We start from the raw sequence: 53,229 nt of genomic DNA, 5'->3' as shown, positions 1-53,229 counted from the left end.
CGGTGATGCCGATCCGCCGCCGCCCGCCGCCGTCGGTGAAGACGTCGATCCGGCTCGCGCCGGCATCGATGGCGTTCTCGACGAGCTCCTTGACTACGCTCGCCGGACGTTCGACCACCTCGCCGGCGGCGATGCGGTTGACGACCTGTTCTGGCAATTGACGGACGGGCATGAGGCTTTCGATCTGGATTCGCTGACGGCGCTATTCTAGGCCGTGTTGCGTCAAAAGCATGTGTTGGGCAACAGCCGCGTGGCGGCCTGGGGAAGAGGGGTGCCTATCACATTGAAGACATTGGACGTTCGAGAAAATCGAGCATCGGCGCTCGACCGATCATCGGCCACCGTCCTGATTGTGGGGTGCCGGGCCGCAGTGTAGCATCGTGAAAAAATGGCAACAGGACGGGAGGACGCCATGTGCCATCTCTTCGCGCACCAGCCCCAACGCGACTACGAATCCCAGACCCGTTCCTTACGGATCGGCGGCCATTGCACCTCGATCCGGCTGGAAATGGCATTCTGGGACACGCTGGAGGAGATCGCGGCCAAGGAGGGCATGAGCCTCGGCAAGTTCCTGACCACGCTCTACAACGAGGTGCTCGACCATCACGGCGAGGTCAACAATTTTGCTTCGCTGTTGCGCTGCTCGTGTTTGATCTATCGATCGAAGACGATGGCGCCGGTGCAGGAGTTCAAGACAACCGTTGCGCCCATTCTCGACGCGGCGGAGTAGTTGCTGCAACAAGCACTGCATCCGCGATCTCGATGTCGTCCCGGCGTTTCGCAGGGACGACACCTTGAGTGTGGACACGAAATCCCTTCTCGACGTCGTCCTGGCGACCGCGACGGCAACGTCAGATCAAATCTCCTTCTTCTGCATCGCCCCCGCAATGTAATCCGCTTGCCGGATCGCCAGCGCGACGATGGTCAGCGTCGGGTTGCAGGCCGCGCCGCTGGTGAACTGGCTGCCGTCGGAGACGAATAGGTTCTTGATGTCGTGACTCTGCCCGTACTTGTTGACCACGCCGTCGCGTGGCTTCTCGCTCATCCTGTTGGTGCCGAGATTGTGCGTGCTCGGATAGGGCGGCGTCGGATAGGTCACGGTGGCGCCGACGGCATCATACACCGCAGCGCCTTGCTTGTAGGCATGCGCGCGCATCGCGACGTCGTTGGGATGGTCGTCGAAATGCACGCTCGCCACCGGCTGGCCGAACTTGTCCTTGACGACGGGATCGAGCGTGATGCGGTTGGTCTCCTGCGGCATGTCCTCGCCGACCAGCCACATGCCGGCCATCCTGGGATAACCGTCGAGCGCCGAGGTGAACGAGCGGCCCCAGGCGCCGGGGTTGAGGAATGCCGCCATGAACGGCAGGCCGATCGACAGCGTCTCCATCTCGTAGCCGCCGACGAAGCCGCGCTTCGGATCGTTGGCGGCTTCATCGCGGATGATGCCGGCCATGGTGGTGCCGCGATACATGTGCACCGACTTCTCGAACACGGCATAGACGCTGCCGGTCATGTGCCGCATGTAGTTGCGGCCGACCTGTCCCGATGAATTGGCGAGGCCATCGGGGAACATGATCGAGGCGCTGTTGAGCAGCAGCCGCGGGCTCTCGATCGAATTGCCGGCCACAGCCACGATGCGGGCCTTCTGGCGCTGCATGGCGCCGCTCTCGTCGGCGTAGACGACGCCGGTCACCTTGCCGCTGGCGTCATGCTCGATCTTGACCGCCATACTGCTTGGCCGCACTTCGAGATTGCCGGTCGACTCGCCCTTCGGAATCTCGGTGTAGAGCGTCGACCATTTCGCGCCGGATTTGCAGCCCTGGAAGCAGAAGCCGATCTGCTGGCAGGAGCCTCGCCCGTCGCGCGGCTGGCTGTTGATCGCCATGTTGCCGGTGTGCACGGTCTTGTAGCCGAGCTTCTTGGCGCCGGCTTCCAGGACCTTGAAGTTGTTGTTGCCGGGAAGTCCGGGAATGCCGTTGGTGCGCGTCACGCCCATCTTGTTCTCGGCCTTGGCGTACCACGGCTCCATCTCGGTAAGCGTGACCGGCCAGTCCAGGAGGTTCGCGCCGGGAATGTTGCCGTACGTGCTCTTCACCCTGAACTCGTGCTCGTCGAATCGCAGCGAGGCGCCGGCCCAGTGTGTGGTCGAGCCGCCGACCGCCTTGACGATCCAGGCGGGAAGCCCGGAAAAATCCTTGGCGACGCGCCATGTCCCCGACGTGGTGCGCGCGTCGGTCCAGGCGAGCTGGGAAAAGCTCTCCCATTCGTCGTTGATGAAGTCGTGGTTCTCGATGCGCGGACCCGCTTCGAGAATGACCACCTTGACGCCTTTCTGCGCGAGTTCGTTGCCCAGCGTGCCGCCGCCGGCACCGGAGCCGACGATCACCACAACGCTGGAGTCGTTCAGATCGAATTTTGCCATATGCGTTCTCCTGAACCGTTGGGTGCGTTAAGCCTTCGGCAGCCAGTCGATGTCGGCGAAGCCACGGTTGATGTAGCCGCCGTGCTCTGCCGAGGAGCCCTCGTAGCCGAACCGCGGCCAGACCTCCTTCTGGTTGTAGAGCGAGACGACGAGATCGCCGCGCACCTTCTGGAAGAAGTCGCTTTGCTCGATCTCCTTCAGGAGCACCACGCGGTCGGCTTCCCAGGGCACTTCGACATAAGGCACCTTGTGGCGGTCGCGCGCGTTCTGATCGAGCCGGCTGATGCCGCCGCTGATCAGCGATTTGACCGCGGGATCCTTCGCCGCCTTGCCGTCCCACGGCTTGATCGCGGTGATGTAATAGCTGTCGCCGAGCACATCGTGCGGATAGATGTCACGCGCGACCTTCAGCAGCGTCTTCATCGTCGCAGGCGAGAGCGCGCTCGTCTCTTCGGCCCAGGCATCCTCGATGCTGACGGCGACGCTGGTCGCAACGGCCGCGACCGGTACGGCGGTCGCCGCGCCCTTGAGAAAGACGCGGCGGCTGTGCTTGCTTCGGCGATCGACTTCCCTCATGGTTTCCTCCGTCAATTTTTGTGATTTGGATCGTGACTTGATCAGTTGAAGCGGCCGCCCCGCTGGATCACCTCGATCTTGTAGCCATCGGGATCGCTGACGAAGAAGAAGCGCGCCAGCGTTCGGCCGTCATGCTTGAAATCGCGTAAGGGACCCGGTGCGAGCTTCTCGCGCTCGAAGCGGGCATGCTCGGCATCGAGATCCTCGACCACCACGGCGAGATGGCCGTAGCCGTCGCCGAGCGCGTACGGCTCCTTGCGATCGAAGTTCACCGTCAGCTCCACCTCGAAAGGTGAGGATGGGTGACGCAGATAGATCAGGGCAAAGTCGGAAAACTTCAGATGGTCGGCGACCTCCAGGCCGAAGGCGCGCTTGTAGAAGTCGAGCGATCGCGCCTCGTCGCGCACGCGGATCATGGAATGGACTGGCTTTGCCATTCAGTTCTGCTCCCTAAGAAAGGTGATGATGGCGGCGCGCGTCTCCGGCTTGGCCTGCCGGTAGATCATGATCACGCCGGGAATGACGGCTTGCGGATTGGCCAGCCACGCATCGAGCCGGGTCTCGTCCCAGGTGAAATCAGCCTTGGCGAGGCCGTCCGAATAATGGAAGCCCTCGACCTTGCCGGCGGGCCGGCCTACGATCTTGACCAGGGGTGGGCCTTGCCGCATCGGCTCCGACAGGCTCAAAGTGTGACACACCCCGCACTGCTGCTTGAACAGTGTGGCGCCATCCGGCGGCTTTGCGGCCGGCAACGGCATCTGCGCGTCGGCAACCCGCACCACCAGCACCATCGCGGTGCACAATCCCAGCACGGCCACGCGCATCGCCAAGAATCCGCCCATCTACATCCGCCCATCTCCATCAACGTGCGCAAACACTAGGCGCGGCCAAACATGCGGTGGTAGTAGCGGGCTGTTTCGCTGCGCGCGTCGATGCTTGTGGCGTGTGGTGTTCCGCGCTGCCTTATATGCGGAGCACAATTCCGCGAAACCGCCGTCAAATCCCTAAACGTTCACCACACGATGCGCATTGCATGACGGTTGCGCCGCTTGAACTCTCTACGCGATGCAATGGTCCGGTGCAGACAAGCGGCGCAAGGAGAGCCGCCGGGCCATTCATTGCGAAAAAATCCAGGAGAAATGGATGAAGTTGGTGAAGACCTCAATGATCGCATGCGCTCTGTCGGCTCTCGTTGCGACGCCCGTTCTCGCGCAAGGCGCGCCACCCGCTAAGACAGGCGGCGCGGTGCAAAGCAAACCCATGCAAGGCGGCACGATGGGCAGCGGCGATGAGGAGATGAATGCTCAGCCGGGCGCAGCGGGCGAGAAGTCCGGCATGAAGTCAACTAAGGGCACCAGAGGCACCACGGGTAGCGCTACGCACAAGGGAACGGCCGACGATTCCACCACAGGCGGCGCAGCCCCGTCCAAGCGCTACTGATGCAGATGGGATCAGCCCCGATTGCTGCAACGACGGAGGTGCGCTCCCTCCCCCGCGTGCGGGGGAGGGTTGGGGAGAGGGTGTCTCCGCAACGGGAGAATCCCCCTGAGGAGACAGCCCTCACCCGCGTCGCTTCGCTCCGCGACCTCTCCCGCAAGCGCAAGCGGGAGAGGTGAACGACCCGCGGCCGCTCGATTCAACCCAAAACCGATCCCGTTTAGTCGTCGAAGCTCCGGCCGCGGCCCGCCTTGATGTCGCTGCGGCGCTTCTTGCCTTCGAGCCGGCGCTGCTTGGAGGCGAAGGTCGGCCGCGTCGCGCGCCGCGGCGTCGGCCGTACCATGGCTTCCTTGAGGATCTCGACGAGGCGGTCGATGGCGTCCTGCCGGTTGCGCTCCTGGGTACGGAAGCGCTGGGCGTGGATCACGATGACGCCGTCCTTGGTCATGCGCTGGCCGGCGATGCGGGCGAGGCGCAGCGCGGCATCCTCGGGCAAGGTCAGCTTGCGCGTGTCAAAGCGCAGCTGCGCGGAGGTCGCGACCTTGTTGACGTTCTGCCCGCCCGGGCCGGAGGCGCGGACAAAGCCGATCTCGATGTCGTCCTCGTCGATGACGAGATCGCGGGATATCCGCAGCATGATGGCACCAGGAAGAGATTCGGGTGCGCACAATAGCGGTTTTAGATGGGGTTCGTCATTCCGGGGCGCCCGAAGGTTCGATGCTTTGCATCGCCCCGGAATGACAGCTAGATCAGTTCGACTTCGGCGCCGTGGCCGCGGGCTGCGCGGCGGCCTGCGGGGCACGGCCGACGACGACGGTCAGCAGCCCTTGGCCCCAGAGACGCTTGGCGGCCGCCTTGGCATCATCCAGCGTCACTGCGTCGACGATGGCGTTGCGCTTCTCGATATAGTCGATCGGCAGCTTGTCCTGCTGATATTGCAGCAGCGCCTGCGCCAGCTTGGAGGACGTATCCAGCGCCAGCATCTGCGAGCCCTTGAGGTAGGACTTGGCCTCGTCGAGCTCCTTCTGCGTCGGGCCTTCTTCGGCGATCCGGCGCACCTCCTTCTCGATGGCGTCGATGGTGTCGCCGGCGCGGTCGGCGCGGGTGCCGGTACTGCCGATGAATACCGCCGAATGCTCCATCCACAGCAGCGACTCGAACACCGAATAGGCGAGGCCGCGCTTCTCGCGCACCTCGCGATAGAGCCGGGAGGACAAGCCGCCGCCGCCGAGGATGTGGTTGACGACATAGGCCGCCATGAAGTTGGGATCGCTGCGCTTCACGCCGGGACCGCCGAAGGTGATCACGGTCTGCGGCACGTCGAGCGTCACGAAAGTGCGCTGCGGCGGCTTTGCAGCCTCGACGTCGGGGACCGGCGTCAGGTTAGCCTTGGCGGGCAGGCTACCGAAGGTGTGGTCGAGCAGCTTGCCCAGGGTCGCCGGATCGACGTCGCCGACGACCGCGATCTTGAGCCCATCCTTGGCGAGGAGGCGGCCGACATAATCCCGCATGTCGGCGACCGTGATCGTCGGCACGCTGTCGAGATTGCCGTTGCTCTGCCGGCTGTAGGGGTGATCGCCGAAGGCGACCGCCAGGAACTTGCGGCTCGCCAGCGAGGTCGGATTGGTGGTCTCGCGGCGCAGGCCCGAGATGACCTGCGAGCGGATGCGTTCGACGTCGGCGCTGTCGAAATGCGGCGAGGTCAGTGCGCTCCTGAGCAGGTCGAAGGCCTCGTCCTTGTTGTCGCGCAGCATGCGCAGGCTGCCGCGAAGCGTATCGCGGGTGGCGCTGAAGGAGAGCTCGATGGCGCGGCGGTCGAGCCGTTCATGGAACGTCTTGGAATCGAGATCACCGGAGCCTTCGTCGAGGAGGTCGCCGACCAGATTGGCGACGCCGGGCTTGTCCTTGGGATCCTGCGCCGAGCCGCCGGCGAAGGAATATTCCATCGCGATCAGCGGCACGGTCGCGTCCTGCACGAACCAGGCTTCGATGCCGCCCGGCGAGATCAGGTGCTGGATTTTTGCGGCGGCCTGCGACGGCGAGACCGCAGCCAGCGCAAGCGCCGCGCCGGTGACGAAGGACAGCGCGAAATGTCTTGTGCGTGGGAAGGATCTTGCGCGAAGGAAGGAATAGGTCACGAACGCTTCTCCTCGCGCTTGGCGGTGGCGGTGTCCTTGATCAGATAGCCCGTCACGGAACGCTTCTTCTCGAGCCATTTCTGCGCAGCGGCGCGGACCTGCTCGGCGGTGACCGCGCGGATGCGATCGGGCCAGCTCCTGATGTCCTCGATCGACAGGCCCGTGGTCAGCGCGCCGCCGTACCAGCGCGCCAGCACCGCCTGGTTGTCCTGGGCGTAGATCGCTTCGGCGATGAGCTGGGTCTTGACCCGTTCCAGATCCTCGGCACGGATCGGGTTCTGCGCAACGTTGGCGATGACACCGTCGACCGCCTGCTCCACTTCTGCGAAGCTGACGCCGGGTTTCGGCGCAGCCGAGATCGCGAATTGGGTCGGGTCGAGCGAGATGCTCGAATAGCTGGCGCTGGCGGAGACCGCGAGCGGCTTGTCGACGACGAGGGTACGGTAGAGATAGGAATTGCTGCCGCTGCCCATCAACTGCGCCAGCACGTCGAGGGCCGCGCTCTCGCCGGCCGCGGCCGTGGTCGCCGAGGGCACGAGGTAATAGCGCCGCATGCTCGGCTGCTCGACGCGCGGGTCGGCCAGCGTGACGGTGCGCGGGGCGGCGGGCTCCGGCTCCTGCGGACGGACACGCCGCGCTGGGATTGCGGGCTGGGCGGGAATGGAGCCGAAATTGCGCTCGACCAGCGGGCGGATTTCGGCGGCGTCGACGTCGCCGGCGATCACCAGGATCGCGTTGTTCGGCGCGTAGAAGCGACGATAGAAGGCGAGCGCATCCTCGCGATCGAGCTTCTCGATCTCCTGATGCCAGCCGATCACCGGACGCCCATAGGGATGGTTGAGATAGAGCGCGGCCATGATCTGCTCGTTCAGCCGCGCGTCCGGATTGTTGGCGACGCGCATATTGTACTCTTCGAGCACGACGTCGCGCTCAGGCAGCACGTTCTCGTCCTTGAGGACGAGGCCCGTCATGCGGTCGGCCTCGAACTCCATCATGGTCGGCAGCTGCTCTTTCGGCACGCGCTGGTAGTAGTTGGTGTAGTCGACCGAGGTCGAGGCGTTCTCGTTGCCGCCGACGCGAAGCACGGTCTGGGAGAATTCTCCGGCCGGGTGCTTCGAGGTGCCCTTGAACATCAGGTGCTCGAGGAAATGTGCGAGGCCGGACTTGCCCGGCGTCTCGTCGGCCGATCCGACCTTGTACCAGATCATCTCGGTGACGACGGGCGTGCGGTGATCCGGGATCACCACGACCTGCATGCCGTTATTGAGCGTGAAGCTGGCGGGTGGGGCCGATGTCACCGTGGTCTGGGCGAGGGCGGCGCCGGCCGAGAGGATACTCGTCGAAAGCAGCGCGGCAAGAAGGCAGGCAGCCGATCGGTATGAGGACATCATGATCCCTAATGAAAGGTCGAGCCCGGATCTCCGGCTCGGAAGGCACGGCATGCTACACCGTGCGGCTGAGGCTTCGCGTCACGAAGCAGAGAACGCAACTCGTAGGCAAGTTACTGATAGGCAATTTTGAGCGGCGTCGGGCAGACGTGAGCCGCCGATCCCCGATTCGCGTCGGCCAGAATGTCGCGACAGGACAGGAACGCTATTGTTCCTTTTCCTTGCCTGACATGATGTCGTAATACATCCGCCGCGACTTGTCCGGCCCGGCGCCATAGGCATAGTTCGGCGACGGCGTCTGGTAACCCGGCGGCGGCTCGACCAGCGACTGGCGCGGCGGCTCGCTGGTGAATTTCTTCTCTTCGGTGCCGTTGCCGCCCTTCATCATGTTCCACAGACCACCGGTGAAACCGAGTTCGGCTGGGCTCAGCGAGGGGTTGCCGTTGGTGCCCGGCTGAATGGGATCGTTGCTGGTGCGGGGCGCTGCGGCGACCTGGCCGGCCTTCATCTCGGCTGGTGTCAGCGGCTGGGCGGCCTGCCAGTTCTCCGTTGCCTTGCTGGCCTTCTTGCGCGCGGCGATGGCTTCCTTGCGGCGCTTTTCCTCGGGGTCCTTGGGCCAGTTCGGCGCAGCCTTGGCTTCGGTCGCCGGGGGCGGCAGATCGAGCTTGGGCGGCACGACGAGCGGCGAGCGCTCGCGGTATTCGATGCCCTTCTTCTCCATGCTCTTGGCGCCGATGCCGGACATCAGGTTGTCGATGAGCCTCTCTTCGAAGGTCATATCGTCTTCCTCGTCGTCGTCACCGGCGCGGGCCGCGCCGGTCGACATGACGAGACCGATGCCGAGTGCGACCGCGGACAATTTCAATGCCCGCCAGAACCCCCACCGGGGGTCTCGCACCATCGAACCGCTGGTCATCGCGCTGCGCATCACTTTACCTGTTCCATATTGTGGCAGATTGCCGCTCACACGCGGCTCCGCCCTCGCAAAAGCCGGGTTCCACCGACCGGTCCGTATCGGCCGGGATCAGGGCGCTTTTGCGGCGGGTACCCCCAGGAAGGAATCATACAATAGCGCTGCCACCCCAGCAACGATGGCCACGTCCGCGAGGTTAAACACATACCAATTATAGGTATTTCCGGCGATCTCGACGTGGAACAGGGCGAAATCCACCACCGCGCCATAGGCCAGGCGGTCGATGCCGTTACCGATGGCGCCGCCGATGATCAGGCCGAGCGCGACGGTCGCGAGCACGGTCTGGGAGCGCGCCATCCAGATCGCCAGCGCGACCACCGCAAGGGCCTTGACCGCCATCAGCGCGAGCTGGGCTGCCTGGCTATCGTTCTGGAGCCAGCCAAAGCTGATCCCGATATTCCAGGCCAGCACCAAGTCGAAGAACGGCGTCACCTTCACCGCGCCCTTGCGGGCGAGGTCGAACCCGTTCAGCAGCCACAGCTTCGAGGCCTGGTCGGCGACGAGCGTGGCTACGGCCGAGAGGATGCCGGCGCGGAGCGGGGTCATGGCCGTCCGATCAGACGCTCACCCCCAGCGCCTTCCATTCGCGCAGCGCCTTCGCATCGCGCGGGGTGACGTCGGGGTATTCAGGGTCCTCGCCGACCGTCGGCGAAATCTTCCAGGAGCGGGTGCATTTGGTGCCGACCGCCTTTTCCACCACGACCGCGACGCCGGGCACGGCATCGAGACGGAACGCTGAAGCCGGCGCCTCGCCCTCACGCACCTCGTAGTTCGAGGTGATGCAGATCTCGGCGAGATCGGTGTCGAACAGCGTCATCAGCATGTCCCGGTCGGCGACATAGATCACCGGCGATGCCTCCAGCGAGGAGCCGATGTTCTTGGCAGCGCGTTCCAGCTCGAGCGCCCCGGTGACGACGCGGCGGACGTTGCGGATCGTCTCCCATTTTGCGGCGAGCTTGTCGTCGCGCAGGTTTTCGAGGTCGGTCGGGAACAGCGTCAGATGCACCGACGGCTCGGCGTCGGGCCGGTACATGCGCCAGGCCTCCTCCGCGGTGAAGCTCAGGATCGGGGCCAGCCATTTCAGGATCGAGGCGCACAACAGGTCGATGGTCGTCAGCGCCGCCTTGCGCGTCAGTGACGACGGCGGATCGCAATAAAGCGTGTCCTTGCGGATGTCGAAATAGAAGGCTGACAGCTCGCTGTTGAGGAAGGCAGACAGAATAGCGACCACGGTCTTGTAGTCGAACTCCCGATAGGCCTTGCCGATCGCGGCGGCGCGCACCGCGAGCTCGTGCAGCATGAAGCGCTCCAGCTCGGGCATCTCGGCGGGCGCGACTGCGTCGGACGGCTTGTAGTGATGCAGCGTGCCCAGCATCCAGCGCACGGTGTTGCGAAGCTTGCGATAGGTCTCGACCGTGTTCTTCAGGATCTCGGGGCCGATGCGCTGATCGTCGGTGTAGTCGCAGGACGCGACCCAGAGCCGGAGGATGTCGGCGCCGGATTCCTTGATGACGGCCTGCGGCTCGATGGTGTTGCCGAGCGACTTCGACATCTTGCGGCCGTCCTCGGCCTGGGTGAAGCCGTGGGTCAGCACGATGTCGTAAGGAGCCCGGCCGCGCGTGCCGCAGCTTTCCAGCAGCGAAGAGTGGAACCAGCCGCGGTGCTGGTCCGAGCCTTCCAGATACATCACCGTGTCGGTGCCGCCGTCGACCTTGCGCTTGATGCCTGACAGCCCCGGGAAATGCACAGGGTCTTCCAGCACGAAAGCGTGCGTCGAGCCTGAATCGAACCAGACGTCGAGAATGTCGTCGACCTTCTGCCAGTCTTCGTTCGCGCGGGACCCGAGGAAGCGCTCGCGCGCGCCCTTCGCGTACCAGGCGTCGGCGCCTTCTTTCTCGAAAGCTTCGCCGATGCGCGCATTGACGGCCTCGTCCTGGAGGATCTCGGCGGAGCCGTCGCCCTTCTCGCGCACGAACACGGCGATCGGCACGCCCCAGGCGCGCTGGCGCGAGATCACCCAGTCGGGGCGGGCCTCGATCATGCCGTTGATGCGGTTTTCGCCCGATGGCGGCACCCATTGCGTCACCGAGATCGCGTGCAGCGCGCGGGCGCGCAGCGTATCGCCGCTCTTCGTCTTGCCGCCCTGCGCCACGTCCTTATCCATGGCGATGAACCATTGCGGCGTGTTGCGGAAGATCACCGGCTTCTTGGAGCGCCAGGAGTGCGGATATTGATGCTTCAGCCGGCCGCGGGCGAGCAGCATGCCTCTGTCGACGAGCGCCTTGATCACGGCCTCGTTGGCGTCGCCCTTCTCGCCCTTGTCGGTGATGACGCGCTTGCCGGCAAAGCCCGGCGCATGATCGGTGTAGGCGCCGTTCTCGTCGACGGTGTAGGGGATCGCGGTGTTGATGCCGCGCGCATCGAGATCGCGCGCCTGCGCCATCCAGGCATCGAAGTCCTCGCGGCCATGGCCGGGCGCCGTGTGCACGAAGCCCGCGCCGGTGTCGTCGGTGACATGGTCGCCGGGCAGCAGCGGCACGATGAAGTCATAGCCGCCGCCAAGGCCCTTGAGCGGATGGGCACATTCGATCGCGTCCATGGTGTCGCCGGGGACCTCGCGGACCTTCTCATAGGCCGTCACGCGCGCCTGCTTGAAGACTTCGTCAGCGAGCGCGTCGGCGAGGATCAGGAGGTCGCCGGTCTTGGCCCAATTGTCAGCGGGGGCGTCGGTGACCTTGTAGAGGCCGTAGGCGATCTTCGGCGAGAACGAGATGGCGCGGTTACCCGGCAGCGTCCAGGGCGTCGTGGTCCAGATCACGATGCTTGCGGAGGCGAGCGCGCCGTGTGCTGGCGAGGTCACCGGGAATTTCACCCATACCGTATCGGAGGTGTAGTCCTCGTACTCCACTTCGGCTTCGGCCAGCGCGGTCTTCTCGACCACGCTCCACATCACCGGCTTGGAGCCGCGATAGAGAGTGCCGTTGGCGGCGAACTTCATCAGCTCGCGCGCGATCTGGGCTTCGGCGGGATAGCTCATGGTGGCGTAGGGATGGTCCCAGTCGCCGATCACCCCCAGGCGCTTGAACTCCTCGCGCTGCACGCCGAGCCAGTGCGTGGCATAGGCGCGGCACTCTTTGCGGAAATCGATCATTGCGGCACTGTCGCGGAAGTCGGGCTTCTGCTTGCCCTTCTTGCGATAGTGCTCTTCCTCGACCTTCCACTCGATCGGCAGGCCGTGGCAGTCCCAGCCCGGCACGTAGTTGGAATCGAAGCCGAGCATCTGCTGGCTCTTGGTGACGAGATCCTTCAGGATCTTGTTCAGCGCCGTGCCGATATGGATGTTGCCGTTGGCGTAGGGCGGGCCGTCATGCAGCACGAATTTGGCGCGGCCCTTGGCACCCTCGCGCAGCTTTTCGTAGAGGCCGACCTCGTACCAGCGCTTGAGGATCTCCGGCTCGCGCTGCGGCAGGCCGGCGCGCATCGGGAATTCGGTCTGCGGCAGGAACAGGGTTTTCGAATAGTCTTTGACTTCAGACTTTTGGGACTTTTGCGGCTTTTCGGACATGAGGCTGACTGGCTCGGAAGGGCGCGGGAACGGATGGCGATGCGGAATCGCGGGGGTGAAACGACAAAATCCCGGTCTTGCGCCGAGCCTTCAGGCTCAGGCGGAAGCCGGGCCGCTAATCCCTATGATGCGCCGCGCAAACATGGGCCCTCCATAGCAGGGGGGCGGAGGAAGCGCAAAGGGCGAGGCCGGGGCGGTTTCGGCCCTCAATCAATCGCGCCCAGCCGCGGAAACGCGTCCGGGGCGGCGGCCAGGATGGCGCGGGCGCGGGCGGAATCGTCGTCCATCTGGCGGATCAGGGCCTCCAGGCTGTCGAATTTCAGCTCCTCGCGGATGAAGCCGATGAAGGCGCAGTCGAGCGCCTGGCCGTAAAGGTCGCCCTTGAAGTCGAACAGGAAGATTTCCAGGAGCGGGGCGCCATTGTCGAAGGTCGGGCGGCGGCCGAAGCTGGCCACCCCGTCCAGACGCTCGGTCCCCCGGCCGACCCGCACCGCATAGATGCCGTGCTTGAGGCCGCAATTGGCGTCCAGGCGGATGTTGGCGGTGGGATAGCCGAGATCGCGGCCGCGCTTTTCGCCGTGGATGACCTCGCCGGTGATGAACCAGGGCGCGCCCAGCATGGTCGTGGCTTCGTCGAGCTGGCCCTCGGCAAGGGCGATCCGGATCGCGCTGGAGGAGACGGGCCGTTCGTCGATATCGACATGCGGTTGCACGTCGACCTCGATGCCGAGCCGGGGCGCCTCGTTGACGAGAAGGCTCGGCGAGCCGACCCGTCCCTTGCCGAAATGGAAGTCGTAGCCGACCGCGATGCCGCTGATCCCGAGGCGCCCGATCAGGTCATGGTGAATGAAATCTTGCGCGCTGGTTCCGGCACGCGCCTTGTCGAAGGTCATGACCACGGCGCCGGCAAGTCCGGTGCCCGCCAGAAGCCGCAGCTTGGCCCGCTCATCCGTCAGGCGGAATTGCGGGGTGTTGGGGCTGAAAAACCGCCGCGGATGCGGCTCGAAGGTCAATGCCAGCGCAGGGCGGCCATGCGCCCTGCCCATCTCCAGGGCAGCCGCGATCACGGCGCGATGGCCGAGATGAACGCCGTCGAAATTGCCCATGGCGACCACGGCGCCCCTTGGAATCGCGGAATCCGGCGTTGTATCGCGGATAACGGTAAAAGGCGGAGCCATCAGGGGAATTCTCGAACCGGGCAGGACCGGCCCGGACCGTGGCGCGACCGGCCTGACGAAGTCAAGCGGGGGGAGCGCAGACATTGAACACGATTTCAATCCTTCGGAGGTGTCCGCAGTTAACGCGCTGTTTAACGCCTTGATGCTAGTGCTTGAGGCGTGGAACTGCCGGGCTCCGGCCTGGCCGGTCCGATCGTAATATTCCTGGGTATGCGTTGGGGGAGTCGAGATGGCGGTTGATTTGTCGATGCCGGTTCTGGTGGTGGATGACTACAGCACCATGATCCGTATCATCCGGAATCTGCTGAAGCAGCTTGGCTTCGAGAATATCGATGATGCCAGCGACGGTTCGGCAGCCCTGAACAAGATGCGTGGCAAGAAGTACGGGCTCGTGATCTCCGACTGGAATATGGAGCCGATGACGGGCTACGACCTCCTGCGCGAAGTCCGCGCGGATCCGAACCTCGCCACCACGCCCTTCATCATGATCACGGCGGAATCCAAGACCGAGAACGTGATCGCGGCCAAGAAGGCCGGCGTGAACAATTACATCGTCAAGCCGTTCAACGCGGCGACGCTGAAGACCAAGATCGAGGCGGTCTTCCCGGACATGGCGAGCGCGTAAGCGCGTGTTGGTGTCCCGGACAAGGCGCGTCACGTCAGTGACGCGACGCTGAGCCGGGACCCAGTCTATCCACGACATCATTTGCGGCTTCTGGGCCCCGGCTCTGCAACGCTTCGCCGTAGCGCGTCGAAGACGCGCTTATGGCGTCCGGGGCACGATATTTTTCACCACTTCAATTCGCGCATCAGCGCCTTCGGCGGGTGGCCGAACAATTCCATCACCGATGTCGGGTCGAGCTGGTCGAGACCCTCGAACTCCTCGGCATGGATGCCGCGGGTGACGAACAGGCAGTCGATGCCGAATTCGCGCGCGCCGGTCAGGTCGGTGCGGACGGAATCCCCGATCGCCAGCACCTTTTTCCGGTCGATCTGGTGACCCTGGCGTTCGCCGGCGAGCGCCATCGCGCGCTCGTAGATCGGCCGGTGCGGCTTGCCGTAGAAGATCACCTCGCCGCCGAGCTCGCGGTAGAGCTCCGCGATGGCGCCGGCGCAATAGATCAGCCGGTCGCCGCGTTCCACCACGATGTCGGGGTTGGCGCAGACCAGCGTCAGCTTGCGCTCGCGCGCCTTCAGCATCATGCCGCGATAGTCTTCCGCCGTCTCGGTCTCGTCGTCGTAGAGGCCGGTGCAGACGATGTAATCGGCTTCCTCCAGCGGCGCAGTCTTCGCATCGAGGCCGCGGTAGATCGAGTTGTCGCGCTCGGGGCCGAGCCAGAACATCTTGCGGCCGGGATGCTCGGCGACATAGAGCCGGGTCAGGTCGCCTGAAGAGACGATCGCGTCATAGGTCTCATCGGGGACGCCGAGCTTGCGCAATTGCCGCTGCACGGAGTCGGCCGGGCGCGGCGCGTTGGTGATCAGGATCACCGTACCGCCGCGGCTGCGATAGGTGTACAGCGCCTCGCAGGCTTCGGGGAAGGATTCCAGTCCGTTGTGAACCACGCCCCAGATGTCGCTGAGCACGACGTCGACGCCGCCCACGAGCTCGCGCAGGCCTTCGGCAAAATGCAGCGTGGTCATGATGCGCGCGGCCGATCAGATGCGGCGCGCGAGCGCCGCGTTGCCGGTGATGCGTTGTGGCGGAGGCGCAGAGGACGTCGCGCCTGAGCTTGGTGTGCCGGAGCCATGAGGTCCCTGAATGTCTTTCGCCTGGTTCGGCGGCGCCCCGGCGGTAGCAGATGCCCCCTCCGGCCGCAATGGCCGGGGCGGCGCGAACAGAAACCCCTGGCCGAACCGCACGTCGTAGTCGAGCAGGTCGACCACGGCGCGCTCGCCCTCGATCCGCTCGGCGATCAGGTCGATCCCGAAGCGGCCGAGCAGGTCGGACAGATCAGAGGGGTGGATGTCCGAGGTCGAGGCCTGCCTGGGATCGAGCAGCAGCGTGGCCGGCACCTTGATGAAGCGTACCCCGCGATCGGCCAGCTCGCGCGGCTCGATGCGCAGATCCGTGACATGGTCGATCGAGAAGCGGAAGCCGCGCTGGGCGAGCGCCGCGAGGTTCTCGGTCTCTGCCGGGCCGAGATTGCGGAACGTCGATTGCTTGAACTCCAGCACCAGCGAGGGCGCCAGCGCGCGGTTGGCTTCGAGGAAGTCGAGACATTGCGCGAAGGTGGTGGAATTGCCGAGCGTGGAGGCCGCGACGTTGCAGAACACGCCGACGTCCTTGTTGCGCACCATCAGGCGCCGCAGCACCTGCACGCAGCGCAGCATCACCATGTTGTCGATGCGCCCGATCAGCCCGGAGGCTTCCGCGATGCTGATGAATTCCTCGGCGGCGATCAGCTGGTCGCGCTCGTCACGCAGGCGCGTCACCGCCTCGTAGAACCGCACCTTGCGCTGCGGCAGCGTCACCATCGGTTGCAGGAAGATGTCGATGCGGTTCTCGTCGATTGCATTGCGCAGCGTCGCCAGCAATTGGGTCTGGTTGCGTCCGTTGGCGGTCTGGACGGGGTTGGCGGTTTGGGGCTGAGCCGCCGGCGCCGGCCGCGGCGGCGGCACGGGAAGCGGAGGAGGGGCGACAGGCTTCTCCTCGAAGGGGGCAGCCAGATCGATCGGTGCCTCCGGCTCGGGCCTCGTGACCGGGGCGGAAGCTGAGGCCGGCACGCTGTCGGCCAGCAGATCCTCATGGGCCGCCACGGTGGTGGCGAGCTGCCTGACCAATCCGCCCAGCTCGTTGATCTCGCCGATCACCGACTGGACGCGGTCGGAATTGGTCGAATTGGACGAGGCGACGCGGCCCTCGATCGCAGCTAACCGGCGGCCGAACTCGGCCACCTGGCGGGCGAGGTCGGCGGTGCCCCGCGAGAGGTCGGCAATCTGGCCGCCGACGTCGCTGCGGTCGCGCAGCCGCATCGAGACTGCGTTGTAGAGGATCAGGAAGGTCAGCGCGGTCAGCGCCACGATCGCCGATTCTGTTCCGCTGATGCCGGCGACCGAATAGAGCCCGAGCCCGAGCGAGGCCGCGACCAGGACCATGCAGATGGCGATGAAGATCGTCGAAATGCGAATCATGCCGCGCGTTCGCCTCAAGAGCTGACTGCCTCACCCAGGAAAGCACGGGCCGCGTCCGAACCCCGTCACGCCTCATGCTCCCCCAAGCATGCATGACATTAACATCATTGTTGATTCGAGGGGATAGCGGCCCGTTCCTGGGCGAGGTCAGGACGGCGCGGTGGCGCCGACGGTGTCGGCCGAGACGGCTTCGCGGCTGCCGGGCGGTTTCGGCCGCCCGGTGGTGGTGTCGCGCAGCGTCTGTCGCTCGATCTCCGAATTTAGCTCGGCGCCGAACATGATGACGATCGCCGACATCCACATCCACATCATCAGGCCGATCGCAGCGCCCAAAGAGCCGTAGGTCGCGTTGTAATTGGCGAATTCCGAGAGGTACCAGGACAGCAGGGCCGAGCCGGCGATCCAGAGGATCGCGGCCGTCACGGCGCCGAGGCTCAGCCATTGCCAGCGCGGCGCGTCACGGCTGGGCGCGAAGCGGTAGAGGATGGCGAGTGCAACGAGCAGGATCAGGAACAGCAGCGGCCATCGTGCGAGCGCGACGATCAGCTTGCTTTCGGGCGCCATGCCGAGATGATTGAGCGCAAGCGGGAAGGCGACGACAGCCCCCACCATCAACAGCAGCGCCACGATGCCGCCGACGGTGAAGGCCAGCGAGACCATGTTCAGCCGGATGAAGCTGCGCTTCTCGCGTTCCTCGTAGGCGATGTTGAGGGCGTCGAAGATCGCCTTGACCCCCGCATTGGCGCTCCAGATCGCAAGCAGCAGGCCGAACAGGAACGTGACACCGAGCGTCGTATTGCCGTTCGACAGCACGCGCGCGACCTGGTCTTCGACGATCTGGAACGACCCCTCGGGCAGCATGGTCGCAAGCGTCTGGAGGTTGGCGCTGATCGTCGCGGGATCGGCGAACAGGGCATAAGAGGAGACGAGCGCGGTGACTGCGGGGAAGAGCGCGAGCAGCCCGAAGAAGACGACGCCGCCCGCCGTCGCGAGCAGGCGATCCTCGTCGATGCGCTGATAGGTCCGCCAAAAAATATCCTTCCAGCCCGACCAGGGGATCTGGGCCGGACTTTTCGCCCGGCGGCCCCGGCCGGGCTGCATCGCCGCACCGGCCGGGTGGGCTTCCGGTGAACTCGCTTCGCCCTTGCGGTGGTCTTGCGGAGGCCCCGACCGGATCAGGCCCATATCCTGAAAGTAGCGCTCCGCCGTCAGAACGAAGATGGCCGTCGCCGCTACTAGAAGCCAGGAATCGATCGGTTCGGAGCGCCGCGCCGGCATCACGCCTCCAGACTGCGCCTGTGGCGCCGCCGGCGGGCGGCCGTCAGCCCGACCAGGCCGACGGCCGCGAGCATCAGGCCAAGTTGCACGGGGCGGTTAGCGCGGGCCGGCCAAGCCTTGCTGCCATAAGCCTTGCTGCCATAAGCCTTGCTGCCATGACTGCGTTCGTCCGGCGCGAGCGGTGCGAGGGGGATCGTCGTTGCGACCTCCTTCACCGCCTGCTTGACCGTTCCGCGCGGGATCCGCGGCGTCGCGACCGCCACGCGCAGACGGCTCGCAAGCGGCACGATCGGCTTGGGCTTGCGCCTCATCTGTGCCATCGCCACCCCGGCAAGGACCGCAGCCACCACCAACAGCACTGCGCCGACCGCGCCAAGACCCCAGAATTGCCCGTAGGTGATGGCGACCCAGCGGTACAGGGCGATCAGCCCGACGAAAATTGCTGCGACAACGAACAGGCCGGCGACCGCGAACAGCCCGCCGGCCACCGCGTAAGATGTCACCTTGCCGGTTGCCTGGCTGGTCTGGTCACGCAGATAGGATTGAGCGGCGCGTTTGACGTGATTGAGCTTCAGCGCCATGCCGGCGCGCAGCAATTCGCCCGATGGCGCGAGCATGCGGACATCCTCCGAGAGCGAAAAAATGCATCGGAGGATGAACGTGGCGGTATTTGACTTTGTTCCGAGGAAGCGCGCGCGTCGCAGAGGCTCAGTCGAGATCGGCGGCTGCGATCCAGAACACCTCGCCCTCGGAATCTTCGGTGTCGAGCCAGAGCAGCGGCAATTCCGGAAAGGCCTCGTCGATCAGCTCGCGGCCGCGGCCGATCTCGCAGATCAGCCCGCCGTCCGGCGTCAGGTGATCGGGCGCATCGCGCAGGATGCGGCGCACCACGTCGAGACCGTCGGCGCCGCCGTCGAACGCGAGCTTCGGCTCGGCCCGGCACTCCGGCGGCAGCGCCGCCATGCCTTCGGCATCGACGTAAGGCGGGTTGGTGATGATCAGGTCGTATCTGTTGTCGCCGAGCGGGGCGAACAGGTCGCCGCGATAGAGGCTGATGCGGTCCGTGAGCCCGTATTCGCGGACATTGCGGGCGGCAACTTCAAGTGCACCCTTGGAGATATCGACGGCGTCGACGGTGGCGTTCGGGAAATGGTGCGCGGCGAGGATCGCGAGGCATCCCGACCCCGTGCAGAGATCGAGCACGCGCGCGACGGCGGTGGGATCGTCGATCAGCGAGCCGGCCTCGCCGTCGCCGCCGAAATGCGAATCCAGGAGCTCGCCGATGAAGGAGCGCGGAACGATGACGCGTTCGTCGACATAGAAGGGCAGGCCGCGCATATAGATCTTGTTGACGAGATAGGCGGCCGGTTTGCGCGTCGTGACGCGCCGATGGATCAGGTCGAGCAGGGTCTTGCCTTCCGCGGCGGTGACGCGCGCATGGGCAAAGATCTCGAACTGGTCGGGATTGAGATGCAGCGCCTCGCAGACCAGGAAGGCGGCTTCCGCGACCGGGTCGGTGGTGCCGTGGGCAAAGGCGAGCCTGGCTTCGACGAAGCGGCTCACCGCATAGCGGACGAAGTCGAGCAGCGTGAGAAGCTCGCCGCGTCCCACCTTCGCAAGCTTCGGCGCGGCGCCGCCGCGCGCGGTCTTTTTCGCAACTCTTGCCATCAGGATTTGGTCCAGCGTGCGGCGGCCTCGTCGTCACGGGCGTGGGCCTCGACCCAGCCGGTGCCGGTGGCGCTCTCTTCCTTCTTCCAGAACGGCGCACTGGTCTTGAGATAGTCCATCAGGAACTCGGCCGCCTGGAATGCGGCCTGCCGGTGCTGCGAGGCGGTCAGCACCAGCACGATGTTCTGGCCGGGCATGAAGCGGCCGACGCGGTGAATCACCGTGACGCCGTTGAGCGGCCAGCGCGAGGTCGCCTCGTCGACATGACGCCTGATCTCTTCTTCCGCCATGCCCGGATAATGTTCGAGCGTAAGCGCCGAAATCTTCGCGCTGTCGTCGTCGGCGCGGCAGATGCCGGAGAAGCTCACGACCGCGCCGATGTCGGTGCGGCTCTTGGTCAGGACCTCGATCTCGCGCGCGATGTCGAAATCGTCTTCCTGGATACGGATGGTGACGGGGCAGGTCATGGCTTAGCTGCTCCCACACCTCTCCCGTAGGGAGAGGTCGCGCCGAAGGCGCGGGTGAGGGGATCTGCTCTCTCGTGGGACCTGTGCCCCCTCACCCGATTTGCTGCGCAAATCGACCTCTCCCCGTTGGGGAGAGGTGAGGCGACGCCGTATGCCGGTCTGCCTGTTAACATTGGCCTAGCCGCCAGTCATCGGCGGGAAGAACGCGATCTCGCGGGCGCCCGCGATCGCGGTATCTGATTTGACGTGGGCGTGGTCGATCGCCGTGCGGATCACCTTCGGCTTCTCGAACGCATATGCATAGGCCTCGCTTTGGCTGGACAGCCAGGCGATCAGCTCCTCCACGGTGCGCACGGTCGCGGGCGGCTCGATGGTCTCTTCGGCCTTGCCGATGCGCTCGCGTACCCAGGCGAAATACTTCACCTTCATCCCTCGTCCTCCTTGATGAGGTGATGGATGCCGGCGCGGAAATAGTCGTAGCCGGTGTAGATGGTGAGGATCGCCGAAGCCCACAGCAGCGCGAGGCCAATCATCGAGACGACCGGCACCACCTCATCGCCGGCTGGACCTGCGAGCAGGAAGCCGATGGCGACGAGCTGGACCGTGGTCTTCCATTTGGCGAGCTTGGTCACGGGCACGCTGACGCGCAGCGCGGCGAGGTATTCGCGCAGGCCCGAGACCAGGATCTCGCGGCACAGGATCACGATGGCGGCCCACAGCGACCAGCCGTGGATGATGCCGTCCGCGGCCAGCATCAGCAGGCAGGAGGCGACCAGCAGCTTGTCGGCGATCGGGTCGAGCATCCGGCCGAACGCCGATTGCTGATTCCAGATCCGCGCATAATAGCCGTCGAGGTAATCGGTCACCCCGGCCGCGATGAAAAGGGCGACCGCGACCCAGCGCAGCCAGAGCGGCTGATCCAGAATCGACTGCGCATAGATGCATCCGACCACGACCGGGATCGCGGCGATCCGGCCGTAGGTCAGGATGTTGGGGAGGGACATCGCGCGGCTGGTCGTCCCTCGTGTCGTGGCGATGTTCATCCGTCCTACCAATACCGCTCGGGCCCCAAGGTCAACCGTTCCGCTCCCCAGATGGGCGCAGGATGCAACGACCATATGACCGCAGTCCCCTTCATTCACCCCGGTTGGGGATGGAAATACTCGAAAATCCTGCGCGCGCTCTCGGCGCTGACCCCCGGAACCTTGCCGAGATCGGCAATCGAGGCCCGTTCGATCTCCTTCAGGGTTCCGAAATGGTGCAGCAAGGCACGTTTGCGTGACGGGCCGATCCCCGGAATCTCCTGCAGGCCGGCCTCGCGGATGTCCTTCTTGCGCAGCTTGCGGTGCGAACCGATGACGAAGCGGTGGGCCTCGTCGCGCAGGCGCTGGATGAAATAGAGCACGGGATCGCGCGGCTCGAGCTTGATGGCCTCGCGCTCCGGCATGAACAGGGTCTCGCGGCCGGCATCCCGGTCCGGTCCCTTGGCGACCGACATCAGCGACACCTCGGTCAGGCCGAGACTGGCAAAGATCTCGCGGACGGCGTTGAGCTGGCCGCGGCCGCCGTCGATGATGACGAGGTCGGGCCATTGCGGGAAATCGTCGTCCTTCCCCTTGGCCGCACTCTCCTCGGGCGGATTGATCAGGCGCTTGAAGCGGCGCTCCAGCACCTCGCGCATCATGGCGAAGTCGTCGCCGGGCGTGATCCCTTCCGACTTGATGTTGAACTTGCGGTACTGGTTCTTCACGAAGCCGTCGGGGCCGGCGACGATCATGGCGCCGACCGCATTGGTGCCCTGGATGTGGCTGTTGTCGTAGACCTCGATACGCTTGGGCGGGTGCGGCAGGTTCAGCGTCGTGGCCATGGCCTCGAGCAGGCGGCTTTGCGTTGCGGTGTCCGCGAGCTTGCGACCGAGCGCCTCGCGCGCATTGGTCAGCGCGTGGGTGACGAGCTCCTTCTTCTCGCCGCGCTTGGGCGCGGTGACCTCGACCTTGTGGCCGGCCTTGATCGACAGCGCGTTCGCAAGCAGCTCGCTCTCCTCGATCTCGTGCGAGAGCAGGATGTTCTTCGGCGGCGGCTTGTCGTCGTAGAACTGGGCCAGGAAGGAGCCGAGCACTTCCTCGGGCGTGAAGGTTTTCTCTGCGCGTGGGAAATAGGCGCGGTTGCCCCAGTTCTGGCCGGTGCGGAAGAAGAACACCTCGACGCAGGAGAAGCCGCCCTCCTGGTGGATGGCGAACACGTCGGCTTCCTCGACCGTGCGCGGATTGATGCCCTGCTGCGACTGGATCGCCGACAGCGCGGCGAGGCGGTCGCGGTAGAGTGCGGCGCGCTCGAATTCGAGCTCATTGGCCGCCTTCTCCATCTCGCCGGCAAGCTCCTGCTTCACCGCGTGGCTCTTGCCGGACAGGAAGTCGCTCGCCTCGCGCACCAGCGTTGAATAGCCGCCGAAGTCGATCTCGCGGGTGCAGGGGCCGGCACAGCGGCGGATCTGATAGAGCAGGCAGGGCCGGGTGCGGCTCTCGAAGAACGAATCGGTGCAGGAGCGGATCAGGAACGCGCGCTGCAACGCCGTGATGGTGCGGTTGACCGCGCCGGCGGAGGCGAACGGGCCGAAATAGCGCCCGGGCCGCGTTTGGGCCCCGCGATGCTTGAGGATCTGCGGCGCCCAATGGTCGCCGGTGATCAGGATGTAGGGAAACGACTTGTCGTCGCGCAGCTGCACGTTGAAGCGCGGCCGCAGCTGCTTGATGAGGTTGGCCTCCAGCAGCAGCGCCTCGGTCTCGGTGTTGGTCGAGACGATCTCCACGGTCACCGTGGCGGCGATCATGCGCAGGATGCGGGCCGGCAGCGGGGCGCTTTGGCGCGCATAATTGGACAGGCGCTTTTTGACGTTCTTGGCCTTGCCGACATAGAGCACGTCGGCGTTCGCATTGAGCATGCGATAGACGCCGGGCGAGGTGGGCGCGAGCCGAACCGCGCGCTCGATCGCCTCGTGACCGCTCGCCAGCGGGCCTTCGCCGATCGCGCCGCTCTCTTCCAGGATATCCGGCAGCAGCGCATCGTCCTCGTCGCCGCCGCCTGCCGCCGCGGGATCGACGTCCGGCGCTGCCAGTCGCTCGGGCGGCGCGTCGCTCGCCGCAGCGCGCGGCGACTTGCGCGTGCGGTCGTCCGGATTGTCGGAGGAATCGTGAACCATGGGGCGAATTTAGGTGCTGGGCGGGCCGATTTGAAGTTCCGGCCATGCGGCACGCACAGGATGGCGGCCAGTTCCCCGGTAACGCTTCCTTAAGTCTGTTAAGCGGGCGGTAACCCGACTTAACAGCCCTTTAACTTAAAACTCTCGATAAATCTGACGCGAAAGGTTCTTGGTTCCGTAACCATGGTGTTCTTGCTCGCGCGGCGGCGCGGGCATCGCTCGGGTTGCGACAGTTGCGTTGGAGTGAGTGATGAAGAGGCTCGTTGTGGGCGCAGCCGCGTTGGTTGCAGCCGGCTGGACAGCTTCGGCAGAGGCCGCCGATCTCAATTATGGGCAGCGTGCGCCCTATACCGTCAATCAGCCGCTCAATGCCTATAGCTGGGCAGGTCCCTATCTCGGCGGCAACATCGGCTATGAATGGGGCTCGGTCGACAACAACCCCACGAAGCCGTCGGGCTTCGTTGGCGGTGTGCAGGCCGGCTACAATTTCCAGAACGGCCCGTGGGTGTTCGGTGTCGAGGGCGACATCCAGGCCGCCGGCGCCGACGACACCTTCGCGCCGTGGAAATTCTCCAATCCGTGGTTCGGCACGCTGCGCGGCCGCGCCGGCTATGCGTTCAGCAATGTGCTGTTCTACGGCACCGCCGGCCTCGCCTTCGGCGAGCTGCGTGGGCAGACCTTCGGCTGGACCGAGTCGCACACCACCGCGGGCTGGACCATCGGTGCCGGCGCGGAAGTGGGCCTCGCGCCGAACTGGAGCGCCAAGCTCGAATATCTCTACATCGATCTGTCGACGAGTCAGTTCGCAATTACGGGCGTATCAAACGGCTATAGCGCCAGCGTTGTCCGCGCAGGCGTGAACTATCACTTCTGACATCCAAAGAAGAAAATACCGGACCAGCCTCCCGGCCGCTCGCGGCCGGGATTTTTTTGCTCAGGGCTCGCTAGGAGAGGATCACCAAATTGACCGCCTTCGGTCCCTTCCCCTTCTTGTCCGGCTCGACTTCGAAAGTAATACGCTGTCCTTCGGCAAGGTCCTTCAGTCCCGCCCGCTCCACAGCAGTGATGTGAACGAAGACATCGCGACCGCCGTCGTCCGGCTTGATGAAGCCGTAGCCGCGCTCGCCGTTGAAGAACTTGACCGTTCCCGTCATGGCCATCGGGAAACTCCCCCTCATTGCTCCTCCGCCGCGACGCAGACTCACGTCACGACATGACCGGGCCTCACGGAGCCCGGGAGCTGGCCATCCTTAGACGGACCTCATCGGTCCGGCGGGATCTTTCTTAGGGCCTTCACTCCGCCGCAACCATTCGCGGAAGCGGAACGTAAAGCCAGTCACGGAAACAGCATAATACGGTTCTTTGCAGATTGACTACCGGTCCTGCATATTTTTCCCAAGAATGCCGGAGTGTTACGGTCTCGGCAGCTCCAATCGGAATCTGGCAGCCCCGCCCTGGCCGAGCGGCATTTCCAGCTCGGGCAGGATGGTCTTGAGCTCGCCGTGCAGCGTATAGGGCGGATTGACGATCAGGAGCCCGGTGGAGGTGAGGGCGGCGCTGTCGGCTTGCGGCGCGACGCTGAATTCGAGGCGCAGGCATTTCCCCGGCGGCTTTGCTGCAGCTGCGAGCCGCGCCACCGTTTGGGCCAGCGTGTCGGTGGCCCGCCGGTTCTTGGCCGGATACCAAATGACATAGATACCGGTCGGCCACTTCGCGAAGGCCGCCGAGAAGGCGTCGCCGAGCCGCTCGAACTCGTCCTTGGCCTCGAAGGGCGGGTCGATCAGCACGAGGCCGCGCCGCTCCTTCGGCGGCACGAAGGCCGGCAGTGCCACCCAGCCGTCGAGATCGACCACCCGGGCCTGCTCGTCGCGGCGCAGCACGTCGATCAGCGCTTTCCGCGCCTTCGGCTCGAGCTCGCAGGCGACGAGGCGGTCCTGGGGTCTGAGCAGGCCGCGCGCGATCAGCGGCGAGCCCGGATAAGCCCTGAGCTCGCCCTTCGGATTGAAAGCGCGGACGATGTCGAGATAGGGCTTGATCAGCGCCGCGCTCTCGTTCGACAGGCGCGCCTGCAGCAGCCGCGCAATGCCGGTCAGCCATTCGCCGCCGCGGCGCGCCTCGTCGCTGTCGAGATCGTAGAGCCCGGCGCCGGCGTGGGTGTCGATGACGCGGAACGCCGCCGGCTTGTCCTGCAGATAAGTAAGGATGCGCGCCAGCACGATGTGCTTGATGACATCGGCGAAGCTGCCGGCGTGGAAGGCGTGGCGGTAGTTCATGAAAAGAGCACTACGCCACGTGATGGCTTGAGCAAAGAGGCACGATCGCGTGTCCCGGACGCGGTGCAGCGCGTAAAGCTGCGCCGCTGAGCCGGGACCCAGCTTCTTCTTGCGTGATGGGCCCCGGATCAGCAGCGCACTACGCCGCGCTCGCGGCGCAGTGCACTGCGTCCGGGGCACGAGACCTCGGCCTACCCGCCCCTGATCGGCGGCATCGTCACCTGGTCGCGGCGGCAGGCGCGGCGCTCGATCTCGTCGCAGGCGCGGAATTGCAGGTCCTTGCTCAGGCAGATGCGGACCTCGGAGAGCCGTGTCCGGTTGCAGGTCACCGAGACGGCGGCACTGCTGAGACCGGGATTGGCCTTGATGAAGGCCTCCTCGACCTCCGCCGGCGCCACGGTCTTGGCTTGCGACAGATCGAGATATTCGGCCGGGATCTTGATCGCGGCGCGCGCCTTGCGGATCGTCTCGAAATAGCTGCGGCCTTCGAGCCCGGAGCAGGTGCCGTGCTTGTCCCATTCGTTGAAGATCAGGCCCGGCGCCGGCATCAGATCGAGCATCGAGGAGACGATGCTGCGATTCAGCCGCGGTGCCGGCCGCTGGCAGTATTCCGGAAAGCCGTTCTCATATTGCGGCCACAGCCCATGCACCACGAAGGCGTAGGGCCGTCCGCCGCATTGCATCTGTGACCGGCCGCCGCGCTCGGCTGCCTCCTCGCAGAACGAGGGCGACCATGACAGCGACAGCACATAGAAATCGAACTCGCCGGGCGCATTCTGCCGCTTGTCCTGCGCCTTGGCGCCGGCGGCGAGCGACGCCAGCCCGGCGGCAAGGGTGAGTGAGATCACAAGACGGGAGAACGAACGCAATCTGGAATGAAACATGGCGACGCCCCTCAACTAGACTGTGTAGGCGAGCCTAGCAGGCGATGAGAACATTTCAAGAACAAATTTCGAGCGCCGGTCGTTCGGCCGCTTGATCGGGCCGAATCATGGCTGTCGAATCAGGGCTGTCGAATCAGGGCTTGGCGGCGCGGCAGGCCGGGTTGTAGGCCCAGTTGCGATCGAGCCCGACCACGCACCATTCGACGCCATCGCCGTAGGCGGCAAAGCCGCCATCCTCGATGATCGAGAAATGCACCTTGCGCACCTTGCCGTCAGTGAGCATGGCATCCCCGGTGCAATAGCGGCGCGGGATGTTGTCGGACTGCCAGGGCCGGAACGCGACCTCGCGAACGGCCGAGAAGCCCGTGATCTTCAACGAGGAATTCCAGAACGCGCTTTCCTTCTCCCAGAACTGGGTGGCGATCGTCGGCAGCGCCTTGTCGCAATCGGCGACGGCGCCGTCGTAGCGCGGCCCGCTCAGCCAGAAATTCATCTCAAGTCCATTGGCGGCCCTGGCTTCGCCAAGCGGCAGTGCCCCGAACATGAGGCCGAGCATGGCGGCAAAGCGGAGCAATTTCGGGGAGGGGGCGCGCATGATCAATCCGGACAGTTCAGGTCTTGCGAAGGTCGGACGGTGCCGCGAAGGCCGGGGGAGGTCAAGTGCAGCGCGGCAACACTTCGCCAGGAGTTGACCGGGAGGCGCGGCGAACCGGGCTTCCGTTCTTTTCACGTCCATCCCGGCACCGTAAACTGCCGCCAGCCAATTGGAGTGACGGGAATGCGAATCATTGCGGCCGCGGGCCTTCTTGCCGGCCTGGTTGTCTCGGGTACGATGGCGAGCCAGCCGGCGCGCGCCGATATCCTTCCGGTGCCTCCGTTCAAGGGCAACGACACCGGCGGCATCATCGCCTATTCGATGGCAACACAGGTCGATGCGCGGCAGGTCGCCGTCGATCACTGCGCGCGCTACGGCAAGGTCGTGAAATTCCTGGGCGTGCAGGCCTATGAGGGCGGTTACATCTCGTTCTCCTGCCGCTGGGTGCCCTATGGCGCCGCCGATCGGCCGATCCGCACGCTGTACTGAGGCGTTGTCGTAACGACGCAATCTGTTAGCCGGGAGCTTCCCTCATGACGCGCAAACTCGTTTTGCTCGGCTCGACGCTTTGCCTCGCGTTGTCGGCAGGCGGCGCCAGCGCCGACGACCTGCCGGTGCGCAAGGCCGGTCTTTGGGAAATGAAGCTGGTCACATCAGGCTCGCCCGTGCCCGAGATGACCATGCAGCACTGCACCGATGAGACCGTCGACAAGGAGATGAGCAACAACGTCTCCCCGATGGCCAAGCAGATCTGCGCCAAGCAGGAGATCAAGAAGACCGCGACCGGCTATGTCAGCGATTCCGAGTGCAGCGTCGCCGGCGTCAGCACAACCTCGCATGCCGAGATCACTGGCGATTTCAACTCGGCCTACACGGTGAAGACGACCTCGCATGCGCAAGGCGGCGTCGCCGGCGCGGCGGGGCGCGATAACACCACAACGCTGCAAGCCAAGTGGTTAGGAGCCTGTAAGCCGGAGCAGAAGCCCGGCGACATCGTGATGCCCGGCGGCTTCAAGATGAACATGCGCGACATGGACAAGCTGAAGGCGCTGCTGCCGAAGTAGAGCGAGGCCGTAGCCGGGAAATCGGTGCGCTCCCTCGCCCCGCTCTTGCGGGGAGAGGGTTGGGGTGAGGGGCCTCTCTCCGCATGCGAGATAGTCGAGGGACCTGTACCCCCTCACCCGAATTCGATCTGAGATCGAATTCGACCTCTCCCCGCAAGCGGGGAGAGGTAAGGAAGGCTACACCGGTATCCGCACGCTCGCCCTCAATCCACCCATCGGGCTGTCACCCAGCGTGATGTCGCCGCCGTGGGAGCGGGCGATGTCGCGGGCGATGGCAAGGCCAAGGCCGGTGCCGCCTTCGTCCTGGTTGCGGGCGTTGTCCAGCCGCAGGAACGGCTTGAACACCTCTTCGCGCAAATGAGCGGGAATACCCGGGCCGTCGTCGTCGATCGTGACGGTGAGATAACGGTGATCGCGCTGGCCGGTGATGGCGATGGCCTTGCCGTAGCGCGCCGCGTTGGTGACGAGATTGGCGAGGCAGCGCTTGAACGAAGCCGGCTTCACGGTGACCACGGGCAGGCCGTGGAACGCCACGGTCGCGGTGTGGCCGTGGCGTTCGGCATCGCTGCGCAGCTCCTCGAGCGCCTGCGCCATGTCGGTCGGCTGCGACTGCTCACCGGAATCGCCGCGGGCAAACGCGAGGTAATCCTCCAGCATCATCGACATCTCGTCGACGTCCTTGCGCATGCCCTCGAGCTCGGGGCTGTCGCCGATCAGCGCCAGCTCGAGCTTGAAGCGGGTCAGGATGGTGCGCAGGTCGTGGCTGACGCCGGCGAGCATCGCGGTGCGCTGCTCCATCGTGCGCTCGATGCGCGACTTCATTTCGAGGAAGGCGACCGCCGCGCGCCGCACCTCGCGCGCGCCGCGCGGTCTGAAGTTCGGCGCCTCGCGGCCCTTGCCAAAGCTTTCGGCGGCATCGGCAAGGCGCAGGATCGGCTTGATCTGGTTGCGCAGGAACAGCACCGCGACGATCAAGAGGATCGAGGACGTGCCCACCATCCAGAACAGGAAAATCTCCGAGTTCGAGGCATAGGCGGCGCTGCGCTGCGCGAACACGCGCATCACGGCATCATCGAGCTGGATGCGGATCTCGACCAGGTTGGAGCGGCCGACGGTGTCGATCCAGAACGAGCGTCCGATCTGGCGCCCGAGCTGCACCGACAGCGTCTGGTCGAGCAGCGAGAAGAACGGTTTTGGTCCCGGCGGCGGCATGTCGCCGGCGGGCAGGAAATCGACGACGAGGCCGAGGCGCTGCTGCGCGATGCGGCGGATCTGGTCGCGGTCCTTGTCTTGCGGATAGCCCTTGTAGACGTCGATCAGCGCGGCGATGTCCTGCACCACCGCGGCCGACAGGCGGCGCGTCACCGTGTTCCAGTGCCGCTCCATGAACACGAAGGCGACGACCGATTGCAGCACCACCATCGGCACGATCATGATGAGGAGCGCACGGGCATAGAGGCCGGTCGGCATCCAGCCCTTGAACGCGTTGCCCATCCAGCCATTGGCGGCGGAGACGCGGCCGGCGGCGCTCTTCAGAAGCGTCAGGCCGGAATCGATCGTGCTCATCTAGCGCGCTTCACTGATTTATGGCGAGGCCACCAGGCGGTAGCCGATGCCGCGCACCGCCTGGAGGAACAGCGGATTGGCGGGATCGGTCTCGATCTTGCGCCGGAGGCGGTTGATCTGCACGTCGACGGCGCGCCCGTTGACGCTGCCATTGCCGGTCAGCGCGCTGCGCGGCCCGGTCTCGCCCGGTGTCTCCGACAGGATCCGCAGCATCTCGCGCTCGCGATCGGTGAGGTGGATGACCTCCTCGCCCTGGCGCAATTCGCCGCGATCGAGATGGTAGACGTAGGGACCGAACGCGATCTTCTCGACGGTCGTGGCCTGCTGCGGCGGCGCGGCGCGCTTGAGGATGTTGTTGATGCGCAGCGCAAGCTCACGCGGCTCGAACGGTTTTGCGACGTAATCGTCGGCGCCGATCTGGAGGCCCTCGATGCGGGCCTCCGCCTCGTGCCGCGCCGTCAGCATCACGATCGGCACCGAGGAGGACGTGCGAATGAAGCGGGCAAGGTCGAAGCCGGTCTCGCCGGGCATCATCACGTCGAGGATCAAGAGATCGAAATGCAGGCCCAGCAGTTTCGAGCGTGCATCGCCGGCGCTCGCCGCGGTGGTGACGCGGTAGCCTTCACTGGCGAGAAAGCGCGAGAGCAGGTCGCGGATGCGGCGGTCGTCGTCGACCAGCAGCAGATGCGGGGCATCGTCGGCCGGTTGCACCGGCGGACGGGCGAGCGTGGCAGCGAGCACGGTCACTCCTTGGCGTCGTGGTTGACGGAAGCGAAGATCGTCTCGAGCACCTTGTCCGGATCGTCGCGGTCGATCATCGCGCGCAGGAAGCGCTTCACGGTCTCGGCGTCCTGCGGAGCCATCTCCGCGAGCGCCCTGGTGATCCGCGTGGTCTGGAGCCCGGCGAGCTTCTGCACCAGCGCCTCGCCCTTCGGTGTGGCGTAGAGCAGGCGCTGGCGGCGATCATTGTCGCCGGTCTTCTGCACGATATAGCCCTCGTCCAGGAGCTGCTTGAGCACGCGGCCGAGCGACTGTTTTGTGATGCGCAGGACGTCGAGCAGGTCGGCGACCTTCAGCCCGGGATAACGATAGACGAAGTGCATGACGCGGTGATGGGCCCGGCCGAAGCCGAACGCCTCCAGCTCCTGGTCGGGATCGCCGACGAAATCGCGATAGGCGAAGAACAGCAGCTCGATGATATCCCAGCGCAAATTGCCTCCATCGGACGCGGCGGACCGGGTCTCGGCGGCGTCAGGGGAGGAAGTCGCGAAATTTATGTCAGGCATATTGACGTATCTTGGGTTCAATGTTACAAAACAGTCGACCCGCACGAAATTTTAGATCGTTTCGCGCCGGGTGGCATCGTAGCAGGGCGGCCGGAGAGAGCCGGACAGGCGACGACGGCCGAAGCAGATCTACCGTGCGATTGTCGAGCGGCATTTCGGCAAAACATACTGGACTTCCGCCTTCCGCAAAAGCATGTCCTCGGCGACATGCTGGCCACGGAAACCGGCCGTAACAAGGCTGGCGGCGGTCCGGCCAAGAACCCAATCAAGCCAGCCGGGCCCGAAACGGGCCGGCGGGCGCGAGAAACAGCGCCGCCACCGGCAGCGGGAGGCAAGGACATGAGCATGAAATTCGACATCCAACCCGCATCCAATCCGACGTCCGAAAAGGATCGTATCGCCAAGCTGGTGGACCCCGGCTTCGGGCGGGTCTTCACCGACCACATGGCGGTGGTTCGCTACAACCAGGCCAAGGGCGGCTGGTACGAGGCGAAGATCGAGGCGCGCGCCAACTTCCAGCTCGATCCGGCCGGCGCCGTCCTGCACTACGCGCAGGAGATCTTCGAGGGCCTTAAGGCCTACAAGCGCGACGATGGCGGCGTGAACCTGTTTCGCCCCGACGCCAATGCGCGGCGCTTCAGGGACTCGGCCGATCGCATGGCGATGGCGCAGCTGCCCGAAGACGTCTTCATCGAGGCGGTCGAGCAGGTCGTGCGCATCGACCGCGCCTGGATGCCGGGCGGCGAGGGCAGCCTTTACTTGCGGCCCTTCATGATTGCGAGCGAGACTTTCCTCGGCGTCAAGCCGTCGTCCGAATACATTTTTGCGGTGATCGCCTCGCCTGTCGGCTCCTACTTCAAGGGCGGGCCTGCGCCGGTCTCGATCTGGGTGTCCGAGAATTATACCCGCGCCGCGATCGGCGGCACCGGCGCCGTCAAGTGCGGCGGCAATTATGCCGCGAGCCTGCGCGCGCAGGCCGAAGCGATCCAGCATGGCTGCGATCAGGTCGTGTTCCTCGACGCGGTCGAGCGCCGCTATATCGAGGAGCTCGGCGGCATGAACGTGTTCTTCGTGTTCGACGACGGCTCGCTCTCGACGCCGCCGCTCGGCACCATCCTGCCCGGCATCACCCGCGACTCCATCATCACGCTCGCCCGCGATGCCGGCAAGACCGTGCGCGAGGAGCCCTACTCGCTCGAGCAGTGGCGCAAGGATGCGGCCTCAGGCCGGCTGAAGGAAGCGTTCGCCTGCGGCACCGCCGCCGTGATCTCGCCGATCGGCAAGGTGCGCTCGGTGAGCGGCGACTTCGAGATCTCGGGCGGCGCCGCCGGCCCCGTCGCCATGGGCCTGCGCAAGCAGCTCGTCGACATCCAGTACGGCCGCACCAACGATCCGCACAACTGGATCCGCAAGGTGTTTTGAGGTCTCGTGTCCCGGACGCGGTGCAGCGCTTCCCTGGCGATGCGAAGCATCGTCCAGTCAGCGGTGCGCCGCAGAGCCGGGACCCATGTCTGCGCAGATGGACCCCGGATCAGCAGCGCACCACGCCGCCAAGGCGCGGCGCGTTGCGCAGCATCCGCGGAACGTCGGCCGATAGACATGAACGTGTCACTATGACCGCGCGACAAAGCCAGGACACAACAAGCATCCGGACATCGCGATCATGGCATCCAAGCTCTCCCAGCCGATGAAATGGGTGATTCTCGCCGCTGTCACCGGCGTCTCCGTTCTCGGCATCCTGACCATCGGCCCTACGGACGAGGTCGCAGCGGATGACCACTCGCCGGTTGTCACCGTGCGTACCACCGACCCCGAGATGAATGCCGCGATCGCCCGCGCCCGCGGTACGCTGCCGACCTTCTGGGCCTCCTATGACGCGCCAAAGCCATCCGAGACCGGGCACGCCCTGAAGGTGCACTTCACGACCCGCAAGGGCGGCGAACACATCTGGATCGGCGAGGTGAAGAAGCTGCCAGGCGGGACCTATTCCGGTTTCTTTGCCAATGAGCCGCGCGATCTGCCGGGCAAACGGGCAGGGGACAAGGTCGAGTTCGCCGAAGCCGACATCTCGGACTGGATGTTCATGCGCAACGGCAAGATCGTCGGCGGCGAAACCATCAAGCCGACCCTGAAGTCGCTGCCGAAGGCGGACGCGGATGCCCTGAGGGCGCGGATGGAGCAGCCGTAGGCTTTTCTTCCCCTCTCCCCGCAGGCGGGGCGAGGTGAAGAACACCCCGGTTGCCGCCTCGCGCCCCGGCTGGTAAACGCCGCGCATGGCCGAGAAACCCAAAAAACCCCAGAAACTGAAGGCGCGCCTGCCGCGCGGGCTCGAGGATCGCGATCCCGCCGCGATCCGGGCGACACGCGAGATGGTCGAGAAGATCCGCGCCGTCTACGAGCTCTACGGCTTCGAGCCGGTGGAAACGCCGGCAATGGAATACACCGACGCGCTCGGCAAATTCCTGCCCGACCAGGACCGTCCGAACGAGGGCGTGTTCTCGTTCCAGGACGACGACGAGCAGTGGATCTCGTTGCGCTACGATTTGACCGCGCCGCTCGCGCGCTATGTCGCTGAAAACTTCGACACCCTGCCAAAGCCCTATCGCAGCTACCGCGCCGGCTACGTATTCCGCAACGAAAAGCCCGGCCCCGGCCGTTTCCGCCAGTTCATGCAGTTCGATGCCGACACGGTCGGCTCGGCGACGCCGGCGGCGGACGCCGAGATCTGCATGATGGCGGCCGACACGATGGAAGCGCTGGGCATCCAGCGCGGCCAGTACGTCGTGAAGGTGAACAATCGTAAGGTGCTCGATGGCGTGCGCGATGCGCTCGGCATCGCCGATGATGGCCAGTGGCTCACGGTCATGCGTGCGATCGACAAGCTCGATCGGCTCGGTCTTGCCGGAGTCCAACAACTGCTCGGCGAAGGTCGGAAGGACGAGTCCGGCGACTTTACGAAGGGTGCAGGGCTGAAACCTGCTGATATTATCTTGGTCACAAGCGTCATCGAGCAAGTTGATGATGCGGACGAGAAGATTGCACAAATTGACTTGCGGCTCCGCGATAGCAAAGTTGGTCAGCAGGGCCGCGAAGAGTTGGAGGAAATTGAGCGGCTTGTGAGGGCCTCTGGCTATGGTCCAGACCGTATCAAGATCGATCCCTCCGTCGTCCGCGGCCTCGAATATTACACCGGCCCCGTCTACGAGGTCGAACTCCTGCTCGACACCAAGGACGAGAAGGGACGCCCCGTGCGCTTCGGCTCGGTCGGTGGCGGCGGCCGCTATGACGGTCTCGTCTCGCGCTTCCGCGGCGAGCCGGTGCCGGCGACCGGTTTCTCGATCGGCGTCTCGCGCTTGCAGGCCGCGCTGACGCTGCTCGGCAAGCTCGACACGCGGCCCGAGTTCGGTCCCGTCGTCGTCACCGTGTTCGACCGCGACCGCGTCGCGGACTACCAGAAGATGGTGGCATCCTTGCGCACCGCCGGCATCCGCGCCGAGCTCTATCTCGGCAATCCCAAGAACATGGGCAACCAGCTCAAATATGCCGACCGCCGCAACTCACCTTGCGTCATCATCCAGGGCTCGGACGAGAAGGCGCGCGGCGAAGTGCAGGTCAAGGATCTGATCGAGGGCGCCAAGGCGGCGGCCGCGATCGCCTCCAACCAGGAATGGCGCGAGAGCCGCCCGGCGCAGTTCTCGTGCAGCGAAGCCGACCTCGTCGCAAAAGTGCGTGAGGTCCTGGGCCGCCATGACGTGAGCTGGGGCTAGCCATTCGCCTCGATTGTCATGCGCGGGCTTGACCCGCGCATCCATCTTCAAAATGATGAATGGCCGGGACAAGCCCGGCCATGACGACGACAGCAGCAGGGAGAGAAAAATGCCTGAGATCACCATCAGCATGGCCGAAGGCCGTACCGACGAACAGAAGGCCGGCATGATGCGCGATATCACCCAGGCGCTGGTGAAGAATCTCGGCGTCGATGCCGATGCCGTCGTCATCCAGATCAACGAAGCCCCGCTGCGCCACAAGATGAAGGGCGGCAAGACCTTCGTGGAACGCGCGGCGGCGGCGAAGAAGTAGCCAACGCCGTTGCGGCAAACGCCGCTGTCGTCCCGGATCGGCGCGCGCTTAGGGCGCGCTTGTCCGGGACGACACTGAGCAAGCACCATGGACGCACGCGACTTCATCAAGCTCGGCATGAGTGCGGAACGCACGCTGGTGGTGCCGGTGGAGCGCACGGTCGGGCATTTCGTGCCCGGCATGCCTTTTGTCTACGCGACGCCGATGATGATCCTGGAAATGGAGATGACATCGGGCGATGCGATCCGCGCAGCGCTTCAGCCGGGCTGGGTCACCGTCGGCACCGAGGTCGACATCCGCCATCTTGCCGCCGCGCTCGTCGGCGCAACCGTGCGCACCACCGCAAAGGTGGTCGCCGTCGAGCGCCGCGTCATCCGCTTCGAGGTCGAGGCCTTCGAGGGCACGCGCAAGCTCGGCGAGGGCCGCCACGCGCGCGGGCTCGTGAATGTCGAGATGTTCAACAAGCGGCTCGGGGCGTAGCGCGCGCCACCTGTTTACTTCGCCAATTCCTTCGATCGCTTCGTCGCCGCGGCGATCGCGCGGATCATGAGATCGCGCAGACCCGGCTCGCCCATCAGCACGCCGAGCGCTGCAGCCGTGGTGCCGCCGGGCGAGGTGACGTTCTGGCGCAGCGTGCTGGAGGGCAGCTCCGACCGGTGCAGCAGCTCGCCGGAGCCGGCGACGGTCTCGCGGGCGAGCCTCATTGCGAGCGCCTCGGGCAAGCCCGCTTCGACGCCGGCCCGCGCCAGCTCCTCGGCGAGCAGGAACACGTAGGCTGGCCCTGAGCCGGAGACGGCAGTCACCGCGTCCATCAGGGCTTCGTCGTCGACCCATTCCACCGACCCGGTGGCGCGCAGCAAGGCATCCGCCACCGCGCGCTGCGCGGGGCTGACATTGTTCGCCGCAACGGCCACTGTGATGCCGCGGCCGATCGCGGCCGGCGTGTTCGGCATTGCGCGCACCACGGCGCCGCCGCAGACCTCTTGAAGCGAGGCGATCGTGGTGCCCGCCATGATCGAGACCACCGAGGTCTTGTCCGAGACGAACGGCTTCAGCTTGGCGCCGGCCTCGCGGAACAGCTGCGGCTTCACCGCGACGACCAGCGTGTCGATCGTGCCGGCGGTCGTCACGTCGGGATTGAGCACGACGCCCTTGGCGGCCAGCGCGGAGATCTCGGGCGCAATGTGCGGATCAATCACCGCGACGCGGCGCGGATCGAGCCCGCCGGCCAGCCATCCGGTCAGCATCGCGCCGCCCATCTTGCCGGCCCCGGCGAGCAGGATGGTGCCGGTGATGTCTTGGAGAGGGTTGTTCGCCATCGCTGTTGCCACAAACTCGCTGTCGTCCCCGCGAAAGCGGGGACCCATAACCACAGGCGGTTCTAGTGGATGGAGAGCAGAGCAACAAGCATCGTGCGATACGGCGGAGTCACGCGGTATGGGTCCCGGATCTGCGCGCGCTTTGGGCGCGCTTGTCCGGGACGACGTTTGGGAACGAGGGCGCGACCCTAAGCCTCGCCCACCGTGTCGAACATCGCCGCGTCCATGGCCTGCGCGGTGGTCTTGCCGGCCCACACCACGAACTGGAACGCCGGAAAATAGCGCTCGCAGGCGTGGATGGCACCGGCGAGCATGGCCTCGCATTGCGCGGTCGAGGCGGTGAGGCCGCCCGGCAGCATCAGGGCCTGGCGGTGCATCACCATGCCGGTGTTTGTCCACAAATCGAAATGGCCGACCCACAATTGCTCGTTCACGGCGGCGACGAGCCGCTGCACCTCGCTCCGCCGCGCGAGCGGAATCTTCATGTCGAACGCGCAGGCCAGATGCAGCGCCTCGATCTCGCCCATCCAGGTGAAGGAGAGCTGGTAGTCGGTCCATTGTCCCTTCGAGACAATCGTGAGTTCGTCTTCGCCGGAGCGTTCGAACGGCCAGTTGTTGCTGGCAGCGATGTCCTCGACCACCGCGAGCGGATGGCTTCTGGAATCGATAGCGCCTTCGAGCAGGGACATGCCGTCTCGACCTCTTGCCTTCTTGTTGTCTTTGATACGCACGCGGTTGGGCCCGGCGCGCGCTCCCTAAACGTCGCTACGGCGTCTCCTCGGAGTCGCCTTTGCGATCTCCTCGGAATCTTGCGATCCCTCGGATCAGCGCGGGCCTGTCGCGGATCAAGTGATGTGATTTGCGGAATCTGCGCAACGGGGTCCCGAGTCCGTCCACAAGCCAGGACTCGTTCGTCCACAGCTCATCTCCGCCACAATTCTTAACATCGAGGGTCCCGATCCGGGCGGAGGAGAACAAACCGGAATCGGATTCCCCAAAGGCGCTCACCGCAAATTCCGTCCCACGAGGGCCGGATCGCCAAGAGGACCTCAACCCCGGCATGGGACCATGCGCTTTGCCCATGCGGAACGCGCTTGCCGCGACCGCTCGCCGGCGGCATATTTCCGGTCAGGCCGTTCATTCCGGACGGCCGATGTTCTCAGGGCGGGGTGAAAGTCCCCACCGGCGGTAAGGGTCGAAAGGCCTAAGCCCGCGAGCGCCTTCCGTGAGGGTTATCCCGAAGGGAAGGGTCAGCAGATTCGGTGCAACTCCGAAGCCGACGGTCAAAGTCCGGATGAAAGAGAACGGTCGGTGGCAGACGCATCGCAAGGTGCGGCTGTTTGTCGTTCCGTGTGCCCTGATTCTGGTCCTTAAACCGAGGAAAGCCATGAATCAGATGTTGCAAGATCCCCAGACCGAAACGTCCCAGCCCACCCAACCGCCGGTTCCACAGGCCCCGGCGACGGAGCATCCGCGCTTCGCAAAGCCGCAGCGGGTGGCCTTCGTGCAGGCCTGCTGGCACCGCGACGTGGTCGCGGAGGCCCGCATCGCCTTCCTGAGGGAGGCCGAAGCCCGCCACCTCACCCATGTCGACGTGTTCGAGGTGCCGGGGTCGTTCGAGATCCCGCTGCACGCCCAGGTCCTGGCCAAGACGCGGCGCTACACCGCGATCGTCGCCGCCGGTCTCGTCGTCGACGGCGGTATCTACCGCCACGAATTCGTCGCCGACACCGTGATCAAGGCGCTGATGGATGTGCAGCTCCGCACCGAGGTGCCGGTGTTCTCGGCCGTGCTGACGCCGCAGCAATTCCACGAGACCGAGGTGCACTGCGACTTCTTCCGCAAGCATTTTGCGATCAAGGGCGTGGAGGTCGCGGCCGCCTGTGCGGAGACGTTGCACGGCCTGGAGCGCCTGCGCGGCCAGGTCGCGGCGGGGATCGTGGGGTAGGCAATGGTCATTCCGGGGCGCGCGCAGCGCGAGCCCGGAATCCATTTATCGACATGGATTGCTGCAAGATGGATTCCGGGTTCGGCGCTGACGCGCCGCCCCGGAATGACGGTGTCAGTCGAACAGGCTCGACACCGACTCTTCCGCCGCGGTGCGCGCGATCGCATCCGAGATCAGGCTGGCGATCGGCAAGGTGCGGATGTTCGGCGCCTTGGTCACCGCCTCGGTTGGCAGGATCGAGTCGGTGATCACCAGCTCTTTCAGCTTCGAGCCGGAGATGCGGGCAGCCGCGCCGCCGGAGAGCACGCCATGGGTGATGTAGGCGTAGACGTCCTTGGCGCCCTTGGCGATCAGCGCGTCGGCCGCGTTCACCAGCGTGCCGCCGGAATCGACGATGTCGTCGACCAGGATACAGGTGTGGCCGGCGACGTCACCGATCACGTTCATGACCTCGGACTCGCCGGGACGCTCGCGGCGCTTGTCGACGATGGCGAGCGGGGTGTTGATGCGCTTGGCGAGGCCGCGCGCGCGGGCCACGCCGCCGACGTCGGGCGAGATCACCATCACCTTGGAGAGGTCGAACCTCTCCTTGATGTCGCGCACCATCAGCGGCGCCGCGTAGAGATTGTCGGTCGGGATGTCGAAGAAGCCCTGGATCTGGCCGGCATGCAGGTCGAGCGTCATGACGCGGTCGACGCCGGCCTGCGTGATCAGGTTGGCGACGAGCTTGGCCGAGATCGGCGTGCGCGACCCCGATTTGCGGTCCTGCCTTGCGTAGCCGAAATAGGGCAGCACCGCGGTGATGCGGCGCGCCGAGGAGCGGCGCAGCGCGTCGGTGATGATCAGGAGCTCCATCAGATGGTCGTTGGCGGGGAACGAGGTCGACTGGATGATGAAGGCATCCGAGCCGCGGACGTTCTCCTGGATCTCGACGAAGATCTCCATGTCGGCGAAGCGCCGCACCACCGCCTTGGTCAACGGCAGGTCGAGGCCCTGCGCGATGGCCTGGGCGAGGGCCGGATTGGAGTTGCCGGCGACGAGCTTGATGGAGCCGTTTTTGGCCGACATGGACGCTTCCTCCCGCGCTTTGCTGGATACGACGTTCAACATCAGAAAATACCCACTGGCAGCACGGTTACGACGGGCGAGGAAATATCAGGCCGGGGGCTCAAATGGCAACCCGGGATGCTACGTTTTCCCTTCGAAAATCCTGAGTCGGGCCAACGGCTTGGTCGCAACTTGAGGCCGTGGTTTAGCGGGGGTTATCGTTCGGCATAGCCGAGGGCTGAGGTCGGCATGTCCGGCACTGGGGCCCCCTTGACGACGTTTGCCACCGCCGGTCCCCGCAACGCTGGAGCCGCGCCCGGGGCATCCGGCGTTCCGTTGATCATGTTGGAAAGTCCGCTGAATCCGGCCTGGGCGATCTTCCGCAGCACGAGGTCGTCGGCGGCCGCCCAAGCATCACGTGTCGCGTCGCGGCCGCCCTTGGCCGAGGTCGGTTCCTCGCCGGAGAGGCGCAGCGCCCGCTGCTGGTTGGCGTCGTAGACGTCCCAGACCCAGGCGATGACGGTCTTGCCGCGCACCACCTGGGCGGAGAGATAGCTGCGCACGCGGTAGGCGGCCGCGCCTTCGCGGGAGACGACGGACAGGCTGCGCAGCTTGGATTCGCTGTCGAGCACGCCGACCATGCGGTCGAACACCTGCGGCGGCGGCCCGTCGATCGATTCGAAGGCCACCGTCGCGCCGCTGCTCGGCGCCATCGCATAGGAGTTGGCGGCGCTGCCACCACCGCCGGCGCAGCCGCCAAGCGCGGTCGCGCCCGCCAGCAGCATGACCGCCAGCACGCGCGAGCCCGCGCGGCGCAGAAAAGATGACGCTTCCCTCATTGGAGGGCAGCGATATCGTTAAAATCGATTAAGGTCTAGGGCGGGCGCGCCACAAACATACTGTCATTCCGGGGCGCGCCACCCGAACTCGGGTTTACCCGAGTTCGGTAGATTTGGAGGAGCCAAGTCGGCAACAGCCGACTTGGATGGCGCGAGCCCGGAATCCATCTCGCCGCGTGAATTGCTGCACGATGGATTCCGGGTTCTCGCTTCGCGAGCCCCGGAATGACGGCGTGTTGCCTGTGTGTTCACCCCTCCAGCGCGATGGCGTGAACGTGCCGGCCGTAATCCGGCTCCTTGCGATGCACCGAGCGGCGATAGCTGAAGAAGCGCTCGTCGGCGTAGGTGTCGAGGCCGAGATCGTCGATCATCAGGATGCCCGCGGCTTCCAGCCGCTTGCGGATGAAGCCGGCGAGGTCGAACATCGCGTGGCCCTCGCGCACGGAGGGGATGAAGAACACCGCGTTGTCCGCATCCGCCTCGATGAAGCGCGCAACGAACTCGTTGCCGACCTCGTAGCTGTCCTGGCGGATCAGCGGGCCGATCGCGGCGATGATGCCACCGCGCGTGGCACCGAGCTTCTCCATCGCCGAGATCGTCGCTTCCAGCACGCCGGTCAGTGCGCCCTTCCAGCCGGCATGTGCGCCGCCGATCACGCGCGCATTGGGATCGACGAATAGCACCGGTCCGCAATCGGCGGTGGAGACGCCGAGTGCGATGCCCGGCGTCTTCGTCACCAGCGCGTCGCCCTTCGGCCGCGGTCCGCTCGGCCACGGCAATTCGGCAATGAGCGCGTCGGGCGAATGAATCTGGTGCAGGCTGAGGAAGCGTTCGGGTGCGACGCCGACATGTTCGGCCATGCGCCGCCGGTTCTCGGCGACCAGGGTCTGATCGTCGTTGGAGCCGAGCCCGCCGTTCAGCGCGGAATAGATGCCGCCGGAGACGCCGCCCTCGCGGGTGAAGAAGGCATGGCGCAGGCCGGGCACGGCCGACAGCAGCGACGAAGCAAGCGTCATGAGGCCTCTCCTGCCTGTTCGAGATCGCTGAGGCCGGCAAGGCCTGATAGCCGGGGCTCGGAGATGCCGAGCACCTTGAACATCGAGCCCATGCCGCCGCGCCCGGTATCGGTCAGGCGCTTGAGCGCGACCGAAATGTCGGTGGCCACCTCCGGCGCCGCCTTCTGCATCAACGCGGCGGCGCGGGTGTCGATGCCGATACGCTTGAGGAAGTCGCCTTGCGTCACCGGGCCATGCACGCGGGCGCCGACATCCTCGGCCGCACGCGCCAGCGCCTGGAAGTCCACATGAGCGGTGACGTCGGCCTGGCCCGGCGCCTTCAAGGGATCGGCGAAGGTGTGGCGCGCGATGGCCTGAAAGGTGTCGCCGGCATCGCTGCGCAGATGGCCGTAGTCGATGATCAGCGCCGCGCCGTCCTGGTCGCGCACGCGCGTGGCAAGCTTCATGATTTCGCCGTCGGGTCGCCATTCGAACACGGCGCCGACCGGAGCTGCGCGCACCAAGGGCGGCAGCAGCACGTCGAAGCGCGGCGTCGGCTCCGGCGCGGCGCCGAACTGAAGCCTTCCGTTGGGATCGATCTCGATGACGCGCTCGTGCCAGCCGTTCTCGTGGCGGATCATCTGATGGATCGGCAGCACGTCGAAAAATTCGTTGGCGAGGATGATGCTCGGGCCTTCCGGCACCTCATCGATGCTGTCGTGCCAGGCGATGTTGCGCACGTTGGCGAGCGTCGCGCTCTGCCGTTCACGCAGGACCGGATTGACCTCGACCATGTGGATGTGGAGCGCCTGGTAGAGCGGCGGCAGCACGCGCAATGCGCGCAGCGCATCGGCCATCATGGTGCCGCGGCCGGGGCCGAGCTCGATCAGCCGCAAAAATTGCGGCGAGCCCATCTGCTTCCAGACCGAGGCGGTCCATAGGCCCAAGAGCTCGCCGAACATCTGGCTGACCTCGGGCGCGGTGGTGAAGTCGCCCTCACGCCCCAAGGGATCGCGCGAGACGTAATAGCCGTAGCGCGGGTGCATCAGGCACAGTTCCATGTACCGCCAGACCGGCATGGGGCCTGAGGACTTGATCAGCGCCTTGATCTCGTTGAGGAGCGGCTGGTCGGTCACGGCGTGCTTTCTCGAAATGAATTAACGAACGGCCTGGACGGGCTTCGGCGCACCGCGCCTGACAGCCCATACAATAAGCATGGCGCCGACGATAAGCATCGGGATCGACAACAGCATGCCCATGGTTAATCCGCCCCAGAGGAAACCGAGCTGCGCGTCCGGCTCGCGGAAATGCTCGCCGGCGATCCGGGTCAGCCCATAGATCAGGATGAAGGCGCCGAGGATCATGCCGGGGCGCCTCAAGGCGCCGAAGCGGATCATGATCGCGAGCACGGTGAACAGCAGGATGCCTTCCATGCCCGCTTCATAAAGTTGGCTCGGATGGCGCGGCAGCTGTGTCGGATCGTTGGGGAAGATCATCGCCCACGGCAGGCTCGGGTCCGTGGCACGGCCCCACAATTCGCCGTTGATGAAATTGGCGATCCGCCCGAGCAAGAGCCCGACCGGGGCGACCGCGGTGGTGATGTCGCCGAGCGACAGGATCGAGATGCCGCCCCGATAGGCAAACCACATCACCGCGACGACGCAGCCGAGGAAGCCGCCATGGAACGACATGCCGCCTTCCCACAATCGGAAGATCGCGGCGGGATGATCGATGAAGAACGGCAGATTGTAGAACAGCACGTAGCCGGTGCGGCCGCCGAGGATGATGCCGAGCGTGACCCACAGGATGAAGTCGTCGACCTGCACCAGCGAGATCGGCGCCGGTCCGCCCCACAGGCGCTCGTTCTTCAGCAGCGAGCGCGCATAGAGCCAGCCGAACACGATGCCGCAGATATAGGCCAGCGCATACCAGCGGATCGCGAAGGGGCCGATCTCGATCGCGATCGGCTTGAAGGCGGGAAAGTCGATCAGCAGAAAGGGCATCGCGCCTTCTATGTCCAAGCGAAATCGCGGCGGTCGAGCGCCGGCGGACGCCCTGTGATTCTTATGCAGGGACGTTGAATACGATTGCAAGGAAACCGGTTCATGACAAGGATACCGCCGCTTCGCCCTTGAACCGGCCCGCTCGGATTGCCATTGTCTTTCGCGAGTTCGCGCAAAGTTTATCGGAGGCCGCCATGACCCAGACCAGCAACCGGTTTTTCGACGAGATCGGCCGCCTGATGAACGACGCCGCCGGTGCGGCCCAGGGCGTCAAGCGCGAGTTCGACACGGTGATGCGCAGCCAGGCCGAAAAATTCCTGCGCGACATGGACCTCGTCAAGCGCGAGGAGTTCGAGGCGGTCAAGGACATGGCCCGCCTGGCGCGCGAGGAGAACGAGGCCCTGAAGGCGCGGATTGCTGCGCTGGAGGCGAAGCTCGGCGGCACGCCGACGTAGGCACGCGTCCTTACCCTCCCCTGGAGGGGAGGGTCGGCGCGCAGCGCCGGGGTGGGGTGATCTCTCCACTCGGGCACCGCCTCAATGGAGGGACTGTCACCCCACCCCGCTCGCGCTTGCGCGATCGACCCTCCCCCTCCAGGGGAGGGTGGCAGCCCATTCTCCTTGTCATTTCCGCATCTTCCGGGTAAAAGCCCGCCACGTCCGCGGCCCCCGCACCCCTGGAGGCCTGCTGCGGACCATGCCATGGGCCGCGCTGCGGCCCATTAACTTTTGCAAAAACAAGGACTTAACGACATGGCGACGACCGTCAAGGAATTGAAGGCGACCGCACGTCCGAAGAGCGGCAAGGGGGCCGCCCGGGCTGAGCGTCGCGCCGGGAGAGTGCCCGGAGTGATCTATGGCAACAACCAGCCCCCCGTCACGATCTCGATCGAAGATCGTGAACTGCGCCAGCGCATCCTCGCCGGCCGGTTCCTGACCACGCTGGTCGACATCGATCTCGAGGGCAAGAAGCACCGCGTGATTCCGCGCGACTACCACCTCGATCCGGTCAAGGACTTCCCGATCCATGTCGACTTCATGCGGCTCGGCGAAGGCGCCACCATCCGCATCAGTGTGCCCTTGCACGTCGTGAAGGCGGAAGGCTCGCCCGGCGTGAAGCGCGGCGGCACCGTCAACATCGTCGCCCACGCCATCGACCTCGAATGCGGCGTCGAGAGCATTCCGCAGTACATCGAGGCCGATGTCGGCTCGCTCGAAATCGGTCACTCGCTGCATCTGTCGGACGTCAAGCTGCCGGCTGGCGTGAAGGCGCTGACCCGCGAGGACGCGACGCTCGTCACCATCGTCCCGCCGTCCGGCTACGCCGAAGAGCAGAAGGCCGCAGCTGCGGCGGCTGCCGGTGGCGCTGCTCCGGGCGCAGCGGCTGCTCCGGCGGCTGGTGCGGCTGCTCCGGCTGCTGCTGCTCCGGCGGCGGCTGCCAAGGCTCCCGCTGGCGGCGACAAGAAGAAGTAATCTCTCAAAGCTGGCGCGCGGTCCTTGATCGCGCGCCGAGCGAGGGGCGCGCCGCGTCATGCGACTCTTTGTTGGGCTCGGCAATCCCGGCGCGAAATACGCACGTAACCGGCACAATATCGGCTTCATGGCCGTCGACGAGATCGCGCGGCGTCATGGCTTTGCGCCATGGCGCCGTCGCTTTCAGGGCGAGACCTCCGAGGGCTCGCTGGGCACTGAGCGCGTGATCCTGCTCAAGCCCATGACCTACATGAACGAGTCCGGCCGCAGCGTTCAGGAAGCGGCAGGATTCTTCAAGATCGCCGAAGGCGACGTCACCGTGTTCCATGACGAGCTCGAGCTGCTGCCGGGCAAGGTGCGGGTGAAGATCGGCGGCGGCATCGCCGGCCACAACGGCCTGCGCTCCATCTCGGCCCATATCGGCAACGACTATCGCCGGGTGCGGCTCGGCATCGGTCATCCCGGCGTCAAGGAGCTGGTGCACGGCCATGTGCTGTCGGACTTCGCCAAGGCCGACAACGAATGGGTGGCGACGCTCTGCGACGCGGTCGCCGAGCACGCCGCGCTGCTTGCCAAAGGCACGGACGCGACTTTCGCCAACAGGGTGCATCTCGCCATGCAGGCGAAGGGATTTTTGACCAAGGACGAGAACGGCAAGGAATAACGCTCGTGGGATTTAAATGCGGGATCGTCGGATTGCCCAATGTCGGCAAGTCGACCTTGTTCAATGCGCTGACCGAGACGGCCGCGGCGCAAGCCGCGAACTATCCGTTCTGCACCATCGAGCCGAATGTCGGCGAGGTCGCCGTGCCGGATCCGCGCCTGGAGAAGCTCGCCGCCGTCGCCAAGTCGGGTCAGATCATTCCGACCCGGCTGACCTTCGTCGATATCGCGGGCCTCGTGCGCGGCGCCTCCAAGGGCGAAGGCCTCGGTAACCAGTTCCTCGCCAACATCCGCGAGGTCGACGCCATCGCGCATGTCGTGCGCTGCTTCGAGGACTCCGACATCACCCATGTCGAAGGCAAGATCGCCCCGCTCGCCGACATCGAGACCATCGAGACCGAGCTGATGCTCGCCGACCTCGACAGCCTCGAGAAGCGCGTCGACAACCTCACCAAGAAGGCCAAGGGCAACGACAAGGACGCCAAGGAGCAGCTCGACCTCGTCAACCGCACTTTGGTGCTGCTGCGCGAGGGCAAGCCCGCGCGCCTCGTCGAGCGCAAGGCGGAGGAAGAGCGCGCTTTCTCGATGCTCGGCCTCCTGTCATCGAAGCCGGTGCTCTATGTCTGCAACGTCGAAGAGGGCTCCGCGGCCACCGGTAATGCCTTCTCTAGGGCGGTCGAGGAGCAGGCTGCGAAGGAGGGCGCGATCGCTGTCGTCATCTCCGCCAAGATCGAGTCCGAGATCGCGACGATCTCGCGTGAAGAGCGCACGGATTTCCTGGAGACCCTGGGCCTCGAAGAAGCCGGCCTCGATCGCCTGATCCGCGCCGGCTACCGGCTTCTCGACCTCATCACCTACTTCACCGTGGGCCCGAAGGAAGCGCGCGCCTGGACCATCCATCGCGGCACCAAGGCGCCGGCGGCCGCCGGCGTGATCCACACCGATTTCGAGAAGGGTTTTATTCGCGCCGAGACGATTGCGTATGATGATTACGTCGCGCTCGGCGGCGAAGCCGGCGCCCGCGATGCCGGCAAGCTCCGCCTCGAAGGCAAGGAATACGTCGTCGCCGACGGCGACGTGATGCATTTCAGGTTTAATACGTAGGCTGGATCTCGTGCCCCGGACGCCGCGCAGCGCTTCCTTGGCGATGCGAAGCATCGTCCAGTGCGGTGCGCTGCAGAGCCGGGGCCCAGGAGTCTTGATCGCGGATGCATGGGTCCCGGCTCTGCGTCGCGTCATTTCATGCCGCGCCGCGTCCGGGACACGAGGCCTCACCGCATCCCGCTGCCCTGGTCCCGGATTGCGCCGAGATGCTCGTTGATGCGGAAGACGATCAGGATCAGCTCCGCGACGATGCGCGAGAACACGATGCCGACGACGACGCTCGCGATCGAGGACAGCAGCACCAGGAAGCCGCCGAACGGGCTGATCGCCATCGCAGCAAGGCCTGAGAAGATGCCGGAGAGGCCGAACAGGCAGATCAGCGCGATCACCAGCCAGTAGAAGGTCTTGATGATCGTCGGCGTGATGAAGCGGTCCCATTGAAACAGGTCGCTGAATGAGAACATTGCTTTCCCCAGGTAAGTCGGGACGCCAAATTTGGGCCGCGTCGATGCATTCTGGCCCTCGGCTGATCCGACTCAAAACCACCGCGGCCACCCCGTATGTAGCACGAGCCATGCGGGCCGGCGGGTTGAGATTGCCGCAAAGTGCGGCCACAATCTGTCATTCCCGCAAAGCTTTCCCAAGATGACCCTGACCTTCGAAGATTTCCCGCCCGGCCGGTTCGGAACGTTCGGCCCGCGCCATGTCACCCGCGAAGAGATTTTGGCCTTCGCCGCCGAGTTCGATCCGCAGCCGATGCACCTCGACGAGGAGGCGGCTAGCAAGAGCATGCTGCGCGGCCTGTCCGGCTCGGGCTGGCACCTCTGCTCGCTGATGATGCGGATGATGGCCGACGGTTTTATCACCCGCGCCGCGTCGCTCGGCTCGCCCGGCGTCGACGAGGTGCGCTGGTTGGCACCTCTGCGGCCCGACGACGATCTCATGCTCGACGTCGACGTCGTGGAGGCGCGCGCTTCGAAGAGCCGCCCCGGGCTCGGCATCGTCAAGTTCAAATGCACCGTGCGCAATGCGGCGGGGCAGGCGCTCGCCGAGATGACCTCGCCGATCCTGATCAAGCGGCGCGAGGGAGCGGTCTGATGCGGTTCTTCGACGACATCGCGATCGGCCAGCGCCGCGAGATCGGCACCTATACGTTCACCGCGGAGTCCATCAAGACGTTCGCCCAAAAATTCGATCCGCAGCTCTTTCACCTCGACGAGGAGGAAGGCAAGAACTCGCTGTTCGGCGGGCTCGCCGCCTCGGGCTGGCATGTCGGCTCGGCCTGCATGAGCCTGCTTGTCGCCGACGGCCAGCGCCTGGCGCGTGAGGCCGCGTCGCGCGGCGAGGAGGTCGCGGTGTGGGGTCCGTCGCCGGGTTTTCGCGACCTGCGCTGGATCAGACCGGTGCTCGCGGGCGATACCGTCGCTTACGTCAATGAAGTCATCGACAAGCGCACCTCGGCCTCGCGCCCCGGCTGGGGCATTCTGACAGCTCGCACCACCGGCACCAACCAGCGCGGCGAGGAGGTCTACTCCATCACCGCCTCAGCCTTCGTGCCGCTGCGGGCGAAGGGCTGATTTAGAATCGATCGAGCTGGTGCTTCTTCACCTCTCCCCGCTTGCGGGGAGAGGTCGGATCGCGCTTGCGATCCGGGTGAGGGGGTACAGGTCTCTCGATCATCGCGTGCGCGGAGAGAAGCCCCTCACCCCAACCCTCTCCCCGCAAGAGCGGGGCGAGGGAGTGGAGAAACCGAGCGAGTGTTGCTCGCGCGCTATGGACGCGATTCCGGGCGGCTGCCATAAGCCTGCGCAACGTGGTTACCGCGAAGCAGTTTGGCGGAACCGGTGAGTTGCTAACTAATTATGAACCTGTCGCTGTCTATTTGAAACGAATTGGGCAGAGGACAGGGGACGAGGACCATGGCTGACCGCGGCGCACTCAAGTTTGTTGGATTCATCTTCGCGACCGCGACGCTGGCCGTGATGCTGGTCGCCGGCATGGTGGTGAAGGGTTATGCCGATGGCGCCTACACGCTGGAAGCCTCGACCGTGGAAGCCGCCCGCTAAGGGTTGGTCGATTTTTCGGGCCGGCGTCCGGCCCGCGGTCAGCGGCTGTAGACGAACGCCAGCACCGCGATCGCAACCGCCAGCAATCCGACAAAGCGCAGCATGATCGTGCCGAGCTGATTCGGCGCGGGCCGCAGCGATATGGGGTCCGTGTTGTCGGGCCGAATGCTTTCCATGACATGTCCCCTGAGCCCGACCGTACCGGCACGGGCGCTTGGCATTGGTCGCCGGCGAGGGGTGGAGGGTTCAAAGGCGGGCTGCGTTGGTCGCGTTGACTATGTGAACGCCTATCCACCGCCGCGCTGTGGTCGCGGCCACACCCTCCGCTGTCATGCCCCGGCTTGACCGGGGCATCCAGTACGCCGCGGCCTCTCGGCTCATTCACTGCCGTCTCTGGAACACTGGATCACCCGCCCCAGTGCGCAATTGCGCACAAGGCGGGTGATGACACCTGCGTTGGAGAGACAGTTGTGCCCCATTCCCCCAGAATCAAAACCGCCGCGCCCCTCCCGGAGCGCGGCGGCTGGTGATGCGGCGCTGTGTGCGATCAGCTGTTGCGCAGGCCGTCGGCGGCGCGCTTCCACTGCGCGACATTGTCGGCGATCATGCGGGTCGACTTCATGGCGGCCTGGCTGAGCTGGGCATAGCCGGAGATCTCGCGCTGGACGCGCTGGCCTTCGGCATGCAGCAGGTCGCGCAGGCTCTCGAGCTCGGAGATCAAATTCTCGATCTCGGCGAGCGAGGTGCCGGCGACGCGCTGGATCAGCGAGTTGACGTTGTTGACGGTGGCTTCCGCGCTCGGGTCGAGCGGCGGCGCGTCGGTGGTGCCCGATGCCGGACGGCGCAGATAGGCGATGTCGTTGCGGACGAAATCGCGGATGCCGGCTTCGACCTCGGTCACGGCGGCGAGGTTGGTGTCGACCGTCTCGGTCTCGGTGGTTTCGATCTTTTCGGGACGGATGGCGTTCATCGTTGTTCCCCTGTTCGCGTTGAGCGCAGCGCGAGTGTCCCCGCACGACGATGTCTGTAAGGCAGTCCGCATCAGGGCGTCCGATTTTGACAGCAAATGGGCCGAGATGCGGCAAGGCCGGACCATTCGGGGGTTTTGCCGTGGCGTATGGTTAGCGGAGTGTGAATGCCTGGCAGGAAGGCGGTAAACCTGTCCCCTCATGGTGAGGAGCGCGCCCTTCGCGCGCGTCTCGAACCATGAAAGGCCCCGCTGTGGCAGCGGGGGCCTCGATCCTTCGAGACGCGTTCCTTCGGACCGCCCTCAGGATGAGGGGAAAGATTGGAGGTTCGGGCTACCAGCTCTTCTTGAAACCGGCCGTCACGCTCTTGTTGATCGCGCCTTGCGAGGTTTCGCCGACCGAGCCGGAGACGGTGACGTTGTCGAACAGCTTCTGCTCGGCGCCGAGCTTGCGCAGCCATTTGTCGTCGGTGGTCGACAGCGTCTGGCCGGCGGTGATGCTGGTGCCGGTGTCGGTCATGGTGACCTTGGCGGTCTGCTCGGTCTCGTAATTGCGCGTGATGTGGCCGCCGATGCCGGGGACTGCGGTGGTGCCCTGCTGGTTGACGCTGTAGCCGTTCTGCAGCGTCAGCGAGGTGTCGCCCGACAGCGGCACCGATTTGGTCAGTGACGCCCCGATCTTGCTGTGCTCGGCGCCGGGATCGACCCGGGCTTCCACCGCGGTCTTGTCCCAGATCGAGCCCGCGCCGGGTGCGGTCGCCGCCGCCCAGGCGCTGCCGGAGGATTGCGGCAGGCTGCCGCCATTGGCGGCCTTCTGCGCCAGCAGCTCGGACATCGTCCTGGGTTCGCTCGTCACCGTCATGTCGGCGCCGATCCGCGTATCCCAGAACGAGAACACGGACTGCTTCACCGTCACCGCCGAGGAGCCGTTTGCATTGGGGTTCGACGACCAGTCCAGGCCCTCCTTGGCGGCGGCCTGGGCGCGCTTCTTGGCGGCCATGGGGTCGATGCCGGTCCCGGCATCGACCGCGAGCTGGCTCCAGTCGAGCTTGTCGACATCGATGCCCTTGAGCACGTCGGGGTCGTTGACGTCGGGAGCCTCTGCGGCCTCGGTCGCTTCGTCGTCAGGCGCGGCCGCTGTGGGTGGAATGATCTGCGCCGAGACCGTCAGCACCGAGCCCAAGATGAATGCGGCCGCCAGCAACGGCAGCCCGGTCCAGCCAAACCTTGTCGAGAATTCCATCGTCCTGCCCGCGAGCCCCGGCGCATGCTTCCCGATAATCTATATCGCCCGCAAAGACCATGCGCCATTCCGGCGCTGAAAGTGCCGATTCATCGTTGCGGAATTGTGGCGGTTCGCCGGGGGACGCGAACCAACGGGCCGCGCGAAAGGCGCGCGCCCGATGACGAGCTTGTGATGCGACGGCATCCGGCGGGGCTGGAGGCCAGGACGTCGCGATCGCCTCGCCATCGGTCCCGACAAGCAGGGCCCGTTGGCGTCCCCCCTAAAGCGCGATGATCATCATCGCGCTTCAGGTTGTTGTTTGCGCATGATCTTTTCGGAAAACCGCTTCGCACTTTTCCGAATCATGCGTTAGCCGACGCTGGTCATCTACGGCAGATGAATGGCGCGGCCGAGTGCCTGCTCGACCAGGTCGAAGGTGTCGATCAGCACGCGCATGCTGACGAGCTTGCCCGCCTTGAACTGGGCGAATTGCGCCACGCGCAAGCTGATCGGCTTGTTGGAATCCAGAGCGGTCAGCGAATAGCGCAGCATCGAGGCGGCGGAATCGACGCCCAGCATGATGCTCTCGCGGTCGAAGCGGCGGACGTGGAAATTGTCGGCGAGCTGGCGGATGACGTCGAGCACGGCATCCCTGCCCTGGCGCGCGCCGAAGAACGGAAACATGTCGATCGGGCCGTAAAGCGCCCACTCGACGTCCTCGTCGATCAGGGCTTCGATATCCCTGAAATCCCGGTCGTTGATCGCGCGGTGCAACGCACGCGAGAAACGCCAGAGGCTGTGCTCTGTCATTTGGGGCAGTCCTGAAGCTGGCTTGCGAAAGAAACGGAAAACAACCCCATGCACAGTCAGGTGCCGGGGGCTCAACTCGTTTGTATACGAATAAAATACGGGGTTTCGGCCAAAACGCAATTCACGTTTTCGCAATGCACCATTGAACGGGCTTTGTGAGATTTACAATAGAACCCCGTGATTTTCCGGGTCTCGGCGCGAGTTCCCGGCGAGGGGAGAAGCATCAATCCACCCGCGCGCCCGTGATCAGCGGCCCGATCTCGCGCTCCAGCACCTGCTGCACCAGGTCGTAGGAATCGATGATCTCGCGGATCTCCGCCACCAGCCCGCCGCGGAAGCTGTAGAACACCGCCATGTCGAACTGCACGACGCGGTCGTTGCTACGCTTCCTGAAATAGGCGTGCATGTAGGTCGCGACCGCCTCGCCCTCGGCGAGGATGTGCGGCGCCTTGTAGCGGATTTCCGAATAGCGCGACCAGATCGTCTGCCAGAGCTCGCGCAGCTCTTGCTTGCCGTGGCGCGGCACCATGTGCGGCAGCACGTCGATCGGCGCGTGGGTGAGAAAGTCGACGTCGTCGGTGCAGCAGGACAGTGCCGTCTCGATATCGCCGCGCGCGAAGGCGTCGAGCAGGTGCACGACGCGCTGGCGATTCAGCTTCTCGACCGTCATTCCGCCCGTCCTCGTGTGGCCCCGTGACGTTCCGCAACGCTAACGCGCGGTTTCGCGCATCGGCAATCCGCGAAATCACAGGGATGTTGCAGACGTTTTGACGCGCGAGCGCAATGCCTGGTTCATGGTGTACAATTGAGGGTTGAGTTGCTGACATGGCTGCACGATTCGCGCTATTCGTGTGCGTGGCAGCGGCAACAGCAGAGACAGATGAACGGGCAGGGGAAGCTGTAACTTCCGGTCATTCCGGGGGGGCGCCACTTGGCGCGAACCCGAAATCCATCTCGCCGCTGGCTCCGGTCGCGGAATAGGGCGTGACCCATCTCACATCACCCCACCGGTATCACAACTACTGTCATCCGCATGTCATCAGGGAGACGTGCCATGGCCACCACCGCCACCGCCAGAAAGTCCCGCCTGCACAACGCGCTTGAAGGCCTCGCGCTGACCGCGACCCTGCAGAGCTTCCCGACCTTCGCCGCAGCCGCCTTCCTGCTCAAGCTCGTCGGCAACCACGACCTCGTCGGCGACCCCGGCGTCGCCATCTTCGTCGCGGTTGCCTCGCTGATGCACGCGATGCTCGCGGTGGCTCTGGGCCCGAGCTTCCCCGCCGTCTTCAAGACCGTCTACGAGCCGAAATTCTTCGAGGCCCATCTGTCGCTGTCCGACAAGATCACGGCCTGGCGCACCCAGCCGGTCGCCTCGCTCCAGCTCATGACCATCGTGCTGTTGCTGTCGGTGATGGCGGTGGTGACGGCGAGCGTGGGGTGAGGGGGAGCAACCTCTCCGCCGTCATTCCGGGGCGTCGCAAAGCGGCGAGCCCGGAATCCATAACCACTAAGAGCGCTTTCCTCTATACAAATCTGACTCTGCCGACAATCCACCCTGTGTAGTATACCTGGTTCTGCACGCACATCAAAAAAACA

The 53,229-nt window shown here is 65.2% G+C and carries 61 protein-coding genes and 1 riboswitch (1 of these 62 only partly in view); of the genes, 20 read left to right on the top strand and 41 right to left on the bottom strand.

Annotated elements, in window-relative coordinates; genetic code table 11:
- A protein-coding gene (mutL, locus tag CVM73_RS33430) for a DNA mismatch repair endonuclease MutL (RefSeq protein WP_100236026.1) crosses the window boundary here: on the bottom strand, positions 1 to 172 show its 5' end (the start). 1,643 nt of this gene lie to the left of the window's left edge; the window shows 172 of its 1,815 coding nt (coding positions 1-172); the start codon lies at positions 170 to 172; the stop codon falls past the left edge of the window.
- 240 nt (positions 173 to 412) lie between these two features.
- On the opposite strand from mutL, the gene CVM73_RS33425 reads away from it, so the two are divergent.
- Positions 413 to 730, top strand: coding sequence for a ribbon-helix-helix domain-containing protein (locus CVM73_RS33425; RefSeq protein ID WP_100236025.1), 318 nt, complete (start codon positions 413 to 415; stop codon positions 728 to 730).
- A gap of 126 nt (positions 731 to 856) precedes the next feature.
- Here the strand turns inward: CVM73_RS33425 and CVM73_RS33420 are convergent, their stop codons facing one another.
- Genes CVM73_RS33420 through CVM73_RS33405 form a run of 4 tightly spaced genes read right to left on the bottom strand, consistent with a single transcriptional unit; the run spans position 857 to position 3,825 of the window.
- Entirely contained in the window at positions 857 to 2,425 is a 1,569-nt protein-coding gene (locus tag CVM73_RS33420) for a GMC family oxidoreductase (RefSeq protein WP_100236024.1), read from the bottom strand.
- A gap of 27 nt (positions 2,426 to 2,452) precedes the next feature.
- Complete coding sequence (locus CVM73_RS33415; protein WP_100236023.1) at positions 2,453 to 3,001, bottom strand: Twin-arginine translocation pathway signal; 549 nt, start codon at positions 2,999 to 3,001, stop codon at positions 2,453 to 2,455.
- Positions 3,002 to 3,042: 41 nt separating this feature from the next.
- Positions 3,043 to 3,438, bottom strand: a complete 396-nt coding sequence (locus CVM73_RS33410) for a VOC family protein (RefSeq protein ID WP_100236022.1) — start codon at positions 3,436 to 3,438, stop codon at positions 3,043 to 3,045.
- Positions 3,439 to 3,825: a c-type cytochrome gene (locus CVM73_RS33405; protein WP_167407207.1), complete on the bottom strand. Its 387-nt coding sequence runs from the start codon at positions 3,823 to 3,825 to the stop codon at positions 3,439 to 3,441. It lies immediately after the preceding gene.
- Positions 3,826 to 4,144: 319 nt separating this feature from the next.
- On the opposite strand from CVM73_RS33405, the gene CVM73_RS33400 reads away from it, so the two are divergent.
- Positions 4,145 to 4,441 (top strand): hypothetical protein, encoded by a 297-nt coding sequence (locus CVM73_RS33400; RefSeq protein ID WP_100236032.1) that lies wholly within the window; start codon positions 4,145 to 4,147, stop codon positions 4,439 to 4,441.
- A gap of 217 nt (positions 4,442 to 4,658) precedes the next feature.
- On the opposite strand, the gene arfB is transcribed toward CVM73_RS33400, so the two are convergent.
- The 7 genes from arfB to CVM73_RS33365 form a co-directional block, all read right to left on the bottom strand.
- On the bottom strand, positions 4,659 to 5,075 hold the full coding sequence (arfB, locus tag CVM73_RS33395; RefSeq protein ID WP_027575820.1) for an alternative ribosome rescue aminoacyl-tRNA hydrolase ArfB: 417 nt from the start codon (positions 5,073 to 5,075) through the stop codon (positions 4,659 to 4,661).
- A 112-nt stretch (positions 5,076 to 5,187) separates the two neighbouring features.
- Positions 5,188 to 6,654 (bottom strand): M16 family metallopeptidase, encoded by a 1,467-nt coding sequence (locus CVM73_RS33390; RefSeq protein ID WP_100236020.1) that lies wholly within the window; start codon positions 6,652 to 6,654, stop codon positions 5,188 to 5,190.
- Complete coding sequence (locus CVM73_RS33385; RefSeq protein ID WP_430641327.1) at positions 6,573 to 7,967, bottom strand: M16 family metallopeptidase; 1,395 nt, start codon at positions 7,965 to 7,967, stop codon at positions 6,573 to 6,575. Before CVM73_RS33385 ends, CVM73_RS33390 begins: the two co-directional genes overlap by 82 nt.
- Before the next feature lie 202 nt (positions 7,968 to 8,169).
- Positions 8,170 to 8,892 (bottom strand): hypothetical protein, encoded by a 723-nt coding sequence (locus CVM73_RS33380; protein ID WP_167407202.1) that lies wholly within the window; start codon positions 8,890 to 8,892, stop codon positions 8,170 to 8,172.
- 96 nt (positions 8,893 to 8,988) lie between these two features.
- On the bottom strand, positions 8,989 to 9,483 hold the full coding sequence (gene lspA / locus CVM73_RS33375; protein WP_100236017.1) for a signal peptidase II: 495 nt from the start codon (positions 9,481 to 9,483) through the stop codon (positions 8,989 to 8,991).
- A gap of 10 nt (positions 9,484 to 9,493) precedes the next feature.
- Positions 9,494 to 12,502 carry an isoleucine--tRNA ligase gene (gene ileS / locus CVM73_RS33370; RefSeq protein WP_100236016.1) on the bottom strand — a complete coding sequence of 1,003 codons (3,009 nt, stop codon included), beginning with the start codon at positions 12,500 to 12,502 and terminating at the stop codon, positions 9,494 to 9,496.
- A gap of 206 nt (positions 12,503 to 12,708) precedes the next feature.
- Positions 12,709 to 13,680, bottom strand: coding sequence for a bifunctional riboflavin kinase/FAD synthetase (locus tag CVM73_RS33365; protein WP_167407201.1), 972 nt, complete (start codon positions 13,678 to 13,680; stop codon positions 12,709 to 12,711).
- Positions 13,681 to 13,909: 229 nt separating this feature from the next.
- Between CVM73_RS33365 and CVM73_RS33360 the strand changes: the two genes are divergently transcribed.
- A complete protein-coding gene (locus CVM73_RS33360; protein WP_008567674.1) occupies positions 13,910 to 14,305 on the top strand; it encodes a response regulator in 396 nt (131 codons plus the stop codon).
- Between the two features lie 164 nt (positions 14,306 to 14,469).
- Here CVM73_RS33360 and CVM73_RS33355 read toward each other — a convergent pair whose 3' ends face one another.
- The 9 genes from CVM73_RS33355 to uvrC all read right to left on the bottom strand — a co-directional run bounded on the left by CVM73_RS33355 (position 14,470) and on the right by uvrC (position 23,427).
- On the bottom strand, positions 14,470 to 15,324 hold the full coding sequence (locus tag CVM73_RS33355) for a TIGR01459 family HAD-type hydrolase (RefSeq protein ID WP_100236014.1): 855 nt from the start codon (positions 15,322 to 15,324) through the stop codon (positions 14,470 to 14,472).
- A 15-nt stretch (positions 15,325 to 15,339) separates the two neighbouring features.
- The gene (locus tag CVM73_RS33350) at positions 15,340 to 16,815 is read right to left on the bottom strand and encodes an EAL domain-containing protein (RefSeq protein WP_100236013.1); all 1,476 of its coding nucleotides are present in this window, start codon (positions 16,813 to 16,815) and stop codon (positions 15,340 to 15,342) included.
- A 147-nt stretch (positions 16,816 to 16,962) separates the two neighbouring features.
- The gene (locus CVM73_RS33345) at positions 16,963 to 18,093 is read right to left on the bottom strand and encodes a YihY/virulence factor BrkB family protein (protein ID WP_100236012.1); all 1,131 of its coding nucleotides are present in this window, start codon (positions 18,091 to 18,093) and stop codon (positions 16,963 to 16,965) included.
- Positions 18,093 to 18,710, bottom strand: a complete 618-nt coding sequence (locus CVM73_RS33340) for a phage holin family protein (protein WP_100236011.1) — start codon at positions 18,708 to 18,710, stop codon at positions 18,093 to 18,095. Before CVM73_RS33340 ends, CVM73_RS33345 begins: the two co-directional genes overlap by 1 nt.
- Positions 18,711 to 18,801: 91 nt before the next feature.
- Positions 18,802 to 19,761 carry a 50S ribosomal protein L3 N(5)-glutamine methyltransferase gene (gene prmB, locus CVM73_RS33335; protein WP_100236010.1) on the bottom strand — a complete coding sequence of 320 codons (960 nt, stop codon included), beginning with the start codon at positions 19,759 to 19,761 and terminating at the stop codon, positions 18,802 to 18,804.
- Positions 19,761 to 20,228 carry a molybdenum cofactor biosynthesis protein MoaE gene (locus tag CVM73_RS33330; protein ID WP_100236009.1) on the bottom strand — a complete coding sequence of 156 codons (468 nt, stop codon included), beginning with the start codon at positions 20,226 to 20,228 and terminating at the stop codon, positions 19,761 to 19,763. The genes prmB and CVM73_RS33330 overlap by 1 nt, the downstream gene beginning before the upstream one ends.
- Before the next feature lie 177 nt (positions 20,229 to 20,405).
- The gene (gene moaD, locus CVM73_RS33325) at positions 20,406 to 20,657 is read right to left on the bottom strand and encodes a molybdopterin converting factor subunit 1 (RefSeq protein WP_100236008.1); all 252 of its coding nucleotides are present in this window, start codon (positions 20,655 to 20,657) and stop codon (positions 20,406 to 20,408) included.
- Positions 20,654 to 21,271 carry a CDP-diacylglycerol--glycerol-3-phosphate 3-phosphatidyltransferase gene (gene pgsA, locus CVM73_RS33320; protein WP_027575805.1) on the bottom strand — a complete coding sequence of 206 codons (618 nt, stop codon included), beginning with the start codon at positions 21,269 to 21,271 and terminating at the stop codon, positions 20,654 to 20,656. The genes moaD and pgsA overlap by 4 nt, the downstream gene beginning before the upstream one ends.
- A 95-nt stretch (positions 21,272 to 21,366) precedes the next feature.
- Complete coding sequence (gene uvrC / locus CVM73_RS33315) at positions 21,367 to 23,427, bottom strand: excinuclease ABC subunit UvrC (RefSeq protein WP_100236007.1); 2,061 nt, start codon at positions 23,425 to 23,427, stop codon at positions 21,367 to 21,369.
- Positions 23,428 to 23,677: 250 nt separating this feature from the next.
- Between uvrC and CVM73_RS33310 the strand changes: the two genes are divergently transcribed.
- Positions 23,678 to 24,301: an outer membrane protein gene (locus CVM73_RS33310; protein WP_167407200.1), complete on the top strand. Its 624-nt coding sequence runs from the start codon at positions 23,678 to 23,680 to the stop codon at positions 24,299 to 24,301.
- Positions 24,302 to 24,371: 70 nt separating this feature from the next.
- On the opposite strand, the gene CVM73_RS33305 is transcribed toward CVM73_RS33310, so the two are convergent.
- The 4 genes from CVM73_RS33305 to CVM73_RS33290 all read right to left on the bottom strand — a co-directional run bounded on the left by CVM73_RS33305 (position 24,372) and on the right by CVM73_RS33290 (position 27,179).
- On the bottom strand, positions 24,372 to 24,587 hold the full coding sequence (locus CVM73_RS33305; protein ID WP_008544396.1) for a cold-shock protein: 216 nt from the start codon (positions 24,585 to 24,587) through the stop codon (positions 24,372 to 24,374).
- A gap of 252 nt (positions 24,588 to 24,839) precedes the next feature.
- Positions 24,840 to 25,700, bottom strand: a complete 861-nt coding sequence (locus CVM73_RS33300; protein ID WP_100236005.1) for a 23S rRNA (adenine(2030)-N(6))-methyltransferase RlmJ — start codon at positions 25,698 to 25,700, stop codon at positions 24,840 to 24,842.
- Positions 25,701 to 25,891: 191 nt separating this feature from the next.
- The gene (locus CVM73_RS33295; protein ID WP_100236004.1) at positions 25,892 to 26,584 is read right to left on the bottom strand and encodes a ribonuclease T2 family protein; all 693 of its coding nucleotides are present in this window, start codon (positions 26,582 to 26,584) and stop codon (positions 25,892 to 25,894) included.
- A 133-nt stretch (positions 26,585 to 26,717) separates the two neighbouring features.
- A complete protein-coding gene (locus CVM73_RS33290) occupies positions 26,718 to 27,179 on the bottom strand; it encodes a hypothetical protein (protein ID WP_167407199.1) in 462 nt (153 codons plus the stop codon).
- A gap of 183 nt (positions 27,180 to 27,362) precedes the next feature.
- Here CVM73_RS33290 and CVM73_RS33285 point away from each other — a divergent pair, with 183 nt between their 5' ends.
- Positions 27,363 to 27,668: a hypothetical protein gene (locus CVM73_RS33285; protein ID WP_100236002.1), complete on the top strand. Its 306-nt coding sequence runs from the start codon at positions 27,363 to 27,365 to the stop codon at positions 27,666 to 27,668.
- 44 nt (positions 27,669 to 27,712) lie between these two features.
- Positions 27,713 to 28,243: a DUF3617 domain-containing protein gene (locus CVM73_RS33280; protein ID WP_100236001.1), complete on the top strand. Its 531-nt coding sequence runs from the start codon at positions 27,713 to 27,715 to the stop codon at positions 28,241 to 28,243.
- Between the two features lie 177 nt (positions 28,244 to 28,420).
- On the opposite strand, the gene CVM73_RS33275 is transcribed toward CVM73_RS33280, so the two are convergent.
- The 3 genes from CVM73_RS33275 to CVM73_RS33265 are packed head-to-tail and all read right to left on the bottom strand — an operon-like array spanning position 28,421 to position 31,095.
- Positions 28,421 to 29,809, bottom strand: a complete 1,389-nt coding sequence (locus tag CVM73_RS33275) for an ATP-binding protein (protein WP_100236000.1) — start codon at positions 29,807 to 29,809, stop codon at positions 28,421 to 28,423.
- An 18-nt stretch (positions 29,810 to 29,827) separates the two neighbouring features.
- Positions 29,828 to 30,556, bottom strand: a complete 729-nt coding sequence (locus tag CVM73_RS33270; RefSeq protein WP_100235999.1) for a response regulator — start codon at positions 30,554 to 30,556, stop codon at positions 29,828 to 29,830.
- Positions 30,553 to 31,095 carry a MarR family winged helix-turn-helix transcriptional regulator gene (locus CVM73_RS33265; RefSeq protein ID WP_245452501.1) on the bottom strand — a complete coding sequence of 181 codons (543 nt, stop codon included), beginning with the start codon at positions 31,093 to 31,095 and terminating at the stop codon, positions 30,553 to 30,555. Before CVM73_RS33265 ends, CVM73_RS33270 begins: the two co-directional genes overlap by 4 nt.
- A 339-nt stretch (positions 31,096 to 31,434) precedes the next feature.
- On the opposite strand from CVM73_RS33265, the gene CVM73_RS33260 reads away from it, so the two are divergent.
- From CVM73_RS33260 to CVM73_RS33240, 5 genes are all read left to right on the top strand, one after another.
- Positions 31,435 to 32,517, top strand: a complete 1,083-nt coding sequence (locus tag CVM73_RS33260; RefSeq protein ID WP_100236031.1) for a branched-chain amino acid aminotransferase — start codon at positions 31,435 to 31,437, stop codon at positions 32,515 to 32,517.
- A gap of 241 nt (positions 32,518 to 32,758) precedes the next feature.
- Positions 32,759 to 33,283 (top strand): YegJ family protein, encoded by a 525-nt coding sequence (locus tag CVM73_RS33255; RefSeq protein WP_100235997.1) that lies wholly within the window; start codon positions 32,759 to 32,761, stop codon positions 33,281 to 33,283.
- A gap of 85 nt (positions 33,284 to 33,368) precedes the next feature.
- Positions 33,369 to 34,862, top strand: coding sequence for a histidine--tRNA ligase (hisS, locus tag CVM73_RS33250; protein WP_100235996.1), 1,494 nt, complete (start codon positions 33,369 to 33,371; stop codon positions 34,860 to 34,862).
- Positions 34,863 to 34,917: 55 nt separating this feature from the next.
- Complete coding sequence (locus tag CVM73_RS33245; protein WP_167407205.1) at positions 34,918 to 35,175, top strand: tautomerase family protein; 258 nt, start codon at positions 34,918 to 34,920, stop codon at positions 35,173 to 35,175.
- 87 nt (positions 35,176 to 35,262) lie between these two features.
- On the top strand, positions 35,263 to 35,655 hold the full coding sequence (locus CVM73_RS33240) for a thioesterase family protein (RefSeq protein ID WP_100235995.1): 393 nt from the start codon (positions 35,263 to 35,265) through the stop codon (positions 35,653 to 35,655).
- 14 nt (positions 35,656 to 35,669) lie between these two features.
- On the opposite strand, the gene proC is transcribed toward CVM73_RS33240, so the two are convergent.
- Both proC and CVM73_RS33230 read right to left on the bottom strand, forming a co-directional pair.
- Positions 35,670 to 36,494 (bottom strand): pyrroline-5-carboxylate reductase, encoded by an 825-nt coding sequence (proC, locus tag CVM73_RS33235; RefSeq protein WP_167407198.1) that lies wholly within the window; start codon positions 36,492 to 36,494, stop codon positions 35,670 to 35,672.
- A gap of 188 nt (positions 36,495 to 36,682) precedes the next feature.
- Complete coding sequence (locus tag CVM73_RS33230; protein ID WP_100235993.1) at positions 36,683 to 37,183, bottom strand: type III secretion system chaperone family protein; 501 nt, start codon at positions 37,181 to 37,183, stop codon at positions 36,683 to 36,685.
- A 462-nt stretch (positions 37,184 to 37,645) separates the two neighbouring features.
- Positions 37,646 to 37,804: riboswitch (FMN riboswitch) on the top strand.
- 77 nt (positions 37,805 to 37,881) lie between these two features.
- Between CVM73_RS33230 and CVM73_RS33225 the strand changes: the two genes are divergently transcribed.
- Positions 37,882 to 38,442, top strand: a complete 561-nt coding sequence (locus CVM73_RS33225) for a 6,7-dimethyl-8-ribityllumazine synthase (protein WP_100235992.1) — start codon at positions 37,882 to 37,884, stop codon at positions 38,440 to 38,442.
- A 114-nt stretch (positions 38,443 to 38,556) separates the two neighbouring features.
- On the opposite strand, the gene CVM73_RS33220 is transcribed toward CVM73_RS33225, so the two are convergent.
- From CVM73_RS33220 to lgt, 5 genes are all read right to left on the bottom strand, one after another.
- Positions 38,557 to 39,510, bottom strand: a complete 954-nt coding sequence (locus CVM73_RS33220) for a ribose-phosphate pyrophosphokinase (protein ID WP_167407197.1) — start codon at positions 39,508 to 39,510, stop codon at positions 38,557 to 38,559.
- A gap of 194 nt (positions 39,511 to 39,704) precedes the next feature.
- A complete protein-coding gene (locus CVM73_RS33215; RefSeq protein ID WP_100235990.1) occupies positions 39,705 to 40,328 on the bottom strand; it encodes a hypothetical protein in 624 nt (207 codons plus the stop codon).
- 248 nt (positions 40,329 to 40,576) lie between these two features.
- The gene (pgeF, locus tag CVM73_RS33210; protein WP_100235989.1) at positions 40,577 to 41,344 is read right to left on the bottom strand and encodes a peptidoglycan editing factor PgeF; all 768 of its coding nucleotides are present in this window, start codon (positions 41,342 to 41,344) and stop codon (positions 40,577 to 40,579) included.
- Positions 41,341 to 42,459, bottom strand: a complete 1,119-nt coding sequence (locus tag CVM73_RS33205) for a class I SAM-dependent methyltransferase (protein WP_100235988.1) — start codon at positions 42,457 to 42,459, stop codon at positions 41,341 to 41,343. Before CVM73_RS33205 ends, pgeF begins: the two co-directional genes overlap by 4 nt.
- Positions 42,460 to 42,480: 21 nt before the next feature.
- Positions 42,481 to 43,326 (bottom strand): prolipoprotein diacylglyceryl transferase, encoded by an 846-nt coding sequence (gene lgt, locus CVM73_RS33200; protein ID WP_100235987.1) that lies wholly within the window; start codon positions 43,324 to 43,326, stop codon positions 42,481 to 42,483.
- A gap of 194 nt (positions 43,327 to 43,520) precedes the next feature.
- Between lgt and CVM73_RS33195 the strand changes: the two genes are divergently transcribed.
- The 4 genes from CVM73_RS33195 (at position 43,521) to ychF (ending at position 46,565) form a co-directional block, all read left to right on the top strand.
- The gene (locus CVM73_RS33195) at positions 43,521 to 43,781 is read left to right on the top strand and encodes an accessory factor UbiK family protein (RefSeq protein ID WP_100235986.1); all 261 of its coding nucleotides are present in this window, start codon (positions 43,521 to 43,523) and stop codon (positions 43,779 to 43,781) included.
- Positions 43,782 to 44,078: 297 nt separating this feature from the next.
- Positions 44,079 to 44,798 carry a 50S ribosomal protein L25/general stress protein Ctc gene (locus CVM73_RS33190; protein WP_100235985.1) on the top strand — a complete coding sequence of 240 codons (720 nt, stop codon included), beginning with the start codon at positions 44,079 to 44,081 and terminating at the stop codon, positions 44,796 to 44,798.
- Positions 44,799 to 44,856: 58 nt separating this feature from the next.
- Complete coding sequence (pth, locus tag CVM73_RS33185) at positions 44,857 to 45,462, top strand: aminoacyl-tRNA hydrolase (RefSeq protein ID WP_100235984.1); 606 nt, start codon at positions 44,857 to 44,859, stop codon at positions 45,460 to 45,462.
- A 5-nt stretch (positions 45,463 to 45,467) separates the two neighbouring features.
- Positions 45,468 to 46,565: a redox-regulated ATPase YchF gene (gene ychF / locus CVM73_RS33180; RefSeq protein WP_100235983.1), complete on the top strand. Its 1,098-nt coding sequence runs from the start codon at positions 45,468 to 45,470 to the stop codon at positions 46,563 to 46,565.
- A 167-nt stretch (positions 46,566 to 46,732) separates the two neighbouring features.
- Here the strand turns inward: ychF and CVM73_RS33175 are convergent, their stop codons facing one another.
- Positions 46,733 to 47,029 carry a DUF4282 domain-containing protein gene (locus CVM73_RS33175; RefSeq protein WP_028134403.1) on the bottom strand — a complete coding sequence of 99 codons (297 nt, stop codon included), beginning with the start codon at positions 47,027 to 47,029 and terminating at the stop codon, positions 46,733 to 46,735.
- 181 nt (positions 47,030 to 47,210) lie between these two features.
- Here CVM73_RS33175 and CVM73_RS33170 point away from each other — a divergent pair, with 181 nt between their 5' ends.
- The 3 genes from CVM73_RS33170 (at position 47,211) to CVM73_RS40530 (ending at position 48,631) form a co-directional block, all read left to right on the top strand.
- The gene (locus tag CVM73_RS33170) at positions 47,211 to 47,663 is read left to right on the top strand and encodes a MaoC family dehydratase (RefSeq protein ID WP_100235982.1); all 453 of its coding nucleotides are present in this window, start codon (positions 47,211 to 47,213) and stop codon (positions 47,661 to 47,663) included.
- Positions 47,663 to 48,142, top strand: coding sequence for a MaoC family dehydratase (locus CVM73_RS33165; RefSeq protein ID WP_100235981.1), 480 nt, complete (start codon positions 47,663 to 47,665; stop codon positions 48,140 to 48,142). Before CVM73_RS33170 ends, CVM73_RS33165 begins: the two co-directional genes overlap by 1 nt.
- Before the next feature lie 342 nt (positions 48,143 to 48,484).
- Complete coding sequence (locus CVM73_RS40530; protein WP_027545961.1) at positions 48,485 to 48,631, top strand: hypothetical protein; 147 nt, start codon at positions 48,485 to 48,487, stop codon at positions 48,629 to 48,631.
- 38 nt (positions 48,632 to 48,669) lie between these two features.
- Here the strand turns inward: CVM73_RS40530 and CVM73_RS40525 are convergent, their stop codons facing one another.
- From CVM73_RS40525 to CVM73_RS33145, 5 genes are all read right to left on the bottom strand, one after another.
- Complete coding sequence (locus CVM73_RS40525) at positions 48,670 to 48,807, bottom strand: hypothetical protein (protein ID WP_164934668.1); 138 nt, start codon at positions 48,805 to 48,807, stop codon at positions 48,670 to 48,672.
- Between the two features lie 371 nt (positions 48,808 to 49,178).
- Positions 49,179 to 49,601 carry a hypothetical protein gene (locus tag CVM73_RS33160; protein WP_100235980.1) on the bottom strand — a complete coding sequence of 141 codons (423 nt, stop codon included), beginning with the start codon at positions 49,599 to 49,601 and terminating at the stop codon, positions 49,179 to 49,181.
- A gap of 331 nt (positions 49,602 to 49,932) precedes the next feature.
- On the bottom strand, positions 49,933 to 50,841 hold the full coding sequence (locus tag CVM73_RS33155; protein WP_100235979.1) for a hypothetical protein: 909 nt from the start codon (positions 50,839 to 50,841) through the stop codon (positions 49,933 to 49,935).
- 369 nt (positions 50,842 to 51,210) lie between these two features.
- A complete protein-coding gene (locus CVM73_RS33150) occupies positions 51,211 to 51,633 on the bottom strand; it encodes a nuclear transport factor 2 family protein (protein ID WP_100235978.1) in 423 nt (140 codons plus the stop codon).
- A gap of 223 nt (positions 51,634 to 51,856) precedes the next feature.
- Positions 51,857 to 52,303 (bottom strand): nuclear transport factor 2 family protein, encoded by a 447-nt coding sequence (locus CVM73_RS33145; RefSeq protein WP_100235977.1) that lies wholly within the window; start codon positions 52,301 to 52,303, stop codon positions 51,857 to 51,859.
- Positions 52,304 to 52,687: 384 nt separating this feature from the next.
- Here CVM73_RS33145 and CVM73_RS33140 point away from each other — a divergent pair, with 384 nt between their 5' ends.
- Positions 52,688 to 53,074: a hypothetical protein gene (locus tag CVM73_RS33140; protein WP_100235976.1), complete on the top strand. Its 387-nt coding sequence runs from the start codon at positions 52,688 to 52,690 to the stop codon at positions 53,072 to 53,074.
- The last annotated feature ends 155 nt before the right edge of the window (positions 53,075 to 53,229 follow it).

The sequence above is a fragment of the Bradyrhizobium forestalis genome, assembly GCF_002795245.1.
GTDB lineage: Bacteria > Pseudomonadota > Alphaproteobacteria > Rhizobiales > Xanthobacteraceae > Bradyrhizobium > Bradyrhizobium forestalis.
Note: the sequence above shows the minus strand (reverse complement) of the source record. Positions and strands in the feature narration are given on the sequence as shown.

Bases quoted from the DNA above. Each gene is read 5' to 3' on its own strand.
- CVM73_RS33425 (WP_100236025.1), top strand. From the start codon at position 413: ATGTGCCATCTCTTCGCGCACCAGCCCCAACGCGACTACGAATCCCAG.
- CVM73_RS33420 (WP_100236024.1), bottom strand. From the start codon at position 2,425: ATGGCAAAATTCGATCTGAACGACTCCAGCGTTGTGGTGATCGTCGGC.
- CVM73_RS33415 (WP_100236023.1), bottom strand. From the start codon at position 3,001: ATGAGGGAAGTCGATCGCCGAAGCAAGCACAGCCGCCGCGTCTTTCTC.
- CVM73_RS33410 (WP_100236022.1), bottom strand. From the start codon at position 3,438: ATGGCAAAGCCAGTCCATTCCATGATCCGCGTGCGCGACGAGGCGCGA.
- CVM73_RS33405 (WP_167407207.1), bottom strand. From the start codon at position 3,825: ATGCGCGTGGCCGTGCTGGGATTGTGCACCGCGATGGTGCTGGTGGTG.
- CVM73_RS33400 (WP_100236032.1), top strand. From the start codon at position 4,145: ATGAAGTTGGTGAAGACCTCAATGATCGCATGCGCTCTGTCGGCTCTC.
- arfB (WP_027575820.1), bottom strand. From the start codon at position 5,075: ATGCTGCGGATATCCCGCGATCTCGTCATCGACGAGGACGACATCGAG.
- CVM73_RS33390 (WP_100236020.1), bottom strand. From the start codon at position 6,654: ATGGCTCGAGAAGAAGCGTTCCGTGACGGGCTATCTGATCAAGGACAC.
- CVM73_RS33385 (WP_430641327.1), bottom strand. From the start codon at position 7,967: ATGATGTCCTCATACCGATCGGCTGCCTGCCTTCTTGCCGCGCTGCTT.
- CVM73_RS33380 (WP_167407202.1), bottom strand. From the start codon at position 8,892: ATGCGCAGCGCGATGACCAGCGGTTCGATGGTGCGAGACCCCCGGTGG.
- lspA (WP_100236017.1), bottom strand. From the start codon at position 9,483: ATGACCCCGCTCCGCGCCGGCATCCTCTCGGCCGTAGCCACGCTCGTC.
- ileS (WP_100236016.1), bottom strand. From the start codon at position 12,502: ATGTCCGAAAAGCCGCAAAAGTCCCAAAAGTCTGAAGTCAAAGACTAT.
- CVM73_RS33365 (WP_167407201.1), bottom strand. From the start codon at position 13,680: ATGGCTCCGCCTTTTACCGTTATCCGCGATACAACGCCGGATTCCGCG.
- CVM73_RS33360 (WP_008567674.1), top strand. From the start codon at position 13,910: ATGGCGGTTGATTTGTCGATGCCGGTTCTGGTGGTGGATGACTACAGC.
- CVM73_RS33355 (WP_100236014.1), bottom strand. From the start codon at position 15,324: ATGACCACGCTGCATTTTGCCGAAGGCCTGCGCGAGCTCGTGGGCGGC.
- CVM73_RS33350 (WP_100236013.1), bottom strand. From the start codon at position 16,815: ATGATTCGCATTTCGACGATCTTCATCGCCATCTGCATGGTCCTGGTC.
- CVM73_RS33345 (WP_100236012.1), bottom strand. From the start codon at position 18,093: ATGCCGGCGCGGCGCTCCGAACCGATCGATTCCTGGCTTCTAGTAGCG.
- CVM73_RS33340 (WP_100236011.1), bottom strand. From the start codon at position 18,710: ATGCTCGCGCCATCGGGCGAATTGCTGCGCGCCGGCATGGCGCTGAAG.
- prmB (WP_100236010.1), bottom strand. From the start codon at position 19,761: ATGGCAAGAGTTGCGAAAAAGACCGCGCGCGGCGGCGCCGCGCCGAAG.
- CVM73_RS33330 (WP_100236009.1), bottom strand. From the start codon at position 20,228: ATGACCTGCCCCGTCACCATCCGTATCCAGGAAGACGATTTCGACATC.
- moaD (WP_100236008.1), bottom strand. From the start codon at position 20,657: ATGAAGGTGAAGTATTTCGCCTGGGTACGCGAGCGCATCGGCAAGGCC.
- pgsA (WP_027575805.1), bottom strand. From the start codon at position 21,271: ATGAACATCGCCACGACACGAGGGACGACCAGCCGCGCGATGTCCCTC.
- uvrC (WP_100236007.1), bottom strand. From the start codon at position 23,427: ATGGTTCACGATTCCTCCGACAATCCGGACGACCGCACGCGCAAGTCG.
- CVM73_RS33310 (WP_167407200.1), top strand. From the start codon at position 23,678: ATGAAGAGGCTCGTTGTGGGCGCAGCCGCGTTGGTTGCAGCCGGCTGG.
- CVM73_RS33305 (WP_008544396.1), bottom strand. From the start codon at position 24,587: ATGGCCATGACGGGAACGGTCAAGTTCTTCAACGGCGAGCGCGGCTAC.
- CVM73_RS33300 (WP_100236005.1), bottom strand. From the start codon at position 25,700: ATGAACTACCGCCACGCCTTCCACGCCGGCAGCTTCGCCGATGTCATC.
- CVM73_RS33295 (WP_100236004.1), bottom strand. From the start codon at position 26,584: ATGTTTCATTCCAGATTGCGTTCGTTCTCCCGTCTTGTGATCTCACTC.
- CVM73_RS33290 (WP_167407199.1), bottom strand. From the start codon at position 27,179: ATGCGCGCCCCCTCCCCGAAATTGCTCCGCTTTGCCGCCATGCTCGGC.
- CVM73_RS33285 (WP_100236002.1), top strand. From the start codon at position 27,363: ATGCGAATCATTGCGGCCGCGGGCCTTCTTGCCGGCCTGGTTGTCTCG.
- CVM73_RS33280 (WP_100236001.1), top strand. From the start codon at position 27,713: ATGACGCGCAAACTCGTTTTGCTCGGCTCGACGCTTTGCCTCGCGTTG.
- CVM73_RS33275 (WP_100236000.1), bottom strand. From the start codon at position 29,809: ATGAGCACGATCGATTCCGGCCTGACGCTTCTGAAGAGCGCCGCCGGC.
- CVM73_RS33265 (WP_245452501.1), bottom strand. From the start codon at position 31,095: ATGCCTGACATAAATTTCGCGACTTCCTCCCCTGACGCCGCCGAGACC.
- CVM73_RS33260 (WP_100236031.1), top strand. From the start codon at position 31,435: ATGAGCATGAAATTCGACATCCAACCCGCATCCAATCCGACGTCCGAA.
- CVM73_RS33255 (WP_100235997.1), top strand. From the start codon at position 32,759: ATGGCATCCAAGCTCTCCCAGCCGATGAAATGGGTGATTCTCGCCGCT.
- hisS (WP_100235996.1), top strand. From the start codon at position 33,369: ATGGCCGAGAAACCCAAAAAACCCCAGAAACTGAAGGCGCGCCTGCCG.
- CVM73_RS33245 (WP_167407205.1), top strand. From the start codon at position 34,918: ATGAATGGCCGGGACAAGCCCGGCCATGACGACGACAGCAGCAGGGAG.
- CVM73_RS33240 (WP_100235995.1), top strand. From the start codon at position 35,263: ATGGACGCACGCGACTTCATCAAGCTCGGCATGAGTGCGGAACGCACG.
- proC (WP_167407198.1), bottom strand. From the start codon at position 36,494: ATGGCGAACAACCCTCTCCAAGACATCACCGGCACCATCCTGCTCGCC.
- CVM73_RS33230 (WP_100235993.1), bottom strand. From the start codon at position 37,183: ATGTCCCTGCTCGAAGGCGCTATCGATTCCAGAAGCCATCCGCTCGCG.
- CVM73_RS33225 (WP_100235992.1), top strand. From the start codon at position 37,882: ATGAATCAGATGTTGCAAGATCCCCAGACCGAAACGTCCCAGCCCACC.
- CVM73_RS33220 (WP_167407197.1), bottom strand. From the start codon at position 39,510: ATGTCGGCCAAAAACGGCTCCATCAAGCTCGTCGCCGGCAACTCCAAT.
- CVM73_RS33215 (WP_100235990.1), bottom strand. From the start codon at position 40,328: ATGAGGGAAGCGTCATCTTTTCTGCGCCGCGCGGGCTCGCGCGTGCTG.
- pgeF (WP_100235989.1), bottom strand. From the start codon at position 41,344: ATGACGCTTGCTTCGTCGCTGCTGTCGGCCGTGCCCGGCCTGCGCCAT.
- lgt (WP_100235987.1), bottom strand. From the start codon at position 43,326: ATGCCCTTTCTGCTGATCGACTTTCCCGCCTTCAAGCCGATCGCGATC.
- CVM73_RS33195 (WP_100235986.1), top strand. From the start codon at position 43,521: ATGACCCAGACCAGCAACCGGTTTTTCGACGAGATCGGCCGCCTGATG.
- CVM73_RS33190 (WP_100235985.1), top strand. From the start codon at position 44,079: ATGGCGACGACCGTCAAGGAATTGAAGGCGACCGCACGTCCGAAGAGC.
- pth (WP_100235984.1), top strand. From the start codon at position 44,857: ATGCGACTCTTTGTTGGGCTCGGCAATCCCGGCGCGAAATACGCACGT.
- CVM73_RS33175 (WP_028134403.1), bottom strand. From the start codon at position 47,029: ATGTTCTCATTCAGCGACCTGTTTCAATGGGACCGCTTCATCACGCCG.
- CVM73_RS33170 (WP_100235982.1), top strand. From the start codon at position 47,211: ATGACCCTGACCTTCGAAGATTTCCCGCCCGGCCGGTTCGGAACGTTC.
- CVM73_RS33165 (WP_100235981.1), top strand. From the start codon at position 47,663: ATGCGGTTCTTCGACGACATCGCGATCGGCCAGCGCCGCGAGATCGGC.
- CVM73_RS40530 (WP_027545961.1), top strand. From the start codon at position 48,485: ATGGCTGACCGCGGCGCACTCAAGTTTGTTGGATTCATCTTCGCGACC.
- CVM73_RS40525 (WP_164934668.1), bottom strand. From the start codon at position 48,807: ATGGAAAGCATTCGGCCCGACAACACGGACCCCATATCGCTGCGGCCC.
- CVM73_RS33160 (WP_100235980.1), bottom strand. From the start codon at position 49,601: ATGAACGCCATCCGTCCCGAAAAGATCGAAACCACCGAGACCGAGACG.
- CVM73_RS33155 (WP_100235979.1), bottom strand. From the start codon at position 50,841: ATGGAATTCTCGACAAGGTTTGGCTGGACCGGGCTGCCGTTGCTGGCG.
- CVM73_RS33150 (WP_100235978.1), bottom strand. From the start codon at position 51,633: ATGACAGAGCACAGCCTCTGGCGTTTCTCGCGTGCGTTGCACCGCGCG.
- CVM73_RS33145 (WP_100235977.1), bottom strand. From the start codon at position 52,303: ATGACGGTCGAGAAGCTGAATCGCCAGCGCGTCGTGCACCTGCTCGAC.
- CVM73_RS33140 (WP_100235976.1), top strand. From the start codon at position 52,688: ATGGCCACCACCGCCACCGCCAGAAAGTCCCGCCTGCACAACGCGCTT.